Here is a 57,671-nt window from a genome sequence, read left to right as displayed (position 1 = left end):
TGCCGCGCCGCGTCCCGGGCCGGCGCAGCCCGCTGTGGCAGCAGCGGCAGCGGGCCGCCCACCTGCTGGGCGTGGCCTCGCAGTACGCGTCGTTCCCGATCGTGCTGGAGACGATGCGCGAGTGTCTGCAGGACGTCTTCGACGTGCCGGGGCTGGTGCGGCTCATGCGGGACATCGCCGCGCGCCGGGTGCGGGTGGTGGAGGTGGAGACCTCACAGGCCTCGCCGTTCGCGGCGTCGCTGCTGTTCCACTACGTGGGCGCGTTCATGTACGAAGGCGACGCGCCGCTGGCCGAGCGGCGCGCGCAGGCCCTGGCGCTGGACACCGCGCTGCTGGCCGAGTTGCTCGGCCAGGCCGACCTGCGCGAGCTGCTGGACCCGGACGTGATCGCCGACAGCGAGCGGGAGCTGGCAAGACTCGACCGGCCGCTGCGCGACCTGGAGGACCTCGCGGACCTGCTGCGCTCGCACGGGCCGCTGCCTGCGCTCGACGTGAGCGTACGCGGCGGCGACCCGGCCTGGCTGGAGGAGCTGGAGCGGACGCGGCGGGCCATCAGGGTGCGCATCGCGGGCGAGGAGCAGTGGGCGGCGATCGAGGACGCGGCGCGGATGCGTGACGCCCTGGGAGCGCCGCTGCCGGTGGGGCTGCCGCACGTGTTCCTGGAGCCGGTGGCCGATCCGCTGGCCGACCTGGTGGCGCGGCACGCCCGCACGCGCGGTCCCTTCCACGCCGGCACCGCCGCCACCCGGTTCGGACTCGGCGTGGCCGTGGTGACGGACACCCTGCGGCGGCTGGCCGCTTCCGGGCGGGTCGTCAGCGGGGAGTTCCGGCCAGGCGGGCGGGGCGAGGAGTGGTGCGACGCCGGGGTGCTGCGGATGCTGCGCCGCAGGTCGCTGGCCCGGCTGCGGAAGGAGGTCGAGCCGGTCGCGCCGGAGACGCTGGCCGTGTTCCTGCCCGCCTGGCACGGCATCACCGGGGCCGGTCCGTCCGCGGGCGAGCGTGGCGGGGCGGCGCGGGCCATGGATTCCCTGGTCCGCTCCATCGAGCAACTCCAGGGGGCGGCTGTGCCGGCGTCCGCGCTGGAGACCCTCGTGCTTCCCTCGCGGGTGCCGGGCTACCATCCCGCGCTGCTCGACGAGCTGACCTCGTCCGGCGAGGTGATGTGGGTGGGGCAGGGGTCGCTGCCCGGCGGCGACGGGTGGGTGTCGCTCTACTTCGCCGACACGGCGCCGCTGCTGCTGCCCGAGCCCGCCGAGATCACGATGACGCCGGTGCACGAACGCGTGCTGGAGCTGCTGGAAGGCGGCGGCGCGCTGTTCTTCAGGGGGATCTCCGACCGGCTCGGCTCGCTGGACGACCAGACGCTGGTCTCGGCGCTGTGGGACCTGGTGTGGTCGGGACGGGTGTCCGGCGACACGCTGGCGCCGCTGCGGGCAACGCTCGGAACCGGCCGCCCGGCGCATCGGCCCCCGACGACGCGACGGCGGCGGGCGGTGCTGCCGACCAGGAGCGGGCCCCCGACCGTCGCCGGCCGCTGGTGGCTGCTGCCTTCGCCGGCCGCCGACGCCACCCAGCGTGCTCAGGCCCAGGCCGAGGTCCTGCTGGAACGGCATGGGGTGGTGACCCGGGGGTCGGTGACGTCGGAGCGGCTCCCCGGCGGGTTCACACCCGTCTACCAGGTCTTGCGGGCATACGAGGAGAGCGGCCGGTGCCGCCGGGGCTACTTCGTCGAAGGGCTCGGAGGTGCGCAGTTCGCGCTGCCGGGAGCGGTGGACCGGATGCGCGCCATGGCCCCCGGCATCGCCCCGACGGGCGGCGGCGAGCGCCCGGCGGCAGGACCTGACCCCCTTCTCGCGCAGGGGCCGAGAAGGGGTGGTGGGGCCGGGCCTCGGGCTGTGGTGCTGGCCGCCGCCGATCCGGCCAGCCCGTACGGCGCCGCGCTCCCCTGGCCCCAGCGCCCCGGCGACGTCGGCCACAAACCGGGCAGGAAGGCCGGAGCACTGGTCGTGCTCGCCGACGGCCATCTGGCGCTCTACGTCGAGCGGGGCGGCAAGACGCTGCTGTCGTTCGCCGACGACGAGCTGTTGCAGCCGGCCGTGGACGCACTGGCCCTCGCGGTACGTGACGGAGCCCTCGGCAAGCTGACCGTGGAGCGGGCCGACGGCGCGTCGATCGCCGAATCCCCGCTGGCGGCGGCCCTGGAGGCGGCCGGTTTCCATCCGACCCCGCGCGGCCTCCGGCTACGCGCCTGACCGCCGGGAAGGAGCGAGCATCGGCCGAACGACTTTCACCACTCGTCGGGAGCAGACGAAGATGAGCGCATGCGGCTCCTGGAGCGCTTACGCGCGGACCTCAGCACCGGCAAGAATCTCGAGATCTACCTGACGGCGCTCATCGCCCTGGTCGTGGGTGTGCTCGGCGTCTTCAACGTCGTCAACACCCAGGTCGTGACCGCGGCGACGCTGGCCACGCTCGCTCTGGTCGCCGTGAACGCGCTCGGCCCCAGACACCAGGTCGCCGGCCTCGAGGCGCAGGTGACCGCCCTCAATCGCCTGGTCCAGGAGAAGCTCACGGGCGACGCCTTCCTGACCACCGTGAAGACGGGCCTCGACGAGCGCGTCGCGCGGGCCGACGACATCCGCTTCGCCGGGGTGACGCTGAGCCGTACGATCCGCGCCCACGTCGACGATCTCCGGAAAGGCCTGGGGCGCGGGGCATCGGTCAAGGTGCTGGTGATCGATCCGCAGGGCGCGGTACCGGAGGAGGCCGCGCGCAGGAGCACGATCCCCGATCACTCCGACGTCTTCAAGCACCGGGTCATGTCCACGCTCTACCTCCTGCGAGACCTGAAGGGGTCCGTCGAGGTGCGGTTCCTGCCGTTCGTGCCCGCGTTCGGGCTGGTCCTGCTGGATGCCGACGATGACGACGGCGTCGTCCACGTCGAGCTGGGCACGCACAGCGCGGCGGGCCGCGATCCGGTCTTCACCCTCACGCCCCATCGTGATCACTTCTGGTTCGAGCACTTCAAGGCGGAGTTCGACCGCATGTGGGAGGCCGGCAGGGAGGCGACCGAGGCCGACTGGCATCCCGACAGGAATAGCTGAACGCGCCGTATGCGATGACCCGGATATGGCTGAACTGACGCTCGGCGCGGTCCGCCGCTGGGGGACGTCAGAGTTGGGAGCTGAACCTACTGAGGCGGTAGAGAGCGCAGGAGCGCACCAGCAAAGTGACGTGGCGACCGGCCTGCCGGTGCGCTGCGGCAGCGGCGGTCGCACGAAGTGGAACCGGCACGCACCCTGACGGCGGTCCGCCCGGCGGGGAACCACCATCCCGGTCCCCGACCCTGTACGGCAGCGCGAGCGGCGCAGGATCGTGCTGGGCGGCGACGGTGCCGAGCCCGGTCGATCCGCCGCCGGGGTGCCGGTTCCACACGCGGTGCCCGCCGGCGTACGACGCCTGCCGCACCGACGAGCCACCCCTCACCGGGGACGGCCACCTCGCGGCGTGCCATCTTGTAACAGCGGACCGCATTCTGGACGCGACCGATAAAGGAGACATCTTGTTCACCACCAGGCCCGAGCTGACGGGTGACTTCGGCATGGTCGCGAGCACGCACTGGCTGGCCTCGGCCGCCGGCATGGGCGTGCTGGAACGCGGCGGGAACGCCTTCGACGCGGCGGTGGCCGCCGGGTTCGTGCTGCAGGTCGCCGAGCCGCACCTGAACGGTCCCGGCGGCGAGGTGCCGATCCTGCTGTGGAGCGAGGCCGAGCAGCGGGTGTCCGTGGTGTGCGGGCAGGGCGTGGCGCCCGCCGCGGCCACCATCGAGCGGTACGCCGAGCTCGGCCTGGACATCGTGCCCGGCACCGGGCTGCTGGCGGCGACCGTGCCGGGGGCGTTCGGCGGGTGGATGCTCATGCTGGAGCGCTGGGGCACCTGGCGGCTGGCCGACGTGCTGGCGCCCGCGATCCACTACGCCGAGCACGGCATTCCGGTGCTGGAGCGCATCTCGGCCACGATCGAGTCGGTGGAAGGATTGTTCACCGAGGACTGGCCGACGTCGGCGGCGACCTGGCTGCCCGGCGGGCACGTGCCCGCGCCCGGGTCGAAGCTGGCCAACCCCGTGTTGGCCGCCACCTACCGGCGGCTGGTCGCCGAGGCCGAGTCCGCCTCCACCAGCCGCGAGGGGCAGCTCGCCGCCGCCCGCGAGGCCTGGTACGAGGGCTTCGTCGCGGAGGCGATCGCCGAGTTCAGCACCAAGACGGCCTGGCGGGACAGCTCCGGCGAGGTGCACGGCGGGCTGCTCACCGGCGACGACCTGGCGGGCTGGTCCGCCTCGGTCGAGGAGCCGGTCACCTTCGACTACCGCGGGCACACCGTGTGCAAGACCGGGCCCTGGGGGCAGGGGCCGGTGTTCCTGCAGCAGCTCGCCCTGCTCGACGGGTTCGACCTGGACGCGATGGGCTATCTCGGCGCCGACTACGTGCACACGGTGACCGAGGTCGCCAAGCTGGCCTTCGCCGACCGCGAGGCCTGGTACGGCGACACCGACGTGCCCGTGTCCGACCTGCTGAGCGCGGCGTACAACACCGAGCGGCGGCGGCTGGTCGGCACCGAGGCCAGCCTGGAGCTGCGGCCGGGCGCCCCCGGCGGGCGCGCACCCCGGCTGCCCGGCTTCCCCCCGCCCGGTACGGCCGGCAGCGCGCCCGGCGTCTCGGGAGCGCGCTCGCCCCAGGGCGTCGGTGAGCCGACGATCGGTGTTGAGACCGCCGATCAGGTGGTCTCCTCCGACGGGACGGTGCGTGGCGACACCTGCCACATCGACGTCGTGGACCGCTGGGGCAACATGGTGTCCGCGACGCCCAGCGGCGGCTGGCTGCAGAGCTCCCCGACCATCCCCGGCCTCGGCTTCTGCCTGGGTACGCGGGCCCAGATGTTCTGGCTGCAGGAAGGACTGCCCGCCTCACTGCGGCCCGGGGCGCGGCCGCGTACCACGTTGTCGCCGTCGTTCGCGCTCAGGGACGGCCGGCCGTGGCTGGCGTTCGGCACCCCCGGCGGCGACCAGCAGGACCAGTGGAGCCTGAACTTCTTCCTCGCCGTCGTACACGGAGGGCTCAACCTGCAGGAGGCCATCGACGCCCCCATGTTCCACTCCGAGCACTTCCCCAGCTCGTTCTTCCCTCGCGACTCCCGCCCCGGCGTCCTGCGCGTCGAGGACCGCGTGGAGCCCGGAGTGGTCGCGGAGTTGCGGCGGCGCGGGCACGAGGTCGAGGTCCAGGACCCGTGGGCGCTGGGCCGGCTGAGCGCCGTGGCCCGTGACGGCGGTTTCCTCAAGGCCGCGGCCAATCCGAGGGGCATGCAGGGTTACGCCGTCGGCCGATGACGGACCTGCCGGCCGTGCTCGGCATGTTCCCGCACGACGGCCCCGGCGTTCTCGTGTTCACCTGCGACATCACGCCCGGATGGGAGCGCTAAACTTCCAACAACCTTTTCGATTCACGGTCGTTCAAATCAACGGTTGGGATTCAGCGTGGAGCGACGCCCTGGTGTGCCCAGACTTCTCCGGGAGATCAATGACCGGGCCGCGCTGGAGCTACTGCTGGCCACCGGCCCCATGACTCGCGGCCAGATCGGCGAGCTGACCGGCCTGTCCAAGGTCACGGCTTCGCAGACGCTGTCCAGGCTGGAGGAGCGCGGCCTGGTGGAGGTGGTGGGCACGCAGGCCGGCGGGCGCGGGCCCAACGCGGCGCTCTACTCCGTGATCGCCTCCAGCGCGTACGTCGCCGGCCTCGAGGTCGGTCCCGAGCTGATCTCCTCCGCCGTCGCCGACATCCACGGCCACACGATCGCCGAGGTCACCGTCGACCCCCACGGCCACGAGGACCCGGTCTCCGCGGTGCACGAGGCGATCGTCAAGGCCTGCCGCAGCGCCAAGGTCAGCCTCGGCAAGCTGCGCGGCGTCGTGATCGGCACCCCCGGCGTGGTCGATCCGCGCAGCGGCGACGTGCGCTTCTCCTTCGACCTGCCCGGCTGGCACGAGGGCATCCACGAGGCCCTGGCCGGCGACCTGCGCCGCGAGGTGACGATCGAGAACGACGTCAACCTCGCCGCCATCGCCGAGCGCGCCGACGGCGCCGCCACGGGGATCGACGACTTCGTGCTGCTGTGGTCCAGCCGCGGCCTCGGCCTGGCGGTCATGCTCGGCGGCAAGCTGCACCGGGGGCGTTCGGGCAGCGCGGGAGAGATCGGCTACCTGCCGGTGCCCGGCGTGCCGCTGCCTGAGGACATCCGCACCTCGCCGGGGCGGCTGCCGTCCCTGGCGGGCGGCCTGCAGTCGCTGGTCAGCGCCGAGGCGGTGTCCGAGCTGGCCCAGGGGTACGGCTTCGCGGCCGGCGGCGCGGGCGAGTGCGTGCAGGTCGCGGTGGCCGCGGGCGCCGAGGGCGAGCCGCTGCTGGACGAGGTCGCCAACCGGCTCGCCCTGGGCGTGGCCGCGGTGTGCGTGATCCTGGACCCCGGCCTGGTGGTGCTGGCCGGCGAGGTCGGCCAGGCCGGCGGCGCCGCCCTCGCGTCCCGGGTGGAGGAGGCCGTGGCCCGGATCTCCCCGGTGCGTCCCCAGGTCGTCACCACGACGGTGACCGACGCCAACCCGGTGCTGCGCGGCGCCGTACTCGCCGCCCTGGACCAGGCCCGCGAGGAGCTCCTCGCCCCTTAGGCGGTCAGCAGTTCCACCGCCGCCTGGGCGTTGGCGCGGGCGGCGCCGTACGTGGCGATGTAGACGGCGCTGGCGGGCCGCCACACGGGCAGCCCCATCTCGATCACGGTCGCGTCCGGGCGGGCCGCCACCAGCGCGGACACCATCTCCTGGCTCGCCCGGTGGCGGTGGGCGTCCTTCATCACGACGACGAGGGACCGGTTCGCGGCCTTGGCCAGCAGTCCGGGCACGTCGGCGGCCGCCGGCTCGACGCGCACGATCTCCGCGTCCGGCAGCCACGGGCCCACGCCCCACGGCACGTCCCCCACGGCGATCGTCGGCGGGGTGTCCACCTCGACCACCAGCGGCTCGACCAGGGGCACGGTCGCGCCGGTCAGCCGTACGGCGCGGCGCGCGGCGTGCAGCCCGACCACGTCCCGATCGGCGGGGACCTCTCGCGCCCCGCCGGACCACTCCCGCAGCGCCGCGACCCGCGCCGCCGCCTCCTCCAGCCGCTCCAGCGGCAGCCGTCCCTCGCGCACCGCGGAGACGATCTCCGCGATGATGGCCTGGATGTCGTCGTAGGCGGGAATGGGCCCCAGGCACAGCAGGTCGGACCCGGCCGCCAGGCTCAGCACCGCGCCTCCGGCCAGGCCGACGCTCTTGGTGATCGCGTGCATGTCCAGCGCGTCGGTGACGACCACGCCGTCGAAGCCGAGCTCGCCCTTCAGCAGCCCGGTCAGCGCGGCGCCGGACAGGGTGGCCGGGGTGTCGCCCGTCAGCGCCGGCACCGCCACGTGCGCGGTCATCACCGACTTGGCCCCCGCGTCGATCGCCGCGCGGAACGGCACCAGCTCCCGCTCCCGCAGCACGTCCAGGTCGACGTCCACGACCGGGATCGCCAGGTGGGAGTCCACGCGGGTGGCGCCGTGGCCGGGGAAGTGCTTGACGCAGGCGGCCACCCGTACCGACTGCAGGCCCTGAACGGCCGCCACCGTGTGCCTGGCGACCAGGTCCGCGTCCGCGCCGAACGACCTGGTGCCGATCACCGGGTTGTCGGCCTCGGTGTTGACGTCCGCGCTCGGCGCCATGTCCAGGTTGATGCCGCAGTTGGCCAGCTCGGCGGCGATGGCCCGGTAGACCCGGCGGGTCAGCTCGACGTCGTCCACCGCGCCCAGCGCCGCGTTGCCCGGGTACGGGCTGCCGACGTGGTACGCCAGCCGCGTGACGTCGCCGCCCTCCTCGTCCAGCGAGATGACCGGCTCACCGGCTCCCCGCAGCGCGGTGGTCAGCTCGCTCACCTGGCCGGGATCGGCCACGTTGAACCCGAAGAGCGTGACGCCGCCCAGGCCGTGCTCCAGCTCGCGCAGCACCCATGCGGGCGCCGTGGTGCCCTCGAAGGCGACGAGCAGCGTGCCGGCCGCAAGACGGCGCAGCCCCCGATCACTCTGACCCATGGCTCCTCATAAGTTTTCAGGCAGGATCGAGTACGGCACTGGCGTGCCGTACGAAATTTCGTGGTTGGTCAGCCCTTCACGGCCCCGGCGACCAGGCCGGAGACCATGCGGCGTTGCACGAGAAGGAAGAAGACGACGACCGGAATCGTCATCAAGGTGGAGCCGGCCATGATCGCGCCCCAGTCGACGCCCTTCTGGCCGAAGAAGTACTGCAGGGCGACCGGCATCGTGTACCCCTCGGACCCCGACATCAGGTAGAGGGCGAAAACCAGGTCGTTCCACGCGGTGATGAACGAGAAGATGCTCGTGGCCACCAGACCGGGCGCGACCAGCGGGAAGAGCACCTTCCAGAAGGTCGTCATGCGCCCCGCGCCGTCGATCCAGGCCGCCTCCTCCAGCGACTTGGGCACCGCGGCGACGAATGTCCGCAACATCCACACGCCGAACGGCAGGGTCAGCGCGACCTGGGTGACGATCAGCCCGATGAGCTGGTCGCCGAGCCCCACCCGCTTGACCATCATGTACAGCGGGATGAGCAGGCCCTCCGACGGCAGCATCTGCACGATCAGCAGCACGACCAGGAAGGTGCTGCGGCCCTTGAACCGGAAGCGGGCGATGGCGGTGGCCGACAGCAGGGCGAAGGCCGAGCCGATGAGCACGGTGCCGAGCGCCACGATCGCGCTGTTGCGCATGTAGAGCCAGATGGAGTTGTTCGCGACGCCCTCGGTCAGCACCCGCGCGAAGTGGTCGAAGGTGAAGTGCGTGGGGAACGGGATGAACTCCGTGGTGAAGATCTGGTCGTTCTCCTTGAAACCGGTGGAGACCATCCAGTAGACGGGGAAGACGGCGTAGAGGAAGACCAGGACGCCGGCCGTGTTCAGGAGGATCTTGCCGAGCCTCTTGCGTGCGAGCGGGGTCACATCTCCTCCTGCTTCACGATCTGCCTGACGTACACGACGGTGATGACGAGCAGGATGATCGTCAGGACGACGGAGATCGCCGCGCCGGTGCCCAGCTTCTGCGGGGGCTTGAACGCCTCGGCGACGGCGTACATGGACAGGTTGAAGCCGTCGCGATTCGTGGGGCCGTTCATCAGCACGTAGAGCTGGCTGAACACCTTGAAGTCCCAGATGATCGACAGGACCGTCAGGACGGCGAAGACGGGCTTGAGCATCGGCAGGGTGATCTTCGTGAACGTGCGCCACGGCCCGGAGCCGTCCACCCTGGCCGCCTCGTACAACTCGGCGGGGATGCCCTTGAGCCCGGCCAGGACCGAGACCGCGATGAACGGGAACCCGGCCCACACCACGCACACGACCAGCGCGGTGTAGAGGGGAAGGGTGTCGTTGAGCCACGGCGTGCCCGTCCAGCTCGACTGGCCGGACGGCGGAGCGGCCAGCCAGTCGGGCAGCAGGTTCAGCGCCCAGTTGACGATGCCGGACTCGGCGTCGAAGAGGGAGCGCCAGATGACGCCCTGCGCCACGGGCGGCACGGCCCAGGCGAACATGCAGCCGATGACCACGAACAGCGACATCTTCCTGCCGAGCCGGTGCAGCAGCACGCCCACCGCGGTGCCGACGATCAGCGTGAGGCTGACGGCGACGAAGGCGAACGCCACGGTGTTGCGCAGGGCCGACCAGAAGATGTCGTTGCCGAGGATCTTCTCGAAGTTCCCCAGCCCGACCCACTCGGCGGGCCTGGTCCCCCTGACCTGGGCCAGGCCGACCTTCTGGAAGGCCATGACGCCCAGCTGGTACATCGGGTACAGCAGCAGTCCCGCGATGACCAGCAGGCCGGGGACGAGCAGGACGTAAGGGATGGCCCAGACCGGCATCCCGCTGGCCCGCACGCGCCCGGCGTCCTTGTTCGGCCGGCGCCCCGGGACGGGGGAGGAACCCCCGCCCCGGGCGACCGTTGTGGTGTCCGCCATCGTCACTGGTTCAGGATCTCTTCGAGTTCCTTGTTGGCGTCGGCGAGGGCCGTGGTGGTGTCCTTCTTGCCCTCGATGACGGCCCGGGCGGCGTTCTGCAGCACGGCCTTGGTCGCGTCGGCCTCGGACCAGTTGGGGTCCGCGGGGAAGGCCCTGGCCTTGGCGAACGCCTGGGCGAAGGCGCCCTGTGCCGGGTCCTCGTTCAGCGCGGCCAGGGTGTCCGGGTAGATCGGGAGCAGGCCGCCCTCCTTGGCGTAGCGGTCGGCCCAGGTCTTGCTGGTGGCGAGCTTGATGTACTCCTTGCCGAGGTCGGCCTCCTTGGTGCCGCCCCACAACGCAATGTCGTTGCCGCCGAAGAAGGACGGGGCCACGCCGCCGCTCTTGGCGGGCAGCGGGAAGAAGGCGAGCTTGTCGCCCTTCAGCTTGCCCTTGGAGTCCTCTTCGATGCCGGGCAGGTCCCAGCCCGCGGTGAGGTACATCGCGACCTTGTTGTTGGCGAAGCGCTTGCGGATGTCCGTGGTGTTGAGCGTCAGGTTCGCCTTGCTGGACAGTCCGCTGCTGACCAGGCCGGTGTAGGTCTCGAAGCCCTTGGCGAAGCCGGGCTCGGTCAGCTTGCCGACCCACTTGTCGCCTTCCTTGACGGCGTACTCGCCGCCCTCGGACCAGGCGAACGCGGCCAGCAGGTGGTTGGCGTCGGCGCCGCCGTTGAAGGCGAAGCCGTCCACTCCGGCGCCCTTCTCCTTCTGGACCTTCTTGGCGGCGGCGACGAGCTCGTCCCAGGTCTTCGGGACCTCGATCTTGAGATCCTCGAACCAGTCCTTGCGGTAGAGCACCGCGCGGGCGCCGGCGCCCCACGGCACGGCGTAGATCTCGCCGTCCACGGTCTCGTAGCCGTAGAGGTTCTCGGGGATCTGCGACCGGTCGCCCTCGCGGGCGATGTCGGTGATCGGGGTCAGCGCGTCCTGGCTCTGCCACATGGGCACCTGGTCGTTGCCGATCTCGGTGACGTCCGGGCCGGTGCCGGTGGCCGCGGCGGCGAACTTGTCGGCCACCTGCGGCCACGGGATCCACTCGAGCTTGACCTCAGCGCCGGTCTGCTTCTTGAACTCGGCGTTGAGCTCGTCCATGTACTTGGCCGCGGCCGGGTTGCTGTCACCGAGGCGCCACACGCTGAGGGTCTTGCCGGCGTACTTGGGGCCGCTGGCGGGGGCGGCCGCGCTGGGCGAGGACGAGGGCGCTTCGCTGGAGCCACAAGCGGCCAGGCCCAGGGCCAGGGCGGCCGTGGTGACCGTAGTGGCTGTGATCTTCGCGATCCTCACAGGGTTCTCCCTTCCCGGGTGCTGGCCTACGGTCCGCACCAGGCTGATCGTCAATGCCGAACGATGGTGCTAAACTAACAAGAAACTTTCTTAAAAGAAACGCCCGTTAGGGATTCGTGACGAGAGGGGTGCGTGAATGAGTCGAAGCCCGGGAGTCCCCAGGCTGCTGCGGCGGCTGAACGATCGCGCGGCACTCGAACTCCTCCTCGTGGACGGGCCGCTGACCCGGGCCGAACTGGGGGAACGAACCGGGCTCTCCAAGGTAACCGCAGGTCAGCTGCTTGCCCGCCTGGAGGAGAGAGGGCTCGTCGAGGTCGCCGGCGAGCGGGCCGCCAGCAGGGGTCCGCACGCCGCCTTGTACGCCGTGGTTCCCTCCAGCGCGTACGTCGCCGGCCTGGAGGTGCTGCCCGACAGCCTCCGGGTCGGTGTGGCGGACATCACAGGCAGAATCGTCGTCGAGATCACCCTCAACCCCTCCACCGGCGGCGACCCGGTCAAGGCCGTCCACGCGGCCGTGCGCCGCGCCTGCGAGGCGGCCGACATCGACCTGTCGCGCCTGCGCTCGTTCGTCATCGGCACGCGAGGCGTGGTGGACCCCGGCAGCGGCGACGTGCGCTTCTCGTACGACCTGCCGGCCTGGCACGTCGGCGTGCTGGCCAGCCTCCGCGAGACCCTCGGCCCCTCCGTCACCATCGAGAACGACGTCAACCTGGTCGCGCTCGCCGAGCACAGCTACGGCGCCGCCGTCGGCCACGACGACTTCGTGGTCATCTGGGCGGGCGTCGGCCAGGGCCTCGGCGTCATGCTGGGCGGCAGGCTGCACCGAGGCATCAGCGGAGGCGCGGGCGAGATCGGCTGGCTTCCGGTCCCGGGCGAGCCGCTGCCCACCAACGTCTCCGAGCCGCAGTCGGGCTCCTTCCAGCGCCTCGTGGGCCATATCGCGCTGCGCGGCCTGGCCCGCGAGCACGACGTCCAGGGCGTCACGGTGCCCGACCTGGTCCGCAACGGCGGTGAGGGCTATCTGGACGCCGTGGCGGCGCGGCTGGCCGTGGGCGCGGCGGCGGTGACGGTCGTGCTCGACCCCGGGCTGATCGTGCTCAGCGGCGACGTCGGCCGGGCGGGTGGCGAACGGCTGGCCGCCAAGGTGCAGGAGGCCGTGGCCCGCGTGTGCCCGAGCCGGCCCACCGTGGTCACGACCAAGGTGGCGGGCAACCCGGTGCTGCGAGGCGCGCTGGTGGCGGCGCTGGAGCAAGCCCGGGAGCAGGTTTTCTCCGACACTGTGTGAGAATTTCTGCCCATGTGGCAGTCCTCGAACGACGTCGTGCTCATCTCGGACCCCCGGGTGGCCGCGATCCCGGTGCGGGAATGCGGCGAGCCTCTGGCCGAGGTCCGCGGGCGGCTGCGGGTGGACCACCGGCTGGCCGATCCCGCCGGCGCATATGCCCACCTGCGCTCCGGGCTGCTCGAACGGCTGGAGAAGGCCGAACGGCTGCTGCCCGAGGGCTTTCACCTGCTGATCGTGGAGGGCTACCGCCCCGTCGCCACGCAGTCCCTCTATTTCACCCAATATCGCGATGAGTTGCTGGCCGCGAACCCGGACATGTCCTTCGACGAAGCGCATGTCGCGGCGAGCCGGTACGTATCGCCGGTGAGCGTGGCCCCGCACACCGCCGGGGCCGCCGTCGACCTGACCCTGTGCGACCCCGACGGCATCGAGTACGACATGGGCACCGAGGTCAACGACAATCCGGAGCAGAGCGAGGGCGCCTGCTACACGGCCGCCCCGAACATCTCCGCCGACGCCCGCGCCCACCGCAAGCTCCTCGCCGCCGCCCTGGAATCCACCGGCCTCGTCAACTACCCCACCGAGTGGTGGCACTGGTCGTACGGCGACCGCTACTGGGCCATGTCCACCGGCTCCCCCCACGCCCTGTACGGCCCCGTAGGGTTTCCCGCCTGACAACCCTTTGTTGCAAAGGTTTTCCACAAGCTGTGGCATGGGCACAACCTCTTGCGGAGCACTTGTGGACTCCCCCAGCGAGGTGCAGGCATGGTTCCGCTGATCGGGATCGAAGAGGAATACCTCGTCGTCGATCCCCGCACCCGCCACGTGGCTCCCCGAGCGGCCGATGTCCTGGCCGCCATGAAGGGCGTGGCCGACGTGGTGCACGAGATCACCAGATTCCAGGTGGAGGCCCGCACGCCGCCCTCCGCCGACCTGAGCGAGCTGGGCTCGCAGCTGCGCGCCGTGCGCAAGGAGGTGGCGAACGCGGCGCGCGCGTGCGGGCTGGCGGTCGCCGCGAGCGGCATCCCCGTGCTGGGGGACGTCGCCTCGCCGCCGCTCACCGACGTGCCCCGTTACCTGCAGGGCCGGGTGCTCTACCGCGCGCTGCAGGACGAGATCACCATCTGCGCGCTGCACGTGCACGTGGACGTGCCCGACCGGGAGCACGCCGTCTACGTCGGCAACCACGTACGGCTCTGGCTGCCGACGCTGATCGCGCTGTCCGCCAACTCGCCGTTCTTCGCCGGCCGCGACACCGGGTACGCGTCGTGGCGGGTGATCACCTGGGGGCGGTGGCCGGTCGCGGGCGCGCCTCCGTACTTCCCGTCGTACGACGACTACGAGCTGGCCGTGCGCGCCCTCGGAGAGTCGGGCGCGCTGCTCGACCCGAAGACGGTCTACTGGGACACCCGCCCGTCGCCCAGCCTGCCCACCGTCGAGATCAGGGCCGCCGACGTGCCGCTCGACGTGAGCGACAGCCTCACCCTGATCGGCCTCGTCCGGGCACTGGTGGTGACCGCGCTGGCCGCGGTCCGGCGAGGCGACCGCGGGCTGCCCGTGTCCTCCGAGGTGCTTCGCGCCGCCTACTGGCGCGCGGCCCGCGACGGGCTGCTGGGCGACTGCCTGGACGTGCGGGACGGCACGCTCGTGCCCGCGCCGGTGATGGCGGGCCGCCTTCTCGAGCACGTACGCCCTGCGCTGGCCGAGGCCGGTGACCTGGCCTTCGTCCAGGAGGGCCTGGACCGGCTGCTGCGCATGGGCTCGGGGGCGATGCGCCAGCGCAGGGTCCACGCCCGGGGCAACGACCTGGCCGAGGTGGTGGACGATCTCATCGAGGCCACGGTCGCCTGACGCACTCGAACCCCCCTGAACCGGGCGGACCGGCGCACATACCATGTTCACCAGGAGGGATAATCGAGAACATGCGCCTTTCCGCTCGTGTCGACTACGCCCTCCGAGCCGCCGCCGAACTCGCCGCCGCGGGGGCGGGCCCGACCACCGTGGGCGAGCTCGCCAAGGAACAGGACATGCCGCCCAAATACCTGGAGAACATCCTGCTCCAGATGCGCCGCGCCGGCCTGGTGCGCGGCCAGCGGGGGCCCGAGGGGGGTTACGTGCTGGCCAGGCCCGCGGCCGACATCTCACTCGCGGACGTGATCAGGGCCGTGGACGGCCCGCTGGCCAACGTGCGTGGCGAGCGGCCCGAGCACGTCGGCTACCGGGGGCCCGCGGAGTCGTTGCAGCAGGTGTGGATCGCGTTGCGGGCGACCGAGCGCGCCATCCTGGAGGAGGTCACGCTGGAGCAGGTCGCTTCCGGAGCCCTGCCCGAGCGTGTCCGCCAGCTCGCCGCCGACCCCGCCGCCTGGGACTGAGCCGAGCCCTCAGGACCGCCTCCTGCCCGCCGGTCAGGCTCACCTCCGCGTGAACCAGAGCACGACGCCGTTGATCTCGGCCGCAGGCCCTTCGGCGAGCGTGCGGACGGACCGCCCGCTCGTGTCCATCATGACCACCTTGATGTCCTTGCCGTCGGGCACCGTGACCATGAGGTGCTTGTCGTCGAACCAGCCGCGGAAGCGAGCCCCCTTGGGCAGCCGCACGTCACCTGCCGTGCCGCCGGTTGCTTCATTCCAGAAGCATACATATCCCGATCTATTAGGACAGATCGTGGTGATCACTGTCCCCAGCGACGTCTGCACCGCGCCCCCGGGCAGCAGCTCCCCCAAGCCGCGGAGGGTTCTCACGAGCCGGCCCTTGAGATCGAGCACCCGGATCACGTCGTTCGCCGCAGCGTGCAGGACGGTGTCGCCGGTGCCCCACTCGTACGTACCGTTCCCGGCGTCCTCTGTCTTGCCTACCGTGAAGGACCTGGTGGCCGGGTCCAGGATCATGAACCCCACGGCCGGGATCGGCTTGCGGCTCATGTCGGAGACGGTGAGAAGAAGCCGCCGCCCGTCCCGTGACCAGGTCGGCAAAAACAATGTGTCCGGCCTGTCGACCGTCCTGATCTCCCCGTCCCGCCCGGTGACACGATCGCGGAGCACGATGGTCTCGTAGTCCGTGCGGGTGAACCTGGTGCCCGGCAGCGAAGCCACATAGCCACCGCCCGGCGAGACGATCGGCTCCTGCAGGCCGCCGAAGAACGCGAACGCCCCTGTGGCGGGGTCGCGTACGTACGATGAGCCGTCTGCGGCCTTGCGCTTGTCGTGGTAGGAGGAGACCCAGACGGGGTCGGCCGGGTTTTCGTACAGTGTGATCTTCGTGTTGGGAATCTCCAGCTCCGACGTCGAGGTGAGTGCCATCGGCCCCTGCCGGGGAACCGGCGGCATCGGCGCCGGGGTCGGGGTCGGGGTGAGCGAGGGGGCGGCGGTGGGCCTGGCGACCAGGACGGCCACGGTGACCGCCGCGGCCGTCACCAGCGCACCGGCCCAGAGCAGCCACCGTCGCCGCCCCGCGGGCCCAGAAGGCTCCTGCGGCGACGGACCCGGTGCCGTCGGTCCTTGACCGGGCTCCGCCTGCACGGGCAGTCCCCGGCCCGGCGGCGCCGCGGACTGCTGCCCCTCGGCCAGCAGTCGCTGCTCCGGCACTGGATGCCCGAGCAGCGTGAGGAGCGCCTCCGTGGCCGCCGGCCGCGCCGCCGGGTCCTTGGCCAGGCACCGCACCACCAGATCCCGCAGCTCGCCGTCGAGATCGCCGATGCGCGGCTCGCCGTGCATGATCCGGTTGATCAGAGCAGGCAGGTCGCCGGTCCCGAACGGCGGACTGCCCGTCGCCGCGCACACCATGGTCGAGGCCCACGCGAACAGGTCGGCCGCCGGACCGGCCTGCTGTCCGGCGAACTGCTCAGGCGCCATGTACGGCGGCGTCCCGACGAGGAACTCCCCGGCCAGCTCGGACTGCTCCAGCGCCCGCGAGATCCCGAAGTCGATCACCCGCGGCCCGTCCCTGCTGAGCAGCACGTTGCCGGGCTTGAAGTCCCGGTGCACCACGCCCGCCCGGTGAATGGCCGCCAGCGCGGTCAGCGTCCCGATCGCGAGTCTGCGCAGCTCCGGCCCGCGCAGCCCGCCCCGCTCCCGGATCACCTCCGCCAGCGAGGGCCCGTCGACGAACTCGCTCACCACGTACGGGGTCCCGCCGAGCTCCCCGCTGGCCAGCACCTGCGCCGTGCAGAACGCCTTGACCCGCCGCGCGAACTCGATCTCCTGCCGGAACCGCACCCGCGCCTCGGGATCATCCAGCCCCGCGCCGAGTATCTTGATCGCGACCTGCCGACCGCCCGGCGCCTCCCCGAGGTAGACCACCCCTTGTCCGCCCTCGCCGAGCCGTCCCAGGACGCGGTGCCCGTTCACCTGGGGCGGGTCGCCCGCCAGCAGCGGCCTCATCATCGCGGCGCCGCGGCGAACTGGAACTGGCCTTTGAGCGGGGTGACGTCCGCGAGCACCCGCTCGGTCACACCGACGAAGTCGATGATGTTGATGTGCTCGGTGCCCTTCTTCTTCCCCGGCTCGCGCACGAGGAGATGGTTCTCGTTGAACCAGCCGAGCAGGTGGCTCTCATCCGTCGGGCGGGGCACCGTCGCGCGCCTGGCCCCCGTCCGGGTGTCCCAGACGCAGAACTCCTTCGTGCTCTTCGGGCAGACGGTGACAAACTGCTTCCCCGACGGCGAGAACCAGTCACCGCTACGAGGCATCCCCACCCAGTGCATGCTCTTGATCACCTGACCGGAGGTGTTGTAGTAGTCGATCCCTCTGCGCTGACCGCCGAAGAACCCCCTGGCGATCGTGCCGTCGGGCGTGAAGGTGAAGATGAGACTGGCGTCGTCCTGGTACTCGGTCCTCACGTGCGTGGCCTTTCTGGTCTGCACGTCGATGAGCACGAAGTCCCCGGTCGTGTAGGGCTTCTTCGTCATGTCGACGGCGGACAGGAGCAGCTTGGTGCCGTCTCTCGACCAGATCGGATTCATGGTGCGCAGCGGCTTCTTGACCGTGGTGACGGTGAAGCTCTCGCCGGTGGAGAGCCTGGTGAGCTTGACGAAGTCCATGTCGGAGCTCTGGAACTTGATCCACGGGTTGAGCACCACCCAGTCGCCGCCGGGCGAGACCACGGGCTCCTCGGTCGTGCTCACGGCCTTGAAGGCGCCGGCCCGGTCGCGTACGTAGCCGGTGTATTTGCCGGTTACCTCCAGGTACGCCGACAGCCGCACGTGGTCGTCCGGGTGCTCGTAGAAGGTGGCGCCGATCGACGGCAGCGGGAGCGTGCTCGCCGCCTTCGGCGCCACCTTCTCCTTCGGTGCGACGGTCGTCGAAGGGGTGATCGTGAGTGGCGTGCTGAGGGCCGGCGTGGGGGTGGTGGCGGCCGCCGCGGTCCTGGGCGGCGTGCGGGCGTCGAGCACGGCGTAGACGCCCGCGCCCGAGACGAGCGCCCCCACGGCGAACGCGGCTGCCAGCGACACCAGGTTCGGCCCTCTGGGCGGCGGGGTCGCCCGCGGCACCGCCTCGGGCGCGACCCGTCCAGTCAGGAACGCCGTCTGCCCGACCAGCCGCAGCAGCACCTCGCTCGCGGCCGGCCGTGCGTCCGGGTCCTTGGCCAGGCACGCGGTGAGCAGGTCGTGCAACTCTCCCAGGTCCGGCAGGGTCGGCTCGCCCTTGACGATGCGGTCCACGGTGGCGCCCATCGAGCCGGCCTCGAACGGGGAGGCCCCGCTCACGGCGAACACCATGGTCGCCGCCCAGGAGAACACGTCCGCGGGCGGCTCCGCCGGGGCGCCGCGCAGGCGTTCGGGCGCGGTGAAAGCGGGGACGGCGACCTTGCGGGTGGAGATCGCGGCACCCGCCAGGGCCTGCTCCAGGCCGAGGTCGAGGACCCGGGGCCCATCGGGGCCGAGCACCACGTTGCCGGGCCGGATGTCCCCGTGGACGAATCCCGCCTGGTGGATCGCGACCAGCGCGGTGATCGTGCCGGCCGCCAGCCGGTAGAGGCCCACGCCGCCCAGCGTCCCCCCGGTCTCTTTCAACGTGGGGCCCTCGACGTATTCGGTGATGACGTACGCCTGCCCGTCCAGCACTCCCGTCGCCAGGATCTGCGCGGTGCTCACCGCGGAAAGCCCCCGCAGCGGCTCCATCGCCTCCAGGAACGGCTCCGGCTCCAGTTCCACGGGGAGCAGCCGGACCACGACCGGCTCGTTGGACGGCGACCGCCCGAGGAACACACCGGCGCCCAGCCGCCCTGTCAACCGGTGGTCCGCGACCTCGACCGGGTCACCCGCGCGTAAATCCGTGATCTCCGACATGTGCCGTCAGCCTCCGCCAGTCCCACTCCCGATCATCATTATCGTCATCCCCACCGTCAGAATGCATCGCTTTGTCCGCCGCCGGAACGCCCTCTTTCGCGACGCGTCCCCGGAGTCACCGGCATTCCGCCAACGCCGCCGCCAGTCACAGCTCGCGCGCGCAACGCGGCCTCGCGCCTGGTGCGGGAAAGGTCACGCGCCGAACGGCAGGGCCGCAGGCCTTCCTAGACTGGAGGGATGCCTGAGGGGGATGCCGTCTACCGCACGGCCACGCGACTGCGGTCCGCGCTGGACGGTCACGTGCTGACCAGATCGGACTTCCGCGTCCCCAGGTACGCCACCGCTGACCTGACCGGTCGCGCGGTCCTCACCACGCTCTCCCGGGGCAAGCACCTGCTCACGCGCGTCGAGGGCGACCTGACCGTCCACACCCACCTGCGGATGGACGGCAGCTGGCGGATCATGGCGCCGACCGCCCGCACCCCACCCGGCGATCAGGTGAGGCTGATCCTGGCCAACCAGCAGTGGACGGCTATGGGGGTCAAGCTGGGAATGGTGGATCTCGTCCGGACGGGCGAGGAGGCACGGCTGGTCGGCCATCTGGGGCCGGATCTGCTGGGGCCGGACTGGGACCCGGACGAGGCCGTGCGCAGGCTGCGAGGGGCGCCCGGCAGGACCATCGGGGAAGCGCTGCTCGATCAGCGCAACCTGGCGGGGATCGGCACGATCTATCGCGCCGAGACCCTGTTCCTGCGGGGGATCTGGCCGTGGAAGAAGGTCGGGGAGATCGAGGATCTCAACGGGCTCGTGTCATTGGCGCAGCGGCTCCTGGGAGCCAACAAAGCACATGCGGGCACGGTGACCACAGGTGATCGCCGCCCGGCGAACCAGACGTGGATCTACGGCAGGGCGGGGAGGCCCTGTCGCCGTTGCGGCACCCGCATCAGCCGTGGGGAGATGGGGGCGCGGCCACAGGAACGGCTGATCCTGTGGTGTCCCGGCTGCCAGCCGCGTTAGGCAGCCACCATGTCCTTGACTTCAGGGAACACGGAGTCGGAGATCGACCCGGGAACCGTCTCGGCAAGGGGCAGGCGCTCGTGCTCCGGAACATCGGCAAGCACAGGAGCAGCCTGGAGCTCCGCCAGCGCGAACTGGTCGGACACCTCACGCAACACCTGCGAAAGCGGCACTCCGAGCGCGCCGCAAATCGACGCGAGCAACTCGGACGAGGCCTCCTTCTGGCCACGCTCCACCTCGGAAAGGTAACCGAGGGAAACCCGGGCAAGCGTGGACACCTCACGAAGTGTGCGTCCCTGCCGCACCCGCAACCGCCTCAGCACATCCCCGAGCAGCTGACGCAGCAGAATCATCTGTCGCTCCCTCCCCGGCGCGGTTGTCTTCACCACGCCCCGCGCGATCGGTTCGTGCCGCACTTTGGTCTTCTTACCTTCGTACATACTCCTCGCCGTCATCACTGGGCGTCCCCGCCCCTGGACCGCCGCTCGTGCCTCATTGCGCGACTTATCAGGCCCGCCTGCCGGGCGCTCGGTGCTTGCAGTTGGCTCACGGACCTCACTCACAGCTCCACCGTACCCGTATCCACCGACACCGCGTCAGACCGTGCAAGGCATGTTCGCTCGGGACGTAACACGGTAATCACCGGGAATGTTCCCCTATGTTCGCCTTCAGCACACCTGCCAGGAGATCAACGGCCTCGTCCACCGTCTCTACCCTGATACGTTCACGCGACCCATCTAGGGTCAATTCCCGCGCCCAAATCTTCCCATCCGGCCCGGAAACGGCAATATGGACAGTGCCCACGGGCTTGCCGTCCTGCGGCTCCGGCCCGGCCACTCCGGTCGCGGCCAGGCCGTACGTGGCCCCGCACAGCCGCGCGACCCCCGTCGCCATGGCCGCGGCCACCTCCGGGTGCACGGCCCCCTCCCGCCGCAGCAACTCCCCCGGCACGCCCAGCAGCTCCCGCTTGACATCGGTGGCGTACGAGATCACCCCGCCCCGGAACGCCTTGGAGGACCCGGAGACCGACGTGAACGCCGCACCGATGAGCCCTCCGGTCAGCGACTCGGCCACCGCCACCGTGGCGGACCCCCGCACCAGCATGGACAGAACCTCGGCCACATCCGCCATCGATCACTCCCCACGCGCCTGCTCGGCTACCTTACGCAGCCTCAGCGCCCGGATCACGTAGTCGACGCCCGTGCCGACGGTGATGATCAGCGCGGCCCCCATCGCCACCCACCGCACCACGTCGGGCACGAAGGGCAGGAGGTAGAGGACGATCGCGACGATCTGCAGCACGGTCTTGACCTTGCCGCCGTAGCTGGCCGGGATGACCGCGTGCCGCAGCAGCACGAACCGCAGCGCCGTGATGCCCACCTCCCGGCCGAGGATCAGCACCGTGACCCACCACGGCAGCTCGCCCAGGATCGACAGGCACACCAGCGCCGCGCCGGTGAGCGCCTTGTCCGCGATCGGGTCCGCGATCTTGCCGAAATCGGTGATCAGGCCGTACCGCCTGGCCAGCTCGCCGTCGAGGTGGTCGGTGATCGAGGCCACCGCGAACACCGCCAGCGCGGTCACGCGCCACCCGGTGCCCGGCAGGAGGAGGCAGACGACGAAGAAAGGGACGAGCGCCAACCGGAGGACCGTGAGGATGTTGGCGATGTTCCACAGGCTCACCACCCGGCGCTCGTCCTTCTTCATGGACCGGCCTTGATACGCGCGATCAGATCGACCCCTTCGGCGTCGACCGCGACCGCGCGCACGATCTGCCCTCTGACCAGGCCGATGCCCTGCACCGTGACCGAGCCGTCGACCTCGGGCCCCTGGTGGGCGGCCCGGCCCTCGTAGCCGCCGTCGCCCAGGTCGTCGTCGATCAGCACGTCGACCTCGGTGCCGATGCGCTCCTCCGCCCGCTGGGCGGTCAGCTCCTCCGCCAGCGCGGTGAGTGTGCGCACGCGCTCGTCGACGACGTCCTGGCCGAGCTTGCCCGGCAGGCCGGCCGCCTCGGTGCCGTCCTCGTCGGAGTAGCCGAACACACCGATGACGTCGAGCCTGGCCGCCTCCAGGAAGCCCACCAGCTCGCCGAACTCCTCCTCGGTCTCGCCCGGGAAGCCCACGATGAAGTTGGAGCGCACGCCCGCCTCCGGGGCGCGCTCGCGCACGGTCTCCAGCAGCCCCAGGAAGCGCTCGGGGTCGCCGAAGCGGCGCATCCTGCGCAGCACGGTGTTGCTGGCGTGCTGGAAGGACAGGTCGAAGTAGGGGGCCACGCCCTCGGTGCCGGTGATGACGTCGATCAGCCCAGGACGCAGCTCGGCCGGCTGCAGGTAGCTGACCCGCACCCGCTCGATGCCGTCCACCGCGGCGAGCTGCGGCAGCAGCTTCTCCAGGGCCCGCAGGTCGCCCAGGTCCTTGCCGTACGACGTGGAGTTCTCGCTGACGAGGACCAGCTCGCGCACGCCCCGGTGCGCCAGCCAGTCGGCCTCGGCCAGCAGCTCGTCCGGCGTGCGCGAGACGTAGGAGCCGCGGAAGGCCGGGATCGCGCAGAACGAGCAGCGCCGGTCACAGCCCGAGGCCAGCTTGAGCGAGGCCACGGGGCTCTCGTCGAGCCGCTTGCGCAGCACGCGCGGCCCGCTGACGGGCGCCACCCCGTCCGGCAGGTCGCCGTGGCCCGGGATGTGCGTTTTGGGGGCGCTGGCACGGTCCACCGGCGAGATGGGTAGCAACGTGCGGCGGTCGCGTGGCGTGTGGGGCTTGAGCGGGCGGTCGGCGAGCACGTCGTCGAGGCGCTCACCGATCTCGGCGTAGTCGTCGAAGGAGATGACGGCGCTGGCCTCCGGCAGGGCCTCGGCCAGTTCGTTGCCGTAGCGCTCGGCCATGCAGCCCGCGGCGACCACTTTCACACCGGAGTCGGCGGCGGCCAGGAGCGTGTCGATGGAGTCCTTCTTGGCCGAGTCGATGAAGCCACACGTGTTGACGACGACGACATCGGGGTCGTCGTCACCCAGCTGCCAACCGGCAGCCTCGAGTCGCGCGGCCAGCTCCTCGGAGTCGACCTCGTTGCGCGCGCAGCCCAAAGTGATCAGCGATGCGGTTCGGCGGGATGACATGGTGAACACTACGGTATCGGGAGTTGGCCACCACCTGATGCACGGACCCCGCGCGCATGATGCCTTCCGCTACCGCGACCGCTGCCGCGCCGGAGGTTTCGGCGCCTCGAAAGAGCGCCGCACCACTTCTCCGCGACCTCCGAGACCCCTCACCCTCTTGCCGTTGACCTGCACGGACACCGCACCGGCGTCGCTGAGCAGCAGGTTGACCTTCCCCGGGACACGCCACGTCGACGTCTTGCCCGCTTGCAGCGTCCCCGAGAACAGCCGGCGCCCGTCGCCGTCATGCACATGCACGTACGACGACCGCTTGGCCCTGATCCGCACCGTCACCATCTCCTTGGACGCGCTCCGCGACGGCGCCGCCCCGGGCGTCTCGGTGATGGGCGTGTTGGGCGGGACGCTCGGCCGGGCCGAGGCCTGCCGCACGCCGGCCGTCTGCACGTGATCGCCGGCGCCTCCCAGCACCCGCATCATGCCGAAGACCACGACGATCGCCAGCGCCACCCCGAGCGCCATCGTCCAGTTCGGCCCCCGCCGCTCCGGTACGTTGATCTTCTTGTCGGCCTGGAACACGGCCGCGGCCCGCACCGGCCGCGGCGCCCCGCCGTGCTCCTGGTCGAACTGGTGCACGGTGGCCTCGGGATCGAGTCCCACGGCCTTGGCCACGGCCTTGATATGTCCTCTGGCGTAGAACTGGCCGCCACACTGGCCGTAGTCGTCCTGCTCCATGCCATGGATGATCGTCTCGCGGATCCTGGTAGCCGCGCTGACCTGCGCGACTGTCAACCCGGCCGACTGCCTTGCTCCGGCCAGCATGGCTCCGATGCTCTGCTCCTGCACGGCGAACGCCTCCCCGATGGCGCCTGGACTCTCCACCACGACGTTGCGTAGTGGTTCATATTCAACCAGTTACCGCCGCGCAGGCATGCATTGGGGTCATTCGCCACGCAGGTCGGCCAGCAAACCCGCGAGGTCGTCGGGCTTCACGAGCACCTCGCGGGCCTTGGATCCCTCGCTGGGGCCGACCACGTTGCGGCTCTCCAGAAGGTCCATGAGCCGCCCGGCCTTGGCGAAGCCGACCCGCAGCTTGCGCTGCAGCATCGAGGTCGAGCCGAACTGGGTGGTCACGATCAGCTCGGCGGCCTGGATCAGCAGGTCGAGGTCGTCGCCGATGTCCTCGTCGATCTCCCGCTTGACCGGCGCCGCCGCGACGTCCTCGCGGTATTCGGCCTGCATCTGCTCCTTGCAGTACGCGACGATCTCGGCGATCTCCTTCTCCGAGACGAACGCGTTCTGGATGCGGATGGGCTTGCTCGCCCCCATCGGCAGGAACAGGGCGTCACCCTGGCCGACCAGCTTGTCGGCGCCCGGCTGGTCGAGGATGACCCGCGAGTCGGTGAGCGACGACACGGCGAACGCCAGCCTGGACGGCACGTTCGCCTTGATCAGGCCGGTGACCACGTCCACGGACGGCCGCTGGGTGGCGATCACCAGGTGGATGCCGGCCGCGCGGGCCAGCTGGGTGATCCGCACGATCGAGTCCTCGACGTCGCGCGGCGCCACCATCATGAGGTCGGCCAGCTCGTCCACGATCACCAGCAGGTACGGGTACGGCTGGTAGACCCGCTCGCTGCCGGGCGGCGGCACGAGCTTGCCCGCCCGCACGGCCTTGTTGAACTCGTCCACGTGCCGGAACCCCGACGCCGCCAGGTCGTCGTAGCGCCGGTCCATCTCGCCCACGACCCATTCGAGGGCCTCGGCGGCCTTCTTCGGGTTGGTGATGATCGGGGTGATGAGATGGGGGATGCCCTCGTACACGCTGAGCTCGACCCGCTTGGGGTCCACCAGCACCATGCGCACCTCGTCCGGCGTGGCCCGCATGAGGATGCTGGTGATCAGCCCGTTGACGCAGACCGACTTGCCGGCGCCGGTGGCGCCCGCGATGAGCAGGTGGGGCATCTTGGCGAGGTTCGCGACGATGGTGCGGCCCTCGACGTCCTTGCCCAGGCCGACGATCATCGGGTGGTGGTCGGCCTGCGCCACCTGGGAGCGCAGCACGTCGCCGAGCGCCACCAGGTCCTTGTCGGCGTTCGGGATCTCGACCCCGATAGCCGACTTACCCGGGATGGGGGACAAAATCCGGACATCGGCGGACTTGACGGCGTACGCGATGTTCTTGGTGAGCGCCGTGACCTTCTCGACCTTCACGGCCGGGCCGAGCTCGATCTCGTAGCGCGTCACGGTCGGCCCGCGGGTGAACCCGATCACCTGCGCGTCGATGGTGAACTGCTCCAGCACGCTGGTCAGCGCGTTGACCACGGTGGTGTTGGCCTTGGTCTGCGGCTTGGGAGGGGAGCCCGGCTTGAGGAACTGCAGGTCCGGCAGGCTGTAAGGACCCGCCTGCGGCGACAGCACCAGCTGCTCGACCTTGCGCGGCGCGGGCGTCGGCTGCGGCGGCTCGGGCTTGCGCTCGAGATCGACCGCGGGAGGCACCTCTTCGTCGGTCAGCCCGGGCACGATCTCCGGAGAGTGGTCGGCGCGCTTGTCGTCCTTCTCCGCCAGGACCGGCGTGTCATAGGGCTTGACCGTGTCGCCGCCCTCGCCGGTCTCAGGCTTCTTGGCCCTGACCCGCTTCTTGCCCGGCCCGCGCGGCCCCGGCTCGGAGTGCCGCTCGAACAGCATGTGCTTGAGCTCGCCCAGCCGCTCGGGGATCCGGTGCACCGGGGTCGCGGTGATCACCAGCACGCCGAACCCGGACAGGAGCAGCAGCAGCGGGATCGTGATCCACGGCGGCAGGATGCTCATCGGCGGCGCCGACACGATGAACCCGATCATGCCCCCGGCCGCCGACACCTTGTCCATGCCCTGGCCCTCGCCGGCCGGGTACGGCGTGTCGTTGGCCACGTGGATCACGCCGAGCACGCCGACCAGCAGCGCGGCCCAGCCGATCACCATGCGGCCGGTGTCGGCGTTCTGGTCGGGGTGGCGCAGGTAACGCCAGGCCAGCAGGCCCAGCAGCAGCGGCAGCGCCCAGGCCAGCGACCCGAACACGCTGTGCACGGCCGTGTTGACCACGCCGGAGACCGCCCCGTCGGCGTTGCGCCACGTCATGGACGCCAGCACGATCGCGCCCGCCAGCACCGTCAGGCCGACGCCGTCGCGCCGGTGCGCGGGATCCAGCTCGCGGGCGTTCTTGCCCAAGGCGCGGGCCATGCTGCCGACCCCGTTGGCGAACAGCATCCACAGCCCGACGATCAGCTTGCCGACCATCGTGAAGACCCAGCTGATCGGATCCTGGTGGGTCGTCGAGGGCTTGCGGCCAGAGGCGGTGCCCTTCGCCCTGGACCGCCCCGCCGACGTTCCTGTCCGCTTCACGGGGGTCGAGCGAGACGAGGTCGACCGCTTCGCCGGCCCCTTCGGTGCGCTTTTCGGCGTACGGGTGGCCATGATGCCAAAGGTACGTCGGAGACACCGTAGAATGCGCGTAGGCTCGCCGAACACCCCTCACTTGAGCGGAGGTTCACTCGACGTCCCGCTGCCCGCCGGTGCGCGCCGGCCTCACCCCTTGCCCCGGCTCTCCATGGCCGCGGACGAGACCGCGTCGAAGGCGGCCTGCATGGCAGCGACCTGGTCGGCCAGGCCCTTGACCGTGTCCCGCAGCCCCTCGTCGCCGGAGGCGGCGTCGGCCAGGCCGCCGAGCCCGGACTCGACCGCGCCGAGCCGCAGCGCGAAGTCCGACAGCGCCTCGTGGTCCTGGACGAGCTGGGTGAGCAGCGCGGTCTGCTCGACCAGCACCGCGGTCTTGCGGAACAGCTCGATGAAGACCGCGACCTTGGACCTCAGCACCCACGGGTCGAAGGGCTTGGTGAGGTAGTCGACCGCGCCGACCGCATAGCCGCGGAAGGCCGCGCGGGAGCTGGGCTCGGTGCCGGTCAGGAAGATGATGGGCACGTCGCGGGTCTGGTCGAGCCGCTTGATGTGGGTCGCCGTCTCGAAGCCGTCCATGCCGGGCATGAGTACGTCGAGCAGCACGACCGCGAAGTCGTGCCGCAGCATCAGCTTCATGGCCTCCTGGCCCGATCTGGCCTTGAACAGGCGCTGCTGGAGCGGCCGGAGGATGGCCTCAAGCGCGACCAGGCTGTCCTCGTTGTCGTCGACGAGCAGGATCTTGACCTGGCGGTTCATTGCTCGATCCACCGCCGCATCACGTCCAGCAGGTGGTCGAGGTCCACCGGCTTGGGCACGTAGTCGGAGGCGCCGCAGGAGATCGTCTTCTCCCGGTCGCCGGGCATCGCCTTCGCGGTGAGCGCGATGATCGGCAAGTCCGCGAACCGCGGCATCAGGCGTACGACGGCGATCGTTTCGTACCCGTCCATCTCCGGCATCATCACGTCCATGAGCACGAGGTCGATGTTCTCGTCGCGCTCCAGCGCCTCGATGCCCTCGCGGCCGTTCTCGGCGTAGACGATCTCCATGCCGAGGCGGCCGAGCACGTGGGTCAGCGCGTAGACGTTGCGGATGTCGTCGTCCACGATCAGCACCCGCCGCCCCGCGAACACCTTGCCCAGCGGGCCGTCCTTGAGCCGGCCCAGCTTGGTGGCGGACTGCCACAGCTCGTCGCTCTCCACGCCCGGCCACTCCTCCTGCGGCGGGGCGACGGTACGGGCCTCGACGCCCGGCGGCAAGGGTTGCGACTGCCGCTCGGGCTCGCCGGGAGCGGCCTGGACCGGGCACCTCGCGGGCACGTACAGCGTGAACGTGCTGCCCTTGCCCGGGGTGCTGGCGGCGTGGATCTCGCCGCCGAGCAGGCGGGCGATCTCGCTGCTGATCGACAGGCCCAGACCCGTGCCGCCGTACTTGCGGCTCGTGGTGCCGTCGGCCTGCTGGAACGCGCCGAAGATGGCCGGCAGCTTGTCGGCGGCGATGCCGATGCCGGTGTCGCTGACGGCGAACGCGATCACCTCGGAGTCGCCGGGCTCGACCGACACCTCCAGGCGCACCTCGCCGGCGGCGGTGAACTTGATCGCGTTCGACAGCAGGTTGCGCAGGATCTGCTGGAGCCGCCGCTCGTCGTTGTAGAGCTCGCGCGGCGTGCCCGGGCGTACCTCGATCTCGAACGTCAGCCCCCGGTCGACGGTGAGCGGCCGGAACGTGGCGTCCACGTAGTCGAGCAGCTTGCTCAGCGGCAGCCGCTCGGGGCGTACGTCCATCCGCCCCGCCTCGATCTTGGACAGGTCGAGGATGTCGTTGATGAGCTGGAGCAGGTCGCTGCCGGCGTTGTGGATCGTGGTGGCGAACTCGACCTCCTCCGCCGACAGGTTGCCCTCGGGGTTGTCGGCCAGCAGCCTGGCCAGGATGAGCAGGCTGTTGAGCGGGGTGCGCAGCTCGTGGGACATGTTGGCCAGGAACTCCGACTTGTAGCGGGAGGAGGTGGCCAGCAGGTGGGCCTTCTCCTCCAGCGCCGCGTTGGACCTGCGGAGCTCGGCCTGCTGGCGCTGCAGCTCGTCGGAACGGCCCTGGAGCTGCTGGGCCAGTCGCTGCGACTCCGACAGCAGCGACTCGGTGCGGGCGTTGGCGATGATCGTGTTGATCGCCACGCCGATGGTCACCACGAACTGGTCGAAGAAGGCCAGGTGCACGTCGCTGAACCGGCTGAACGAGGCCAGCTCGATCACGCCGAGCACCTTGTCCTCGAACACGATCGGCAGCACCACCAGGCTGGCCGGGGCGGCCTCGCCGAGCCCGGAGCGCACTTTGATGTAGCCGCGCGGCACGTCGTCCAGCAGGATCCTCTTGCGTTCCAGCGCCGCCTGCCTGATCAGCCCGGACCCGGGGCTGCCGGGGCCGGGCAGGACGTCGTGGGCGGCGCCGTAGCCGGCGATGAGGGCCAGCGAGCCGTCGAGCGAGTCGGAGTCGGCCAGGAAGAACGCGCCGTACTGGGCGCTGACCAGCGGCGTCAGCTCGCGCAGGATGAGGTCGGCCACCTCGACGAGGTCGCGGTGGCCCTGCATGAGCCCCGCGATACGGGCCAGGTTGCTCTCCAGCCAGTCCTTGGCGCGGGTGGTCTCGCGCAGGTTGGCGACCATGAGGTTGACGTTGTTCTTCAGCTCGGCGACCTCGCCCTTGGCCTCGACGCTGATCGAGCGGCTCAGGTCGCCCTGGGCGACGGCGCTGGCCACCTCGGCGATGGCGCGTACCTGGGTGGTGAGGTTGCCGGCCAGCTCGTTGACGTTCTTGGTGAGGCGCTCCCAGGTGCCGTAGACGCCCTCGACCTCGGCCTGCCCGCCGAGCCTGCCCTCGGAGCCGACCTCACGGGCCACGCGGGTGACCTCGGAGGAGAACGACGACAGCGTGTCGACCATGGTGTTGATCGTGGTCTTCAACTCGAGGATCTCCCCCCGGGCGTCCACGTCGATCTTCTTGTACAGGTCGCCGTTGGCGACGGCCGTCGCGACCTGGGCGATGTTCCGGACCTGGCTGGTGAGGTTGGACGCCATGAAGTTGACGTTGTCGGTGAGGTCCTTCCACACGCCGGACACGCCCCGCACCTGGGCCTGCCCGCCGAGCCGCCCCTCCGTGCCCACCTCGCGCGCCACCCGCGTCACCTCGTCGGCGAAGGCCGACAGCTTGTCGACCGTGGCGTTGATGGTGTCCTTGAGCTGGAGGATCTCGCCCCGGGCGTCCACGGTGATCTTCTTGGAGAGGTCGCCGTTGGCGATGGCGGTGGTGACCATGGCGATGCTGCGGACCTGGCTGGTGAGATTGGACGCCATGAAGTTGACGTTGTCGGTGAGGTCTTCCCACACCCCGGACACGCCCCGCACCTGAGCCTGCCCGCCGAGCCGCCCCTCCGTGCCCACCTCGCGCGCCACCCGCGTCACCTCGTCGGCGAAGGCCGACAGCTGACCCACCATCGTGTTGACGGTGTCCTTGAGCTGGAGCATCTCACCTTTGACGTCCACGCTGATCTTGCGGCTGAGGTCGCCCTGGGCGACGGCGGTGGCGACCTGGGCGATGTCGCGGACCTGCTCGGTCAGGTTGGACGCCATGAAGTTGACGTTGTCGGTGAGGTCCTTCCACACGCCGCGCACGCCCTGCACCTGGGCCTGCCCGCCGAGCCGCCCCTCCGTGCCCACCTCGCGCGCCACCCGCGTCACCTCGTCGGCGAAGGCCGACAGCTGACCCACCATCGTGTTGATCGTGTCCTTGAGCTGGAGGATCTCGCCCCGGGCATCGACGATGATCTTCTTCGACAGGTCGCCGTTGGCCACCGCGGTCGTCACCTGGGCGATCGAGCGCACCTGGGTGGTCAGGTTGGAGGCCATGAAGTTGACGTTGTCGGTGAGGTCCTTCCAGGTGCCGAGCACCCCCTTCACTTCGGCCCGCCCACCGAGCTGCCCCTCCGTGCCGACCTCGCGGGCCACCCGCGTCACCTCGCTGGCGAATGCCGACAGCTGGTCGACCATGGTGTTGACGGTCAGCTTGAGCTCCAGCAGCTCTCCGGTGGCCTCGACGGTCACCTGCCTGGTCAGGTCACCCCTGGCCACAGCCGTGGTGACCACCGCGATGTCGCGCACCTGGGCGGTCAGCCGCGCCGCCATGGCGTTGACCGCCTCGGTCACGTCGCGCCAGCTCCCCGACATGCCCTGCACCTTGGCCCGCCCGCCGAGCCTGCCCTCGGTGCCGACCTCCCGCGCCACCCTGGTCACCTCGCCGGAGAAGAGCGCGAGCTGGTCGACCATGCGGTTGACGGCCTTGCCCATCAACCGCAGCCCGCCGCGCAGCGGCCGGTTGTCCTCCTGCAGGTCCACGCGCTGCGACAGGTCGCCGTCCGCGACCGCGTTGAGCACCCGCGTGGCGTTGGCCGCGGGGATGACCAGCGCGTCGATCAGGGCGTTGACCGCGGTCACGTTGACCGTCCAGCTCCCGGTGCCCGGGCTGGGGCTCAGCCGCTCGTCGAGCCGTCCCCGCCTGGCCACCTCGCCGCGGACCCTGGTCAGCTCGGCGGTCAGGTGCTCGTTGCGCTCGACGACCTGGTTGAACACCGTCGTCAGCTCGGCGAGCACCGGATCGTCCGGCACGTCGAGGCGCTGGCGGAAGTTGCCGTCACGAAGCCCCTGCAGCGCCGTGAGCAGCGGGCGCAGGTCCGACGATTGGAGCGATCCATGAACGTTTGGAGAGTCCAGCTGCGCGACCGTGGCGGTCTTCATCACCGGATCACCGCCGTTAACGCTCTGACCTCCAGGCTCCGGAGGGAACGGCCTACGGTCAGCATGGTTTCCTCCTGGATGGTGTAGGCGTGTCCGCCGGCCGGCCGGCGGCGGACGCCGCATGCGCGGCCGGATCGGGCGGTGATGTCGAAGAGACGCACCTCAAGCCCCTCCTGTAGGAGAGAGTTGTCGACCGGGAGGTATCAACGGCATCAGTCTGCCACTCTGAGAGTGACCGAACTGCCACATCGAGTCATGTTCTGGGACGCACAGTGGACACGATCAGAGTGTCGAGCACCGCCTTCGACGGGACCCCCCATGCTCCGGCGCACGCCCGCAGGTTCGTCAGGCAGGTGCTCGGCGAATGGCGGCTGAGCCATCTGGCGGAGGACGCCGTGTTGCTGACCAGCGAACTCGTCACCAACGCCGTGGTGCACGCGGGCACCGGCATCGAGCTGACGTGCCGCCTGGACGTCGAGGCCACCCCGGCGAAGCTGGAGATCGAGGTCGACGACCACCACCCCACGAGGACCATCTCGGCGGCCGAGAGCCCGCCGGACGACACGGCGCGCACCTCGGGGCGTGGCCTGGCGCTGGCGGGCATGCTGGCCGACGCGTGGGGCGTCACGTACACGAGGACCGCCAAGCGCGTCTGGGTGCGCATGGAGCTCAGCGACGGCTGCGACCACCAGGAGGCGGCGCCGCCCGGGCTGCTGCCGGCACCGGTCCTGGCGCCTGTCGAGTCGCTCCACATCGGTGTGATCATCTGTGACCGCGACGGAGTCGTGCGGTCGTGGAACGCCGAGGCGGAGAAGCTGCTCGGCTGGCGGGCCGAGCAGGTCGTCGGCGTGAAGCTGATGGACCTGGTCGCCTGGCGCGGCCACGGCCCGTACGCGCTGACCCTCGCCGACACGCTCGGCCTGGGCCGATGGCGGGGTGAGGCGCGCATGCGGCACCACGACGGCAGGCTGGTGCCCGTCTACGTCTCCCACCTGCGTGCCAGGGGGCAGCGGTCCGCGATCTGGATGGTGGTGGCCGGCGACCACCGCTATGTCCTGACGCCGCCGCCCGTGCCGATGCGCAGGGAGGCGGGCCGGCGCATCAAGGACCTGCTCGACCAGGACATGCCGTTCTCGGAGCTGCTCGACACGATCGCGCAGATCGTCCAGGTGTCCAGCGGCGGCGACGCCGCGTACGTGCTGCTCGCGGCCGACGACGGCAACAGGTTCGGCGTGGCGGCGGGCGCCGGCGGCACGGCGGGGCTGGTGGGGGTGCTGGCCACGGGCGTGTTCGGCGCCGACCGCAAGACGCCGACGATGCTCGAGGACCTGCTGGCGGAGGACGTCGAGCTGGCCGAGCAGCTGCGGGCCAGGTCGCTGGCGTGCGCGCCGCTGCTGGTGTCCGGCGAGGTGACGGGCTACATCGTGGTGACGGCCGCGCAGCCGGGGCGCTTCGACCAGGAGCTGACGGTCAGCCTGCAGCACATCGCCGACCAGGTGGCCGTGCCCGTGCAGCGGGAGCGGCTGGCCGAGCAGGACCGGGCGCACCGGGGGCGGCTGTCGTTCCTGGCGGAGGCGGGCGAGCTGCTGGCCGGCGTGCATGACGAGGAGCTGATCGCGGCGCTGACGGCGCAGCTCGTCGTACCCAAGATCGCGACCTGGGCGGCCGTCTACCTGACCGACCTGGCGGGGATGACCAGGCTCGCCCACGTGTGGCACAGCGAGGAGCGCCACAACGCGGACCTGCGCAAGTCGCTGCCCGCCATCCCGCGCACCGCGCTCAACGAGGTGTCGTGGCCGGTGGGCCCGGAGACCGTGCTGTCGTTCCCCCTGCTCACGCAGGGCAGGTCGCACGGCGCCCTGGTGATCGGCCGGACCGAGCCGACCCTGCCGCTGGAGGTGGCCGACCTGCTGGCGGACCTGTGCCGGCTGGTGGCGCTCAACCTGCACACGGCCATGCTGTACGCCCGCCAGGCCACCACGTCCCGGGTGCTGCAGCGCAGCCTGCTGCCGATGCGCGTGGCCCCGATGCCGGGCCTGGAGTCGGCGGTCGTCTACGAGCCGGCCGAGGAGGGCGCGGACGTGGGCGGCGACTTCTACGACCTCTTCACGGTGGCCGACCACTGGTGTTTCGCACTGGGCGACGTGTGCGGCAGCGGCCCCGAGGCGGCCGCGGTCACGGGGCTGGCCAGGCACGCCGTACGCCTGCTCGCCAAGGAGCACTACACGGTGGCCGACATCCTCGACCGGCTCAACCAGGCGCTGCTGGAGGAGGGGGACGAGGGCAGGTTCCTCAGCCTGCTGTGCGGCGAGCTGACCCCGCTCCAGCAGGGCGGCGCGCTGTGCACAATCGCCTCGGCCGGCCATCCGCCGCCTCTGCTGCTGCGGGCGGACGGCACGGTCGAGACGGTGGCGACGCCGCAACTCCTGCTGGGCATCGAGGCCGACGCCCGGTTCTACGTCGAGACGTTCGAGCTGGCGCCGGAGGAAGTGCTGCTGTGCGTCACCGACGGCGTGACCGAGCGGCGCGACGGCGACCGCCTGCTCGACGACGGCGACGGACTGGCCGGGCTGCTGGCCGGCTGCACGGGGCTCAGCGCCCACGCGGTGGCCGAACGCGTGCGGCGTGCGGTCGAGACGTTCGCGGCCGAGCCGTCGCAGGACGACATGGCCCTGCTGGTGATCAGGGCCGCCGGCGCCGTGCGCCAGATCAGGACATGAACGTGTACGTGGTCGTGGAGGTGCGGCGCTCGCCCGGCCGCAGCACGGTGGACGGGAAGTGCGGCTGGTTGGGCGAGTCGGGGAAGTGCTGCGTCTCCAGGCACAACCCGGCGAAGGGCCCGTACGGCGTCGCGACCCCGTCCAGCATGCTTCCCGAGTAGAACTGCACGCCCGGCTCGGTGGTGGTGACGTCCATGATGAGGCCGCCGGCCGTCACCCGCATGCCGCCGTCGAGGACGAAGCAGTGGTCGTAGGCGCCGTCGTACCGCTCCCCCACGGCATGCGGCTCGGTGAAGTCGAACGGCGTGCCCTTGACCGGCGCCAGCTCCCCCGTCGGGATCTTGTCGGCGTCCACCGGAAGGTAGTGCTCGGCCTCGATCCGCACGACGTGGTCCAGCACGTCGCCGCCGCCGGTCAGATTGAAGTAGGAGTGGTTGGTCAGGTTGACGACGGTGGGCGCGTCGGTCTCGGCGGTGTAGTCGATGCGCAGGGCGTCGTCGCGGAGCGTGTACGTGACCGTGGCGGTCAGCGTGCCCGGGTAGCCCTGGTCGCCGTCGGGGCTCGTGAGGCCGAGCGTCACCGAGTCGCCGGTGCGCGCCTCGATCGTCCAGACCTTGCCGTCGAAGCCCTCGGTGCCGCCGTGCAGGCTGTTGGGGCCGTTGTTGACCGGGAGCCGGTATTCGGCGCCGTCGAGGGTGAAGCGGCCGTTCGCGATGCGGTTGCCGTACCTGCCGACGACCGCGCCGAAGTAGCGGCTGCGGGTCAGGTAGTCCTCCAGCGTGTCAAGTCCGAGCACGACGTTGCGGCCCGACACCTCCAGCGAGCGCACGATGGCGCCGAGGGTGAGCACCTCGGCGCGCAGCCGTCCCGAAGACAGCTCCACCTGCTCGACCTGCTCCCCCGACGGCAGCGTTCCGAAGATCATTTTTGGGCCCTTCCCGTGGACTCGCGGACTATGAGGGCGGTGTCGAGGGTCACTGTCGCGCCCTCGCCCCCCGACTGCAGCAGCAGGTCGACGGCCATCCTGCCGGCGGCCACGGCGGGCATGGCCACCGTGGTCAGCTTGGGCCGGTTGAGCCGGCCGGGCAGGATGTCGTCGAACCCGACGACACTTATCTGGTCTGGTACCCCGATCTCCATCGCAGCCAGCCCCTCGATGAGGCCGAGCGCGACGAGGTCGTTGTAGGCCAGCACGGCGGTCGCCCCGCACGCCGCGACGTCGGCGGCCACCGACAGGCCGCCCGCCTCGGTCGGCTGGTTGGGGCCGAAGAAGACGAGGTCGAGCCCCGGCGCCTCGGCGGCGACGCCCTGCATCTCGTTGCTGGTCCACGAGCCGATGGGGCCGGACACGAGCGCGATCCTGCGGTGGCCGAGATCGGACAGGTGCTCCAGGGCGAGCTTGGCACCCTGGGCGACGTTCATCAGGACGGAGGGCATGCCTTTGATCCGGCGGTTGACCACCACGAACGGCACGTCCTCCGCCAGGCGCTCGATCATCCGGTTCGACAGGCGGGGGCTGCACAGCAGGACGCCGTCCACCTGTTTGGTGAACGTCCTGATCAGCTCCTCCTCGACCCGCGGGTCCTCGTCGGTGTCGGCCACGAACACGTGGTAGTCGCGGCCCCTGGCCTGCGCCTGGGCGGCTTTGATGAGCGGGGGGAAGAACGGGTTGGAGATGTCGGCCACGATCAGGCCCATGTTGAACGTGCGGCCCGTGGTCAGGGCCCTGGCCGCCCGGTTGGGGCGGTAGCCGAGGTCGTCCGCCGCGGCGAGCACGCGGCTCCTGGTGGCAGGATTGACCAGGTGCGGCGCGGAGAAGGTGCGGGACACTGTGGACACGTGCACGCCGCAGGCGCGCGCCACGTCCTTGATCGTCGCCGCCATCGCCGTCCTCCCTTGCAAACGGTTGCCAGACTAAACCTTGACGTTCACCCGTCCCGTCGTCAAGGTTCCTGCAACCGGTTGCTCCGGTCCGGCGCTGACCCGCGTCTACCCACGTCAGGCGCCGCCGGGGGCCTGACGCGTTCAGGCCCCGCCGGCCGGGCGTCACAAGCGGGACAGAGGAGCCGAAGGGCCGGTGGGCGCGTTACCAGGAGCCGCCCAGTTCCTTGAGGGTGAAGACCCCGCCGGCGCGGTCGTGCACCGGGTCCGTCAGATCGGGCTCGCCGTGCTCGGCGATCAGCGCCGCCGCCTGGGACTCGGAGTCGTCGCGGGAGACGTACCCGATGGACTTGGCCTCCTCCAGCGACCACCACCGCCGCGTGTTGTCCGACACTCCCCACACCACGTGGTACCCGGGCGCGACCAGCGCGGCCTCGATCAGCCCGGCCAGGTCGTCGGGTGACATCCAGGTGGCCAGCCCGCGCGTGTCGAACGAGCCCTCGTTGCAGGTCCCGAGCCGCACCACGGTGATGTTCATGCCGAACCGATCGTGGTAAAGGCTGCCCAGGGCCTCCATGACGACCTTGCTCACGCCGTAGAAGGTGTCGGGCCGCGGGAAGGCGTAGTCCGGCAGATCGGAGCCGTCCGCCGGCCTGGTGTGGAAGCCGGCCGCGTGGTGGCTGCCCATGAGGACGAGGTGCTGGACGCCTTCCTCGCGGGCCGCCTCCAGCAGCACCTGCATGCCGTTGATGTTGGCGTGCACGATGTCGGCCCAGGGCCGCTCCCGGCTCTGGCCGCCCAGGTGGAGCACCGCGTCCACGCCCTTCATCGCCTCGGCCATGGCGGCCGGGTCGGCCAGGTCGGCCGCCACCCACTCCTCACCCGGGCCGGTCTCGCCCGCGTGGAGGTCGGAAAGCCGCAGCGTACGGCCCTCGCGGGCGAGCCTCGGGCGGAGCAGCGTGCCGACTTTTCCCGCGGCACCGGTCATGAGAATGCGCATGGGTCCATGGTGTACACGATCCTGACAGAAATTCACATCCTTGAATATTGACCGTGCGCTATGTCTCTAGTTACGTTCACACCCACGAGTTCAACATTTCGACTCATGTCCACGTATGTGAACGGGAGGCGGTCCGATGTCACGTCGTCTGCTCGGGGCCGCGATCATCGCGTCCCTGGCCGTAACGCTGACAGGCTGCGGTTCCGGGGGATCATCAACTACCGACAACGCATTGGAGATCTGGATCAGGCAGGCGCCCGATTCCGACTCCGCCAAGACGGCGCAGAAGCTCGCCGACGCGTTTACCAAGGCCAGCGGGATCAAGTCGAAAGTCGTCGCGCTCTTCGACGACTTCGAAACCAAGCTGAACCAGCAGGCCGCGCAGAAGGATCTTCCCGACATCGTCATCAACGACACAGCCCAGCTCGGCAACATGCAGTCGCAGGGCTGGCTCCAGCCGGTGGACAAGGCCTCCCTGGCCGGCGGCGACAAACTGTCCGACCGGGCCTGGTCCGCCGCCACCGGCAGCGATGGCAAGGTCTACGCCGCCCCGTTCTCCGCCCAGGCGTTCGCGCTGATCGTCCGCAAGGACTGGCGCGAGAAGGTCGGCATGGAGCCGCCGCAGACCTGGGAGGACCTCACCAAGCTGGCCACGGCGTTCACCGAGAAGGACCCCGACGGCAACGGCCAGAAGGACACCGCCGGGTTCGTCATCCCGGCCGGCACCAAGCGCGGTTACGCCTCCTGGTACGCCTCCTCGTTGATCTACGCCAACGGCGGCGACTTCGTCAAGGCGACCGGCTCCGGCAAGTACGCCGCCACCGCCAATGACCCCAAGTTCGTGGAGGCCGTCCAGTACCTGCAGGACGAGTTCTGCAAGACCAAGACCGTCAACCCCGGCGCGGTCAGCAACGACACGACCGTCACACACGAGGTGTTCGAGAAGGGCCAGGGCGGCATCTACCTGGTCGGCCCGTACGTGCTCGCCAGATTCGTCAAGAGCGTCGGCACCGACAAGATCGAGGTCCTGCCCGTCCCGAAGGGCCCGTCCGGCGGCCCTGGCACCCTCGGCGAGGGTGAGAACGTCTACCTGATGGCCGGCTCCAAGATGCAGGACGCCCAGAAGAAGTTCGCCGAATTCGCGATCTCCCCCGAGGGCCAGAGGGTCGGCATGAACAAGGACGCCAACGGCGCCATCGTCCGCCTGCCGGTCAACACCACCGTGGACATGAGCGCCGAGCGGCAGGACCCGCGCTGGAAGGTGTTCCAGGAGTCGTACGACTTCGCCGTCTACGCCCCGCCGGTGCCGAACTGGGCACCGATCCGGCAGACGTCCGCCGACGCCATCAACGCCGTCTGGGCCGACTGCACCGCCGACGTCAAGACGGCGATGGACGGCTTGAACACCAAGCTCACCCAGGAACTGCAGAGCCAGAAAGCGTCATGACGTCCACACTCACGCCGGCGAAGCGCCGGACGGCGTCCCCTCACCGCCGCACCAAGTCGGTGCGGTGGCGGGGGCCGCTGATCGCCTGGCTCTTCCTGGCGCCCGCGCTGCTGCTGTTCCTGTACTTCAAGTTCATCCCGATGTTCGTCGGCCTGTGGAAGAGCTTCTTCAAGGTCCAGACGTTCCTGGGCGACGAATGGGTCGGGGCGCAGAACTACCAGACGATCATCTCTGACGACGAGTTCGCGGCGGCGATCTGGCACAGCGTCGTGCTGGCGCTCGGCACCACGGTCGGCTCGCTCGTGCTGGGGCTCGGGTTCGCGCTGCTCATCGAGGGTCCCGCCCGGTATCTGTGGTTCATCAGGACGGCGGCCTTCCTGCCCGTCGTCACCACCATGGCGGCCGTCGCCGAGGTGTGGCGGATCATGTTCCACCCGGCCGACAGCGGGATGCTCAACGTCATCATCGGCTGGGTCGGCATCGACCCGCAGCCCTGGCTGGCCAGCGAGAATTCCTCGCTGGGGTCGATCATGCTGATGAGCATCTGGCGCGGCACCCCGTACGACATGATGATCTTCCTGGCCGGGCTGGTGGGCGTGGACCGCACGCTCTACGAGGCGGCGGCCGTGGACGGGGCCTCCACGTGGCACCGGCTGCGGCACATCACGCTGCCGGCGCTGCGGCCGGTGTTCTGGATCCTGTTCACGCTGGCCGCCATCCGCGGGCTGCGCGTGTTCGTCGAGGTGTACGTGCTCACCAACGGCGGGCCGAACGGCTCGTCCGAGGTGCTGATGACGTTGATCTACAAGCTCGGATTCCAGAAGAACGAGCTGGGCGTCGCCTCGGCGGGCGGGATCGTGCTCTTCCTGGCCACGCTCGTGCTCACTCTGGTCGTGCAGCTGATGCGCAGGAGGCAGGCCGCATGAGGTTCGACAGCGCTCTGGGGCTGGAGTCGCGCAAGGGTCCTCTGGCCGTCGCCGGGAAAGTCATCGTCTACGGCCTCATGGTGGTCGTCTTCACCGGGCCGCTGGTCGGGCTGCTGATGAGCGCGTTCAGCAAGACCCTCGACCCGACGTCGTTCTCCCTGTGGCCGGACGAGTTCACGCTGGAGAACTTCATCCAGGCCAAGGACAAGAACGTCTATCTCTACCTGCTCAACTCGTTCATCGTCGTGGGCTTCGGGCTGCTGCTGCAGATGCTGGTGAGCGTCTTCGCGGCGTACTCGCTGGCCCGCAAGAAGTTCCGCGGCATGACGGTCGTGATGCTGCTCATGCTCACCACGATGATGCTCCCCGAGGAGATCATCGCGATTCCCCTCTCGCTCGTCCTGGCCGACCTGCCGGTGCTGCACCTCAACCTCATCGGCACGTACGCCGGGATGATCCTCCCGGTCGGCGCATGGGGCTTCTCGATCCTGGTCATGACCGAGTTCATGAAGGAGGTGCCGGTCGAGCTGGAGGAGGCCGCGCGCATCGACGGCGCGGGCGAGCTGCGGATCTTCGCCACGATCATCGTGCCGCTGTGCCGGCCCGCGCTCGGCGTGATCGGCGTCTTCGGGTTCACGATGATCTGGGACCAGTACCTGCTCCCGCTGATCGTCGCGCCCCAGTCGGACATGTGGACGCTGCCCATCGCGCTGCGCTCGCTCCGCTCCGACGAGGAGGTCGGGATCGGCGTGCTGCTCGCCGCGTCGCTGCTGGCGCTGCTGCCGTCGATCATCGCGTTCCTGGCCTTCCAACGCCAGTTCATGCGCGGCCTCACCAGCGGCGCGGTCAAGGGCTAGATGTCCATGTATCTGGACGCTATCCCATATGCTGGATGTGATAGAGAGCCGCAGGAGACGAGATGGGATGAGTATGGAGCCCCAGCTGGTCAAGTCCGCCGAGCGGACGGTACGCATCCTCGAAGCCCTGGCCGAGTCGCACAACAGCCTGACACTGTCGGAGCTCCAGCAGCGCACCGGGTTCCCGCGCAGCAGCCTGCACGCCCTCATGCGGACGCTGGTCGAGCTCAACTGGGTCGAGACCGACTCGGGCAGGTCGGCGTTCGGAATCGGGCCGCACGCGCTCCTGACCGGCACCGCGTACCTGGACAAGGACCCGGCGCTGCCCTTCGCGCAGGAGACGCTGGAGGACCTGCGGGACGAGATCGGGCAGACCGTGCACTTCGCCCGCAGGGACGGCGGACACGTGCTCTACCTGGCGACCAGGGAGTCGCGGGAGGCCGCGCACGTGATCCCCAGGGTCGGCAGGAGGCTGCCCGCCCACGTGACCGCGCTCGGCCAGGCGCTGCTCGCCCAGCTCACCGACGACGAGGTCGTCGCCATCCTGCCCGAACCTCTGGTCGGCCTCACCGAGCACTCGATCACCGACCTGACCAAGCTCACCGGCGAGCTCGACCAAGTCCGCACCCGGGGCTGGGCCTGCGAGCGCGAGCAGGGCACGCCCGGCGTGGCCTGCGTGGCCGTGACGGTCGACTACCGGATCCCGGCCACGGACGCGATCAGCTGCTCCATGCCCGCGGGCCTCGCGCCCGCCGCCGTCGAGAGGATCACCGAAGCGGTGATCAAACACACCCGCAAGCTGGCTGCCACTCTGCGCAGGGAGGGCATCCGCTAGAAAGGATTGTTGATGCGGCTAGATGGTGTTCTCTTCTTTCCGGTGACCCCGTTCGGGGCCGATGGCGAGCTCGACGAGCCGGTGCTCGCCCGGCACGTCGCCGACGGGGTCGCGGCTGGGGCGGGAGGAGTGTTCACCGCGTGCGGCACCGGTGAGTTCAACGCCCTCGATCTCGACGAATACACCAGGGCCGTGGCCACCGCGGTCGCCGCCACCGAACGGCGCGTGCCCGTCTTCGCGGGAGCCGGCGGCACGCTGCCCGCCGCCAAGGCGATCGCCCGCGCGGCGGCCGCGCAGGGCGCCGACGGCCTGCTGCTGATGCCTCCCTACCTGGTCACCGGCCCGCCCTCCGGCCTGATGCGGTACGTACGTGAGGTGGCCGAGGCCGTCGCGCTGCCGATCATCGTCTACCAGCGGGGGACGGCGCGCTTCACGCCCGCCGCCGTCGCCGAGCTGGCCCAGCTGCCGAACGTGGTGGGCTTCAAGGACGGGCTCGGGGACTTCGACCTGCTGCAGCGGATCATCCTGACCGTGCGGCGGTCGACCGGCAAGGAGTTCACGTTCTTCAACGGGCTGCCGACCGCCGAGTTCACCATGCCCGCGTACCGGGGGCTCGGGGTGAACCTGTATTCGAGCGCGGTGTTCGCGTTCGCGCCCGAGATCGCGCTGGCCTTCCACAAGGCGATGACGGGCGGGGACGAGGTGCTCACGCAGCGGCTGCTGACCGAGTTCTACCTGCCGCTCGTGGAGCTGCGCGACCTCGTGCCCGGCTACGCGGTCTCCCTGGTCAAGGCCGGGGTGCGGCTGCGCGGGCTGGACGTGGGCGGTGTGCGGGCGCCGCTGGTCGATCCGGCGCCCGAGCACGTGGCGTCGCTGGAGCAGATCATCGCCACCGGCCTGGAGATCGCCGGGGCGTGACCCGCGGGGCCGGAGGCGGCGCCGCCGCCTCCGGCCGCATCGTCACTTCACGGAGGTTCCGTCCACCCGGCGCGGAACGGAGAGCGGGTTGTCGTCCTTGAGCTCGTCCGGCAGCAGCGCCTCGGGCCAGTCCTGGTACGCCGTCGGCGCCAGCCACCGCTCGATGGCCGTGGCACCGACCGAGGTGGACGTCGTGGTGGCGGACGGCCAGGGGCCGCCGTGGTGCATCGCCCAGCACACGGCCACGCCGGTGGGCCAGCCGTTCCAGATCAGCCGCCCGGCCTTCCTGCCGAGCACGTCGACGATCTCGTCGGCCTCGTCGGGGTCGGTGGCGTGGACGGTGGCGGTCAGCGAGCCATCGAGCCGGTCGAGCACGGGACGCAGGTCGGAAATTTCGCGATATGTCACCACGATCGACGCGGGACCGAAGCACTCCTCGCCGATGTGCGGCAGCTTCTCGGCGAACGTCTCCAGGTCCGTGGTGAAGACCTTCGGCGTGACCGCCCAGGTGCCCTCGCCCGGCTTGCCCTCGGCCAGCAGCTGCAGCTCGCCGAGCCGCTCGACGCCCCCGAGATATCCCTCTCTGATCCGCTCGGCCAGCATGGGGCCTCCGCTGGTCCCCTCGACGGCAGCCACGATGGCCTTGCGCAGCTCATCGCTCTCGGGCGCGAACATGAGGCCGGGATTCGTACAGAACTGCCCGACCCCCAGCGTCAGCGACGCCGCGAACCCGGCGGCCACGCCCTCCGCCGGAGCGGAGGGCAGCACGACCACGGGGTTGACGCTGCCCAGCTCGCCGAAGAACGGGATCGGCACCTCCCGCTCGTCGATCAGCTTCTGGATCGCCTTGCCGCCTGCCACGGACCCGGTGAACCCGGCGGCGACCACGGCGGGGTGCTGCACCAGGTCGACGCCCGCCTGCATACCCTGGACGAGGCCCAGCAGGTCGGGGTACGGCAGGGCATCCCGGACGATCTTCGCCACCCGCTCCGAGGTGTTCGGATGCCCGGGATGCGCCTTGACGACAACCGGGCAGCCGGCCGCCAGCGCGGAGGCGGTGTCGCCCCCGGCCACGGAGAACGCGAACGGGAAGTTGCTCGCCGCGAACACGGCGACCACGCCGGGCAGCGGGTGCTTCATGCGCCGCACGTCCGGCCGCGGCGGCGTGAGGGAGGGGTCGGCGTGATCGATGATGGCCTCCAGATAGCCACCGTCCCTGATCACCTGGGCGAAGAGCCTGAGCTGCCCGGCCGAGCGCGCCACCTCACCGCGCAGGCGCACCTCGCCGAGCGCGGTCTCCTGGTCGGCGATCTGCCACAGCTCGTCCACGTGCGCGGCGAGGGCGTCGGCCACCGTCTCGAGAGCGAGCGCCCGCTCGGCCGCCGGAGTGGACCGCCAGGCCGTGCCGGCCGCCGCGGCAGCGGAAACGATCAAGTCGACCCCGGCGCTGTCGGTCTCTGGCAGGGCGGCGCCCACCGTCGCGCCGGTCCTGGGGTCGTGTCCGTAGATCATCGAATGGCCCTTCGGAGTCTTGACACTTCTTCAGCCTGATTCTTACAGTTTTGGCAACTTGTCCACAAATCTGGCTATTGTTCACATATATGGACGGCGGTCGATATGATCATCAGGGAGATCCGCGTAACACCTGTGGCCTTCCGCGATCCACCTCTCCTGAACGCCGCCGGAGTCCATGAGCCATGGGCTCTCCGTACCATTGTCGAGGTCGTCACGGACGAGGGCCTGACCGGGTTGGGCGAGACGTACGGCGATCTCGAGCACCTCGGCAAGGTGCGCGAGTGCGCGCAGGCCCTGATCGGACTCGACGTGCACGCCATGAACACGATGTACGCGCGGATCAACGCGATCGTCGGCGACGCGGTGAGCGACCTGCACGGCCTGACCGGCGTCGCCACCAAGGAGAAGAGCGTCGACCGTGTCTTCGCCGCCTTCGAGGTGGCCTGCCTGGACATCCGGGGCAAGGCGGCCGGCGTGCCCGTCGTCGACCTCCTCGGCGGCCGGGTCAGGGACGCCGTCGACTACAGCGCGTACCTCTTCTACAAGTGGGCCGGCCACCCCGGCGAGGAACCGGACCGGTTCGGCGCGGCGCTGGACGAGGCGGGCGTCGTCGAGCAGGCCGCGCTCCTGATCGAGGAGTACGGCTTCAAGTCGATCAAGCTCAAGGGCGGCGTGTTCCCACCCGACCAGGAGATCGCCGCCACCAAGGCCCTGCACGAGGCGTTCCCCGGGGTGCCGCTGCGCCTCGACCCGAACGCCGCCTGGACCGTCGAGACCTCCATCCGCGTCGGCCGGGAGCTGGAAGGCACGCTTCAGTATTTGGAGGACCCCACACCGGAAATTTCCGGAATGTCGGAGGTGGCGGCCGCGGTCCCCATGCCGCTCGCCACGAACATGTGCGTGGTCACCCCCGAACACCTGCCGCCCGCCATCGCCTCCCGCGCGATCGACGTGCTCCTCCTGGACCACCACTATTGGGGCGGCCTCGTCCGCTCCTCGCACATCGCCACCCTGTGCGGCACGTTCGGCCTGTCGCTGTCCATGCACTCCAACTCCCACCTCGGCATCAGCCTGGCCGCCATGACCCACCTCGCCGCCGCCACCCCCAACCTCACCTTCGCCTGCGACACCCACACGCCGTGGCAGGACGGCCAGGACGTGGTCGCGCCCGGCAGCCTGCGCTTCGTCGACGGCGCCGTCCCCGTCCCCTCCGGGCCCGGCCTCGGGGTCGAGCTGGACCGGGACGCGCTGGCCCGCATGAACGAGCAGTACGAGAAGTGCGGGATCGTCGCGCGGGACGACACGACGTACATGCAGCGCTTCGAGCCCGGCTTCACGGCGGGGAGGCCGCGCTGGTGACCATGTACGCCGGCCCCTTCACCAGAAGAGGCATCCAGTCGACCACCACAAACGCCTCCGGGAGGCCGCTCCGATGAACGTCGCCTACGTCTACCCATGGGACGTGGTCGGTGACCCCTCCGCGCCGGAGCGGATAGCCTCGCTGGGCGTGGACGCGGTCGCGCTGGCCGCCAGCTACCACTCGACCCGCGCCGCCACGCCGTACCATCCCTCCCACCGCGTCCTGGACGTACCGTATCCGGCCTTCTACCTCCCCATCCGGCCCTCCTCATGGGCCCGGCTGGTCCCCGCCGCGCCGACGTGGACGTCTCCGGACGCCTACCTCCAGGCGAGGGACGCGTTGCGGGCGGCCGGCCTGCGGGTGCACGCCTGGACGGTCCTGACCCACAACTCCCACCTGGGCTCCGCCAACCCCGGCCTCGCCGTGCGCAACGCCTTCGGCGACGCGTACCCGTACGCGTTGTGCCCGGCCCACGAGGACGTCGTCGAGTACTGCGAACGCCTCGTCCAGGAGATCCTCACCGTCGGGGAGCCGGACGCCCTGATCCTGGAGGCCTGCGGGCCCTTGGGGTTCGGGCACCAGAGCGTCCACGAGAAGACCTCCGGCGCGGACTGGACTCCGGCGGACGCCGACCTGCTGTCCCTGTGCTTCTGCGCGGCCTGCGCCCCCCGCTACCCGGCGTCCACCGGGGACGTGGTGCGCGCGGCCGTGGACGGCGCCCCCACCCGGGGAACCGTCGAGGACGCCCTCGGTCCGCTCGCCGACGAGATCCGTACGATCCGCGTCGCCCTGTCCACCTCGCTCCGCGAACGCCTCATCACCGTCGCCCGGACGACGGCCCCCGACGTCCCCATCACCCTGCACGCCAACCCCGACCCCTGGGCGGCCGGGGCCTTCGCCCCGTTGCCCTCGGGCGAGCCGGGCGCGGACGTGCTGGTGGCCAACTGCTGGGGTGACCCCGCCACGGACGCCGCCCGCCTGACCCGCCTGACGGAGCTCGCCACTCCTGACCAGCGCGTGGGCGCCTACGTCCTCGCCCTCCCACCCCGCCCCGCGGACGCCGCCGTCCTGGCCGACCACCTCAGGACGTACGCCAAGGCGGGGGCGACGGAGTTCCACCTGTACCACGCGGGCCTGGCCTCCCGGGAACGCCTGACCGCCCTCACGGAGGCCCTCCGCCGATCCACCTGAGCGGCGAGGTGATGGGACCGCGGCACGCACATCCGCAGGACTCATTCCATCCCGGGCCACCGGAGGACCACGGGATGGAATCCCGGGCCACGGGGGGATACGGGATGGAATCCCGGGCCGCCGGGGGACGGTCGCACCACTCCCAGGTCGTCTTCACCACCAGCGATCGAGGTGCCCCTCCGCCGCGGGCCGGCGACCGTCACGCTCGAGTCGTGCCGCTCAGACCTCAGACACCCTGCTCTCCCCGTGATCGTCTCCACCACGCTCGCGATGCCGCCGGCACCATGTCCAGCGGCAAGCCGCTCTTCGAACATGACTAGCCCACCATGGCGAGCCATTCCAGATGCGCACCCCCGAACGGCCCCTTTCTCTCCCCGACCGCGTCGAGCAGCCACCGAGCAGTCTCTTCCGCCTGCGCGATCAACTCAGGCGGGTAACCCAGCTTGACCTGATGCTCGGCGAACTCGTCCACGTCGTCGAGGATGAGCCGCCCGTCCCGCATCCGTATCACGTCAAGATCGAGATCCAGCATGGTCACCTCGCCCTCGCTCCACACCGGAACGGTGGTGACGTCGACGTAGACCTCACTCCGACGCGGCGGTGTGTTGAACGACGCCGTCCACCACGCATCCCTCGGAAACAGCATGATCGCGGCCGTCTCCCAGGTGACAGGCGGCTCATCGCCTCTCCGAGCCACCGTCCCGCCAGGCACTCCCGTCCAGACGCCGTGCTCGTCCTCCCCAAGCACCCGCCCCGGATGATTCCAGTGCAGCGCCCCACCGTATTTCCGATACACGATCCGCACATCACTCACACAAGGCAACTTATCCACACCAGCCGCCCCGCAAGCCCTCGACCGACCCCGAGAGCACCAGCCGCGAGCCAATGCCCTGGCCGCATCAGCCCGCGGCGGAAACCAGCCCGCTCTCATACGCGGCAATGACGAGCTGCGCCCGATCCCGAGCCTCCAGCTTCGCCAGCAACCGGGTGATATGCGTCTTCACGGTCGCCAGGCTGACCTGAAGATGATCGGCTATCTCGTGGTTCGACAACCCTCGCGCGATCAACATCAGCACCTCACGCTCCCGCTCGGTCACCCCGTCCAGCCCCTTGACCCGTGGCACAGCGGGCGTACGCGTGAACTGCTCGATCAACCTGCGCGTGACCGTAGGCGCCAGCAACGCCTCCCCGCCCGCGACCACCCGGATGGCCGCCAGCAAGTCGGCAGGCGGCGTGTCCTTGAGCAAGAACCCGCTGGCCCCGGCCCGCAGCGCGTCGTAGACGTACGCATCCAGGTCGAACATGGTCACGACGAGAACCCGAGACACATCCCGTAGCCGCCGAGTAGCCTCGATCCCATCCATTTCGGGCATCCGGACATCCATGAGCACCACATCAGGCCGTACCTCCAGCGCGACGGCCACGGCCTCCGCCCCGGTGGCAGCCTCACCCACCACGCTCAGATCGGGCTCGGAGTCGACCAGCACCCGGAAACTTCCCCGGAGCAACGCCTGATCATCGGCGACGACCACCCGGATCACGAACTCTCTCCATAGGGCAAACGCGCGAAGACCCGAAACCCCCGCCGAGGAAGGCTCCCTGCCTCGAACGACCCGCCGTACAACATGGCCCGCTCCCGCATCCCGACCAGCCCATGCCCGCCCCCTTCCACAGGCGACGCACGCCGCCCAGGCCCGTCATCGATCACCTCGATCCGCACGTCCCTCCCATCGGCGACAACGGACACCCGGCACCGAGTGGGCGCGGCATGCTTGACGACATTGGTGAGCGCCTCCTGCACGATGCGATAAACCGCCAGCTCCACCCCATCAGGTAACCGCGCTCCCCCCGAACCTCCACCAGGCGACCACACACCCGCCGAACCCCGAGCGGGGGTGACCACCTCACCTCTTCCTTCGTCTACAGCGCTCTCCCGATCATCGACGCGCATCTCGAACCGCACCTCCACCCCCGCCGACCGAGCCTGCCGCACCAAGCCTTCCAGCCCGGCGAGCCCGGGCGCCGGTACGCGATCGGGTACTACAGGCGACCGCAGTACGCCGAGCAGATGCCGCATCTCAACCAGCGCACTCCGGCTAGCCGTCTCGATGACCCGCAGGGCATCGTGCGCCTCCTCAGGCCTGGTCCCCATCACGTGGTTGGCCACCCCGGCCTTGACCGCGATGAGCCCAACGCTGTGGGTGACGACGTCATGCAGCTCGCGGGCAATGCGTAACCGTTCGTCCGTCACCGCCTGCGCCGCCAGCCGCTCGGCCTCACGCGCCGCGTACACCCTCCGCTCCTGCACGGCCCGCCCGATCGTCCAGGCGCCGCCCAACGCCGCGATTCCCAGGAGCGGCTCGTCGAGGTTCACGACCCAGTCCGGAGCACCCTGGCGCGGCCCGCCGACCATAGCCAGCCCTGTGAGGGTGACCAGGCTCAACGTCGCTATGGCCGACGCCGGCAGCAGGCTCCCGGCCTTGTCGGACAACGCGACCACATAGAGCGCGTACGCGGGCGCGAGATAAGGAAGCGCGATGGCGCCGACCATCGCAGCGAAGATCGCGAGCACCAGTGTGAAGAAGAAAACAGGCAGCGGCCAGAGCCTCCGCGCGGCCAGCGAGAACCCCAGCGCGAGCGGGAGGACGATCCTCATCCAGGGTGGCAGCGCCGTCGCGTTGGCCGCCGACGTGAAGAACACGAAGGCGATGACCAGCCCCGCCACCAGATCGAGCAGGATCAGCTGGCCGCGGCTCAGCCGTCTGGCGAAGAAGGGATGGGTGTCGTCCACGCGTTGAACCGTAGCGGCTACCGCCGTCTGCCACGTCAACCCACGGTCTGACCTTGAGATTCGAACCGTGGTCCGACGCGCCGGCGCCGCACCGCACCGCATCCTTTACGCGTGATCCAACTCGAACGTCTGAGCAAACGCTACGGCGACACGCTGGCCGTGGATGACCTGTCCTTCAAGGTAGAGCCCGGTCACGTAACCGGCTTCCTCGGCCCCAACGGCGCCGGCAAGTCCACCACGATGCGCCTGATCCTCGGCCTCGACGCCCCGACCTCGGGCCAGGCGCTGGTCAACGGTCGCCGCTACACCTCCCTCACCAGGCCGATGCACGAGGTCGGCGCCCTCCTGGACGCCGGCGCCGTCCACGGCGGCCGCAGCGCCTTCAACCACCTGCTCTGCCTCGCCCTCACCAACGGCATCGGCCCCGCGCGAGTGGCGGAGGTGCTGGAGCAGGTCGGTCTGGCGGGCGTGGCCCGTAAACGGGTGGGCGGATTCTCCCTGGGCATGAAACAACGCCTGGGGATCGCCGCCGCGCTGCTCGGCGACCCCGGCGTGCTGATGTTCGACGAGCCCGTCAACGGCCTTGACCCGGACGGGGTGCGCTGGATCCGCGGCCTCATGCGCTCCCTGGCCGCCGAGGGCCGCACGATCTTGCTCTCCAGTCACTTGATGAACGAGATGGCCCTCACCGCCGAGCGCATCGTCATCGTCGGCCGCGGCAAGCTGATCGCCGAGTCCACCGTCGCCGAGCTGACCGCGCGCTATCCATCCCTCGAGGACGCCTACATGGCTCTGACCGCCGGCAGCGTCCAATATGGAGTGGCCCGATGAAGGCGGTCGTGTCCTCCGAGTGGCTGAAGGTGCGGTCTGTCCGATCGACCTATCTGATCCTCAGCCTCAGCCTGGGTGCCATCCTCCTGGGGTTGGCGCTCGCCGTGATGGCCGCCGGCATGTACGACAGCGCTCCCCCGGAGAAGCGCCCGAGCGCCCGGATCTCGGAGCTGGAGGAAGTCTTGGTGATCGTGCCCCAGCTCTGCATGGGCATTTTGGGCACGCTGGCCATGACCTCCGAATATGCGACCGGTTTGGTCAGAACGAGCCTGACCATCGTCCCCCGCCGCTGGCCCGTGCTCGCCGCCAAGGCCGCGGTCGTGGGCACACTGGGCGCGATCGTCGGAGCGGCAACGGTCTTCGGCACCTACCTCGTCTCCCGATCGGTGCTCGGCGACCGTTTCTCAGGCGCGTATGCCACCTCGCTCCTGGACAAGCTTCCGCTCCTGACCGCCACGAGCCTCACCGTGCCTGCCTTCGCGCTGCTCGGCCTGGGCCTGGGCGCCCTCCTGCGCTCCACCGCCGGCGCGATCACGATCCTGGCCGGACTCGTCTACGTCGTCCCGATGATCATAGGTAACATCCCCGAGCCTTGGAGCGAACGCCTCGGCTCGATGATGATCGGAGCGCTCCCCCGCCAGATCACCGGCGACGGCAACGCCTCATCGGTGTACGGCTCGCTCCTGTCGCCGGCGGCGGCCGCCGCGGTCCTGGTCGCCTACGCGGCGCTCCCTCTGCTGGCCGCCACCTGGCAGCTACGCCGCAGGGATGCCTGAAATGCGCCTCTGGCCGCAGTCGCCCTCGCCTCTTGGCCGACAGGCGGCCGCCGACGCTTGGCCCGGCAGCCGGCCGTCTCCCCGCCGCCCCGCCGGAGGCCGATCCCAACCACGGCCGGCAGCCGGACGTCACCGCGCGGACAGCCTTCCACTGGTACGGCAGACGGACACGCCTGCCGTACCGCTGGGAAGCCAGGAGCCTCAGACCTCGAGCACCACAGGGATGATCATCGGTCGGCGGCGATAGGTGTCGCTCACCCAGCGCCCCACCGTACGCCGGACCACCCGGCGGATCTCCTGCACGTCCAGCACCCCGTCCGCGGCCTTGCCCTCGAGGGCCCGTTCGATCTGCGGAATGAACTGCTCGAACTGCATGGGGTCGATGCCGGACCCACGCGCGTGGATCTCCGGCCCCGCGGTGAGCTTGCCCGTGTTGGAGTCGACGACCACCACGACCGAGATGAATCCCTCATCACCGAGGATCCTGCGGTCCTTCAGCGAGGTATCGGTGATCTCACCCACGGAGGTGCCGTCGACGTAGACGTACCCGGCGTGCACCGCGCCGACGATCTTCGCCCTGCCGTCGACCAGGTCCACCACGACGCCGTCCTCGGCGATCACGATGTGGTCCTCGGGGACGCCGGTGAGGGCGGCGAGCTTGGCGTGGGCCCGCAGGTGCCGCCATTCGCCGTGCACGGGCATGAAGTTCGAGGGACGGGTCAGGTTCAGGACATAGAGGAGCTCGCCCGCGGCCGCGTGGCCGGAGACATGCACCTTGGCGTTGCCCTTGTGGACCACCCGGGCACCCCACCTGGTCAGCCCGTTGATCACCTTGTTGACCGCGGTCTCGTTCCCCGGAACCAGCGAGGAGGCCATCAGCACGGTGTCGCCCTCGGCGATGCGGATCGGATGGTCGCGGTTGGCCATCCTGGACAGCGCCGCCATCGGCTCGCCCTGGGATCCGGTGCAGATCAGCACCACGTCCTGCGGCGGCCATGCCTCGATGTCGCGCGAGTCGACGATCAGCTCCGGCGGCACCTTGAGATATCCCAGGTCGCGGGCGACGCCCATGTTGCGCACCATCGAACGGCCGACCAGGGCGACCTTGCGGCCGTGCTTGGCGGCGGCGTCCATGACCTGCTGGATGCGGTGCACGTGCGAGGCGAAGCTGGCCACGATGACCCGCTGCTCGGAGGTGCGGACCACCTCGTCGATGACCGGGCCGATCTCGCGCTCGCTGGTGACGAACCCCGGCACCTCGGCGTTGGTGGAGTCGGACATCAGCAGGTCGACGCCCTCGATGCCGAGCCTGGCGAAGCCGCCGAGGTCGGTGAGCCGGCCGTCGCTCGGCAACTGGTCCATGCGGAAGTCGCCGGTGTGCAGGACGATGCCCGCGGGTGTCCTGATCGCCACGGCGAGCGCGTCGGGGATCGAGTGGTTGACTGCGAGGAATTCGCAGTCGAATGGCCCGAAGGTGTGCCGCTGGCCCTCGACGACCTCGAGTTTGGCGGGCTGGATCCGGTGCTCGGTGAGCTTGGCCTCGATGAAGGCCAGCGTGAGCTTGGATCCGATGAGCGGGATGTCGCGCCGCTCGCGCAGCAGGTACGGCACCGCCCCGATGTGGTCTTCGTGGGCGTGTGTCAGCACCACGGCCTCGACGTCGTCGAGCCGGTCCCTGATGTAGTCGAAGTCGGGCAGGATGAGGTCGACGCCCGGCTGGTCGGGCTCGGGGAACAAGACCCCGCAGTCGACGATCAGCAGGCGGCCGTCGTATTCGAAGACGGCCATGTTCCTGCCGATCTCCCCCAATCCACCGAGCGCGACGATACGCAAGCCGCCCTCGGGCAGCGTCGGCGGAGGGCCAAGCTCAGGATGCGGATGGCTCATGCCTGGCCCTCACTGTCAAATCGTGTGCTCAAAACTCCCGGTTCCTCCCCGTTCCTATGTGTCTGTCAACTTCACCCCGCCGGCTACCAGGCAAGCACGCAGCTCGGCGATCTCCTTCTCTGTGGCGTCCACGAGCGGCAGCCGTACCGAACCCACCGGTACGCCGACCATGCTCAGTGCCGCCTTCGCCATGATCGCGCCACCGGCGCGCAGCATGATCCCGTCCACTACGGGCGTCACCTGGCTGTGGACCGCGAGGGCCTGGGCGGTGTCGCCGTTCTTGTGCAGGCGGATCATGCGCGCCAGCTCGGCGCCCACGACGTGTCCGACGACGCTGACGAACCCGGCCGCGCCGAGCGAGAGCCAGGCGAGATTGAGCAGGTCGTCGCCGGAGTAGAAGGCGAGATCGGTCGCCGTCATCACCTGGCTGCCGGCGAACAGGTCGCCCTTGGCGTCCTTCACGGCCACGATGCGCTCGTGTTGCGCCAGCCGGATGAGGGTCTCGGTCTTAATCGGCACGCCACTGCGCCCCGGAATGTCGTAGAGCATCACGGGAAGGTCAGTCGCGTCGGCAACGGCGGTGAAGTGCTGGTACAACCCCTCCTGCGGAGGCTTGTTGTAGTACGGCGTCACCACCAGCAGTCCGTGCGCTCCGGCACGCGCTGCCTGCTTCGCGAGCTCGACACTATGGCGAGTGTCGTTGGTGCCCGCCCCCGCCACCACGGTCGCACGATCGCCGACCGCGTCGAGGACGGCGCTGACGATGCGCTGCTTCTCCTCGTCAGAGGTGGTGGGCGACTCACCGGTCGTCCCGTTGACGATCAAGCCGTCGTTCCGCTGCTCATCCACCAGATAGGTGGCAAGACGGCGCACAGCCACATAATCGACTTCGCCGTCGGGGTTGAACGGCGTGACCATGGCGGTCAGCATGCGGCCGAAGGGTGCGTCCGTGGTTCCAGTTGGCGATGCCATAGTGCGAACGCTACCTGGATTCGGAAATCCATTGGACGCCGCCACCCCGCTTCGCCCGCCTGGAGGCACTCTTTGCCCCTGTTCACGGGCATTTCAAAGGCCGATCCCCCAACGGCGGCGTTTCAAACAGCATCCACCGGAGCAGCCTCGTTCCCACGCCCCCAGGATCGAGCGGCCCGCCGAGAGGTCTTACCGGAACGCGCCGATCACGCCAGCTCGATCTGATACCTGATGAACCCCCGGTTCTCGGCCACTTTGTCGTAGAGCCGCCGGGCCGTGCTGTTCGACTCGTGGGTGTTCCAGTAGACGCGCACGCACCCGCGCTCCCGCGCCCACCCGGCCACGGCCTCGATCAGCGCCCGCCCCACGCCTCCGCCGCGCACATCCGGCGCCGTAAAGAGATCCTGCAGGTAGCAGACATCGGCATCCGGCGCCGACGTGCTCCCATGGGTGAGGAAATGCGTGATCCCGACGAGCCTCCCATCCACCCTCGCCCCCAACGCGTGCAGCCGGGTGCCCGACTGAAACTCCTCCCACGCCCGGGCGTACATCTCGTCCGGCTCACTCCGCTCATAGAAGTCGATGTATGCGCGGAACAGGCCTTCCCACGCAACCCGATCGGACGCAACGAGCTTGCCGATGCTGATCACTCGATCTCCTTGAGAAGGGCGGCGGACAGCAGCGCTTGGGAACCTCTCGGCAACACAGACGGGGTCATGTCCCACGAGGGCCTCGCTGCAGGGTCAGACGCCACAACCTAGGAGAAGGCGACCTTCCGCGACACGACCACTCCGCGACGATACGAACCGACCACTTGCCCCGGCACACCCCATCAGACGGGCACCCGCACGCCCGACGGCCATCGCCCGCGAGGAGGCCCACCAGGCAACCGCACCAGGGGCAGGCGGACATGGGAAGAGGCCGCCGATATGTGCTCGGGGGTACACACATCGACGACCTCTACCGGAGAATCGCCAGGCCTTACATCTGCGTTACAGGGTTTCTCCGATAATTTTCCGCCAAGGCAAAGTTGGGGCTCCAGCATGCTTCGATGACGGTCGGTTACCTGTCGAATACGGCAACATAGGGCAACGCCTCACACGAACCCCCAGGGATGGACTAGTGGCCACCTCAGATCCGGTCTACCTGCGTGTCGTCGAAGACATCCGGCGACAGATCACCGACGGCAGCCTTGCCCCCGGCGCGCCCATTCCGTCGAGAGCGCAGCTGACCCGCAAGTATCAGGTCGGCGAGACCGCCGCCCGCCACGCGCTACGGGTGCTCGCGAGCGAAGGCCTCATCATCGGTCGTGTCGGTTCGGGCCATTACGTCAGAGAACGCCCCGACCTAACGCCACTACACCGATGGCGCTATCTCGACCACCCTGCCCCGTTCGCTGCCGACCTGCAGGCGCAGGGCCGCCGCGTGACCTGGGACTGGCACAGCGAGCCGACCGAAGCCGGCCCCGACGTCGCCAGACGGCTCCGCCTGAAAGAGTCGACCACGCTCACGAAGACCCACTACGTCTTCCGCGGCGACGGCAGACCGCTCCAGATCGCCACCTCGTACGAGCCGATGGAGTTCGCCTCCCATACAGAGGAGCGCCGAAGCTTGGTGGCGAGAATGTACGCACACGGCATAAAGATCACCGAGATCGTCGAGAGCGTACACACTCGCGTGCCGCGCCCCGCCGAGAGCGACGCGCTCGACCTGGCCGCCGGCGTCCACGTCCTGCACGTCGAGCGTACGCATTGGGCCGGCGACCGCCCCGTGGAAACGAGCGACATCGTCATCCCGGGCGACCGTTTCAGCGTCACGTACAGCATGCCCGTCTGAAACGGCGGCAGGCTCCGGGCGAACACCTCCCGCCCGGAGCCTCTCACCCACCCGATCACCACCGGAACGCCGAAACCGGGACGCCGTCCCACCGGCCTGGCTCGGCTCGCCTCAGCAGCTGCTGCCGCGCGAGCGCGGCGTCGTCAAGAACGACATGCCGCGCGCCCAGGCGCAGGCCGGGACGGGGGAAGAGCCGGGATCGCCTCGCGCGCAGCTCAGCGGCGCCGGGACTGCCCTCCCAACAGAGATTCTCCGGCCGGGTCGGCTCAGCTCGCCCCCACGTCCACCATGGGCAGCCGTGGCATTCCCGCCGGCAGGCCGCACCTGTCCACCTGGACGACCTCCGCGGGCTGTGCGACCCCACAAGGCACGCGACGATCCCGGCGAACACGCAGGTCAGAGATTGTCGGCGCCCATTGATACAACGGTCCCGGAGGTTGCCGATGCCACTCAAGGATCTGTCCAAGCACGACCGCCCCCGCGAACGCCTCATGTCCAGCGGCGCGAGCGCCCTGGCGGACCGGGAGCTGCTGGCTGTGCTCCTCGGCTCGGGATTCCGCGGTTCGAGTGCCCTGGACCTGGCCGCCCAGGTGATCGCGCACTGCGGTGATCTCGAGGGACTGGGCCGTTCCGATCCGCATCGACTGCTCACCGTGCGTGGCGTCGGCCCCGCCAAGGCCGCGAGAGTGGCCGCGGCCTTCCACCTCGCCCGCCGCGCGGAGGCGTGGCCCGAACGCGAACGCATCACCAGCACGACGGACCTGGCCGACTACTGCGCTCCACTGCTGCGCGGCCGTGCCCGTGAGCGGCTCGTCATGGTCGTGTGCGACACCGGCGGCCGTGTGCTGAAACGATCGGTCGTGACCGAGGGCGGCGCCGATCACACGGCGATGCCGGTCCGGGAGGTGATCACGGAGGTGCTCACCACGGGCGGGGCGATGTTCGGCCTCGCTCACAACCACCCGAGCGGCTCCCTCGACCCGAGCGCGGCCGACTTGGAGGCCACGATCCGCCTCCTCGAGGCCGCCGAAACAGTCGGATTGCGCCTTCTCGACCATCTGATCATCACGGATACCGCGTGGCGGCGAATCCCCGTGTAAACCCATTCCTCCCACCCACCGAACGTCAAACGGAATGATCCCATGTATAGCGCCGAACGGCGGTTTTCCAAGCGATGACCATGAGAGCCTAATGGCGCGGGTAGGCCGATACGGACGTCAGTCGGCCATTACTCGTCGTGGTGTGGTCCCATGCCTCCTGGTGGGCACGGGACCGCTTCCACGCTTCCGCGCCGATCCCAGGCGGAGCGTTTTCGGTCGCGTCGTCGGTTCTTGACCAGGGCGCCCCGCCGGGGGTTGCGCGAAAGGCGCACAATGCGTGAAGAACAGCAGCTCACGCGTTTTGGTAGGGGCGCCCGCATTCGTCACATCCATAGCCGGCGCCCGGACCCGGACCCGCTGCCGCACCTCGTGACGAGCCCGCACCCGCGCCACCGCCCCATTCACCCGCCAGCATGCGATGCGGGAACCGATAACCCCTGTCATGGCACTGCATTCCTTCAACAGAACCCTTGATCGGATTGTTCAGATTTATGCGGATCGCTCCAATGCCGACCGGTAGATCAATGTGAATCAGATTTGTTCACGTTTCAGGGCGATCCTAGGGTGGCCGGCAAAAAGGTCGCGGCATCCACCTGGTTTTCCTGCGGCAAACACTCCCTGGGCGTCAGACTGGGTCCGGCGGCCATCGCCAATCGTCTTCGACCTTGAATCGTTGCTACTCGAAGGTCCGGCGATGGCCGCCCCCCACAATCGAGATCACCACCTCCGACGAAGAGCCCGACCATGAGCTGTCATCACGAACTCATGCCGCAAAGGGCTTCCAGCGCGTGAGCGCCGGCGTCAGCGACACGAACAGTCGCGAGGTGAACGTCTCGGCGCACCGCATGGCTTCGGTGGACCAACGGTGATCGGCCTGCGGATGCTCTTGATCGTTGTCGGGCGCACCACTCGGACTGCGACCAGGGGCATGCTCGAAGGTGCGCAGGGATCGACCTCGCACGAATGGCTCGGGTCGGAGATGCTGGACGAGCCACAAGCGTGGATCCGCTTCGCGCAGACTCGAGGGTCCCGCAGGGAAGCCGCCCTGGTGATTCGTTGCTTCGCATCCATGACACGATCACCAGACCGACAGCGAGACTGCTGTCGACGACGCGTGAATACTGACCCCCAGGCGGACGCTCGGGTTCTAGTGCTTGTCGCAACACACCTGATCATGGAGGGCGTGTTGATGGCGAGGCGAGGGCCCAAGCGCAGGCTGGATGTGGAGTCGGAGTACTGGCGGCTGGTGCTCTCGGGTGTAGGGACGGTCGAGGCGTGTCGAGCCGTCGGAATCGGGCGCAAGACCGGATACCGGTGGCGGGCGGAGAACGGCGGGCTGCCACCGGCGCGGCTGGCCGAAAGTGCTCGATCGAGTCGGTTCTTGTCGCTGCTGGAGCGGCAGCGGATCGCAACCTTACGGGCCTAGTACTCCAGTGACACTTCGCGATCTTGGGCGTTGAGGTGGCATGAAGACGGCCACCACGTGATCATTCGGAGTTTGTGAAGACATCCCAAGA

44 protein-coding genes and 1 pseudogene (1 of these 45 running past the window's edge) are annotated in these 57,671 nt (G+C 69.9%); 21 read left to right on the top strand and 24 right to left on the bottom strand.

Annotated elements, in window-relative coordinates; translation table 11 throughout:
* The 4 genes from ACIBX3_RS48550 to ACIBX3_RS48535 all read left to right on the top strand — a co-directional run.
* Nucleotides 1-2,252, top strand: the 3' end of a protein-coding gene (locus ACIBX3_RS48550) for an ATP-dependent helicase (RefSeq protein WP_397127601.1). The gene continues 2,308 nt to the left of window position 1, outside the view; the window shows 2,252 of its 4,560 coding nt (coding positions 2,309-4,560); its start codon lies beyond the left edge, outside the window; its stop codon occupies nucleotides 2,250-2,252.
* Between the two features lie 69 nt (nucleotides 2,253-2,321).
* Nucleotides 2,322-3,104: a hypothetical protein gene (locus ACIBX3_RS48545; protein WP_397127503.1), complete on the top strand. Its 783-nt coding sequence runs from the start codon at nucleotides 2,322-2,324 to the stop codon at nucleotides 3,102-3,104.
* A gap of 497 nt (nucleotides 3,105-3,601) precedes the next feature.
* Nucleotides 3,602-5,383 (top strand): gamma-glutamyltransferase family protein, encoded by a 1,782-nt coding sequence (locus ACIBX3_RS48540; protein ID WP_397127600.1) that lies wholly within the window; start codon nucleotides 3,602-3,604, stop codon nucleotides 5,381-5,383.
* Between the two features lie 147 nt (nucleotides 5,384-5,530).
* Nucleotides 5,531-6,712, top strand: coding sequence for an ROK family protein (locus tag ACIBX3_RS48535; protein ID WP_397127502.1), 1,182 nt, complete (start codon nucleotides 5,531-5,533; stop codon nucleotides 6,710-6,712).
* On the opposite strand, the gene ACIBX3_RS48530 is transcribed toward ACIBX3_RS48535, so the two are convergent.
* The 4 genes from ACIBX3_RS48530 to ACIBX3_RS48515 all read right to left on the bottom strand — a co-directional run bounded on the left by ACIBX3_RS48530 (nucleotide 6,709) and on the right by ACIBX3_RS48515 (nucleotide 11,397).
* Nucleotides 6,709-8,148, bottom strand: a complete 1,440-nt coding sequence (locus ACIBX3_RS48530) for a glycoside hydrolase family 3 protein (RefSeq protein ID WP_397127501.1) — start codon at nucleotides 8,146-8,148, stop codon at nucleotides 6,709-6,711. The genes ACIBX3_RS48535 and ACIBX3_RS48530 overlap by 4 nt on opposite strands.
* Before the next feature lie 68 nt (nucleotides 8,149-8,216).
* Nucleotides 8,217-9,068, bottom strand: coding sequence for a carbohydrate ABC transporter permease (locus ACIBX3_RS48525; RefSeq protein WP_138715082.1), 852 nt, complete (start codon nucleotides 9,066-9,068; stop codon nucleotides 8,217-8,219).
* Complete coding sequence (locus tag ACIBX3_RS48520; RefSeq protein WP_397127500.1) at nucleotides 9,065-10,078, bottom strand: carbohydrate ABC transporter permease; 1,014 nt, start codon at nucleotides 10,076-10,078, stop codon at nucleotides 9,065-9,067. Before ACIBX3_RS48520 ends, ACIBX3_RS48525 begins: the two co-directional genes overlap by 4 nt.
* 2 nt (nucleotides 10,079-10,080) lie before the next feature.
* A complete protein-coding gene (locus ACIBX3_RS48515) occupies nucleotides 10,081-11,397 on the bottom strand; it encodes an extracellular solute-binding protein (RefSeq protein WP_397127499.1) in 1,317 nt (438 codons plus the stop codon).
* A gap of 136 nt (nucleotides 11,398-11,533) precedes the next feature.
* Between ACIBX3_RS48515 and ACIBX3_RS48510 the strand changes: the two genes are divergently transcribed.
* From ACIBX3_RS48510 to ACIBX3_RS48495, 4 genes are all read left to right on the top strand, one after another.
* Nucleotides 11,534-12,682: an ROK family protein gene (locus ACIBX3_RS48510; protein WP_397127498.1), complete on the top strand. Its 1,149-nt coding sequence runs from the start codon at nucleotides 11,534-11,536 to the stop codon at nucleotides 12,680-12,682.
* A 12-nt stretch (nucleotides 12,683-12,694) separates the two neighbouring features.
* Nucleotides 12,695-13,357 (top strand): M15 family metallopeptidase, encoded by a 663-nt coding sequence (locus ACIBX3_RS48505; protein ID WP_397127497.1) that lies wholly within the window; start codon nucleotides 12,695-12,697, stop codon nucleotides 13,355-13,357.
* Between the two features lie 90 nt (nucleotides 13,358-13,447).
* A complete protein-coding gene (locus tag ACIBX3_RS48500; protein ID WP_397127496.1) occupies nucleotides 13,448-14,533 on the top strand; it encodes a glutamate--cysteine ligase in 1,086 nt (361 codons plus the stop codon).
* A 71-nt stretch (nucleotides 14,534-14,604) separates the two neighbouring features.
* On the top strand, nucleotides 14,605-15,054 hold the full coding sequence (locus tag ACIBX3_RS48495; RefSeq protein ID WP_387565158.1) for an RrF2 family transcriptional regulator: 450 nt from the start codon (nucleotides 14,605-14,607) through the stop codon (nucleotides 15,052-15,054).
* A gap of 39 nt (nucleotides 15,055-15,093) precedes the next feature.
* Here ACIBX3_RS48495 and ACIBX3_RS48490 read toward each other — a convergent pair whose 3' ends face one another.
* Together ACIBX3_RS48490 and ACIBX3_RS48485 are read right to left on the bottom strand one after the other, a co-directional pair.
* A complete protein-coding gene (locus ACIBX3_RS48490) occupies nucleotides 15,094-17,064 on the bottom strand; it encodes a serine/threonine protein kinase (protein ID WP_397127495.1) in 1,971 nt (656 codons plus the stop codon).
* Entirely contained in the window at nucleotides 17,061-18,968 is a 1,908-nt protein-coding gene (locus ACIBX3_RS48485; RefSeq protein ID WP_397127494.1) for a protein kinase, read from the bottom strand. The genes ACIBX3_RS48490 and ACIBX3_RS48485 overlap by 4 nt, the downstream gene beginning before the upstream one ends.
* A 237-nt stretch (nucleotides 18,969-19,205) precedes the next feature.
* Between ACIBX3_RS48485 and ACIBX3_RS48480 the strand changes: the two genes are divergently transcribed.
* Entirely contained in the window at nucleotides 19,206-19,985 is a 780-nt protein-coding gene (locus ACIBX3_RS48480) for an Fpg/Nei family DNA glycosylase (RefSeq protein WP_397127493.1), read from the top strand.
* Here ACIBX3_RS48480 and ACIBX3_RS48475 read toward each other — a convergent pair.
* From ACIBX3_RS48475 to ACIBX3_RS48440, 8 genes are all read right to left on the bottom strand, one after another.
* On the bottom strand, nucleotides 19,982-20,338 hold the full coding sequence (locus ACIBX3_RS48475) for a helix-turn-helix domain-containing protein (protein WP_091084154.1): 357 nt from the start codon (nucleotides 20,336-20,338) through the stop codon (nucleotides 19,982-19,984). The genes ACIBX3_RS48480 and ACIBX3_RS48475 overlap by 4 nt on opposite strands.
* A gap of 286 nt (nucleotides 20,339-20,624) precedes the next feature.
* Entirely contained in the window at nucleotides 20,625-21,116 is a 492-nt protein-coding gene (locus tag ACIBX3_RS48470) for a CinA family protein (protein WP_397127492.1), read from the bottom strand.
* Between the two features lie 3 nt (nucleotides 21,117-21,119).
* Entirely contained in the window at nucleotides 21,120-21,692 is a 573-nt protein-coding gene (gene pgsA, locus ACIBX3_RS48465) for a CDP-diacylglycerol--glycerol-3-phosphate 3-phosphatidyltransferase (RefSeq protein WP_397127491.1), read from the bottom strand.
* A complete protein-coding gene (gene rimO, locus ACIBX3_RS48460; protein ID WP_397127490.1) occupies nucleotides 21,689-23,098 on the bottom strand; it encodes a 30S ribosomal protein S12 methylthiotransferase RimO in 1,410 nt (469 codons plus the stop codon). The genes pgsA and rimO overlap by 4 nt, the downstream gene beginning before the upstream one ends.
* Before the next feature lie 69 nt (nucleotides 23,099-23,167).
* On the bottom strand, nucleotides 23,168-23,977 hold the full coding sequence (locus ACIBX3_RS48455; RefSeq protein ID WP_397127489.1) for a helix-turn-helix domain-containing protein: 810 nt from the start codon (nucleotides 23,975-23,977) through the stop codon (nucleotides 23,168-23,170).
* Between the two features lie 60 nt (nucleotides 23,978-24,037).
* Entirely contained in the window at nucleotides 24,038-26,548 is a 2,511-nt protein-coding gene (locus ACIBX3_RS48450; RefSeq protein WP_397127488.1) for a DNA translocase FtsK, read from the bottom strand.
* A gap of 111 nt (nucleotides 26,549-26,659) precedes the next feature.
* The gene (locus ACIBX3_RS48445; RefSeq protein WP_397127487.1) at nucleotides 26,660-27,286 is read right to left on the bottom strand and encodes a two-component system response regulator; all 627 of its coding nucleotides are present in this window, start codon (nucleotides 27,284-27,286) and stop codon (nucleotides 26,660-26,662) included.
* Nucleotides 27,283-31,311, bottom strand: a complete 4,029-nt coding sequence (locus ACIBX3_RS48440) for a HAMP domain-containing protein (protein WP_397127486.1) — start codon at nucleotides 31,309-31,311, stop codon at nucleotides 27,283-27,285. The genes ACIBX3_RS48445 and ACIBX3_RS48440 overlap by 4 nt, the downstream gene beginning before the upstream one ends.
* A gap of 272 nt (nucleotides 31,312-31,583) precedes the next feature.
* On the opposite strand from ACIBX3_RS48440, the gene ACIBX3_RS48435 reads away from it, so the two are divergent.
* Complete coding sequence (locus tag ACIBX3_RS48435) at nucleotides 31,584-34,031, top strand: SpoIIE family protein phosphatase (protein ID WP_397127485.1); 2,448 nt, start codon at nucleotides 31,584-31,586, stop codon at nucleotides 34,029-34,031.
* On the opposite strand, the gene ACIBX3_RS48430 is transcribed toward ACIBX3_RS48435, so the two are convergent.
* From ACIBX3_RS48430 to ACIBX3_RS48420, 3 genes are all read right to left on the bottom strand, one after another.
* The gene (locus ACIBX3_RS48430) at nucleotides 34,021-34,956 is read right to left on the bottom strand and encodes an aldose epimerase family protein (protein WP_397127484.1); all 936 of its coding nucleotides are present in this window, start codon (nucleotides 34,954-34,956) and stop codon (nucleotides 34,021-34,023) included. The two genes, ACIBX3_RS48435 and ACIBX3_RS48430, sit on opposite strands and share 11 nt — an antisense overlap.
* Entirely contained in the window at nucleotides 34,953-35,915 is a 963-nt protein-coding gene (locus ACIBX3_RS48425) for a LacI family DNA-binding transcriptional regulator (RefSeq protein ID WP_397127483.1), read from the bottom strand. The genes ACIBX3_RS48430 and ACIBX3_RS48425 overlap by 4 nt, the downstream gene beginning before the upstream one ends.
* A 202-nt stretch (nucleotides 35,916-36,117) precedes the next feature.
* Nucleotides 36,118-36,912: an NAD-dependent epimerase/dehydratase family protein gene (locus ACIBX3_RS48420; protein WP_397127482.1), complete on the bottom strand. Its 795-nt coding sequence runs from the start codon at nucleotides 36,910-36,912 to the stop codon at nucleotides 36,118-36,120.
* Nucleotides 36,913-37,048: 136 nt separating this feature from the next.
* On the opposite strand from ACIBX3_RS48420, the gene ACIBX3_RS48415 reads away from it, so the two are divergent.
* The 5 genes from ACIBX3_RS48415 to ACIBX3_RS48395 all read left to right on the top strand — a co-directional run bounded on the left by ACIBX3_RS48415 (nucleotide 37,049) and on the right by ACIBX3_RS48395 (nucleotide 41,895).
* Nucleotides 37,049-38,359 (top strand): extracellular solute-binding protein, encoded by a 1,311-nt coding sequence (locus tag ACIBX3_RS48415; RefSeq protein WP_397127481.1) that lies wholly within the window; start codon nucleotides 37,049-37,051, stop codon nucleotides 38,357-38,359.
* Complete coding sequence (locus ACIBX3_RS48410; protein ID WP_397127480.1) at nucleotides 38,356-39,285, top strand: carbohydrate ABC transporter permease; 930 nt, start codon at nucleotides 38,356-38,358, stop codon at nucleotides 39,283-39,285. The genes ACIBX3_RS48415 and ACIBX3_RS48410 overlap by 4 nt, the downstream gene beginning before the upstream one ends.
* The gene (locus ACIBX3_RS48405) at nucleotides 39,282-40,142 is read left to right on the top strand and encodes a carbohydrate ABC transporter permease (protein ID WP_397127479.1); all 861 of its coding nucleotides are present in this window, start codon (nucleotides 39,282-39,284) and stop codon (nucleotides 40,140-40,142) included. The genes ACIBX3_RS48410 and ACIBX3_RS48405 overlap by 4 nt, the downstream gene beginning before the upstream one ends.
* Nucleotides 40,143-40,209: 67 nt before the next feature.
* Entirely contained in the window at nucleotides 40,210-40,977 is a 768-nt protein-coding gene (locus ACIBX3_RS48400; RefSeq protein WP_397127478.1) for an IclR family transcriptional regulator, read from the top strand.
* 12 nt (nucleotides 40,978-40,989) lie between these two features.
* Nucleotides 40,990-41,895, top strand: a complete 906-nt coding sequence (locus ACIBX3_RS48395) for a 5-dehydro-4-deoxyglucarate dehydratase (RefSeq protein ID WP_397127477.1) — start codon at nucleotides 40,990-40,992, stop codon at nucleotides 41,893-41,895.
* 42 nt (nucleotides 41,896-41,937) lie between these two features.
* Here ACIBX3_RS48395 and ACIBX3_RS48390 read toward each other — a convergent pair whose 3' ends face one another.
* Entirely contained in the window at nucleotides 41,938-43,407 is a 1,470-nt protein-coding gene (locus ACIBX3_RS48390) for an aldehyde dehydrogenase (NADP(+)) (RefSeq protein ID WP_397127476.1), read from the bottom strand.
* Between the two features lie 105 nt (nucleotides 43,408-43,512).
* On the opposite strand from ACIBX3_RS48390, the gene ACIBX3_RS48385 reads away from it, so the two are divergent.
* Both ACIBX3_RS48385 and ACIBX3_RS48380 read left to right on the top strand, forming a co-directional pair.
* Nucleotides 43,513-44,769, top strand: coding sequence for a glucarate dehydratase family protein (locus tag ACIBX3_RS48385; protein WP_397127475.1), 1,257 nt, complete (start codon nucleotides 43,513-43,515; stop codon nucleotides 44,767-44,769).
* Between the two features lie 73 nt (nucleotides 44,770-44,842).
* Nucleotides 44,843-45,961, top strand: coding sequence for a hypothetical protein (locus tag ACIBX3_RS48380; protein ID WP_397127474.1), 1,119 nt, complete (start codon nucleotides 44,843-44,845; stop codon nucleotides 45,959-45,961).
* Between the two features lie 316 nt (nucleotides 45,962-46,277).
* On the opposite strand, the gene ACIBX3_RS48375 is transcribed toward ACIBX3_RS48380, so the two are convergent.
* The 3 genes from ACIBX3_RS48375 to ACIBX3_RS48365 form a co-directional block, all read right to left on the bottom strand.
* A complete protein-coding gene (locus ACIBX3_RS48375; RefSeq protein ID WP_397127473.1) occupies nucleotides 46,278-46,775 on the bottom strand; it encodes a DUF402 domain-containing protein in 498 nt (165 codons plus the stop codon).
* Nucleotides 46,776-46,860: 85 nt separating this feature from the next.
* Entirely contained in the window at nucleotides 46,861-47,502 is a 642-nt protein-coding gene (locus ACIBX3_RS48370; RefSeq protein WP_397127471.1) for a response regulator, read from the bottom strand.
* A complete protein-coding gene (locus ACIBX3_RS48365; RefSeq protein ID WP_397127470.1) occupies nucleotides 47,499-48,752 on the bottom strand; it encodes a sensor histidine kinase in 1,254 nt (417 codons plus the stop codon). The genes ACIBX3_RS48370 and ACIBX3_RS48365 overlap by 4 nt, the downstream gene beginning before the upstream one ends.
* A 111-nt stretch (nucleotides 48,753-48,863) precedes the next feature.
* Here ACIBX3_RS48365 and ACIBX3_RS48360 point away from each other — a divergent pair.
* Nucleotides 48,864-49,517: pseudogene (locus ACIBX3_RS48360) on the top strand (ABC transporter ATP-binding protein); the annotation flags it as partial.
* 62 nt (nucleotides 49,518-49,579) lie between these two features.
* Nucleotides 49,580-50,359, top strand: coding sequence for an ABC transporter permease (locus ACIBX3_RS48355; protein WP_397127469.1), 780 nt, complete (start codon nucleotides 49,580-49,582; stop codon nucleotides 50,357-50,359).
* Between the two features lie 201 nt (nucleotides 50,360-50,560).
* Here ACIBX3_RS48355 and ACIBX3_RS48350 read toward each other — a convergent pair whose 3' ends face one another.
* The 3 genes from ACIBX3_RS48350 to ACIBX3_RS48340 form a co-directional block, all read right to left on the bottom strand.
* Nucleotides 50,561-52,246, bottom strand: a complete 1,686-nt coding sequence (locus ACIBX3_RS48350; protein WP_397127468.1) for a ribonuclease J — start codon at nucleotides 52,244-52,246, stop codon at nucleotides 50,561-50,563.
* 54 nt (nucleotides 52,247-52,300) lie between these two features.
* Nucleotides 52,301-53,176 carry a 4-hydroxy-tetrahydrodipicolinate synthase gene (dapA, locus tag ACIBX3_RS48345; protein ID WP_397127467.1) on the bottom strand — a complete coding sequence of 292 codons (876 nt, stop codon included), beginning with the start codon at nucleotides 53,174-53,176 and terminating at the stop codon, nucleotides 52,301-52,303.
* A gap of 248 nt (nucleotides 53,177-53,424) precedes the next feature.
* On the bottom strand, nucleotides 53,425-53,868 hold the full coding sequence (locus ACIBX3_RS48340) for a GNAT family N-acetyltransferase (RefSeq protein ID WP_397127466.1): 444 nt from the start codon (nucleotides 53,866-53,868) through the stop codon (nucleotides 53,425-53,427).
* 472 nt (nucleotides 53,869-54,340) lie between these two features.
* On the opposite strand from ACIBX3_RS48340, the gene ACIBX3_RS48335 reads away from it, so the two are divergent.
* Both ACIBX3_RS48335 and radC read left to right on the top strand, forming a co-directional pair.
* On the top strand, nucleotides 54,341-55,054 hold the full coding sequence (locus ACIBX3_RS48335; RefSeq protein ID WP_397127465.1) for a GntR family transcriptional regulator: 714 nt from the start codon (nucleotides 54,341-54,343) through the stop codon (nucleotides 55,052-55,054).
* Nucleotides 55,055-55,497: 443 nt separating this feature from the next.
* Nucleotides 55,498-56,154 carry a DNA repair protein RadC gene (gene radC / locus ACIBX3_RS48330; RefSeq protein ID WP_397127464.1) on the top strand — a complete coding sequence of 219 codons (657 nt, stop codon included), beginning with the start codon at nucleotides 55,498-55,500 and terminating at the stop codon, nucleotides 56,152-56,154.
* Nucleotides 56,155-57,671 lie beyond the last annotated feature (1,517 nt).

It is taken from the genome of Nonomuraea sp. NPDC049480, assembly GCF_044465905.1.
In the GTDB taxonomy this organism is placed as follows: Bacteria; Actinomycetota; Actinomycetes; order Streptosporangiales; family Streptosporangiaceae; genus Nonomuraea.
The sequence above is the reverse complement of the archived record's forward strand: the minus strand, read 5'-3'. Positions and strand labels throughout refer to the sequence as shown.

What these genes read in the sequence shown, in the direction of transcription:
- ACIBX3_RS48545 (WP_397127503.1), top strand. Translation starts at nt 2,322, where the DNA reads ATGCGGCTCCTGGAGCGCTTACGCGCGGACCTCAGCACCGGCAAGAAT.
- ACIBX3_RS48540 (WP_397127600.1), top strand. Translation starts at nt 3,602, where the DNA reads ATGGTCGCGAGCACGCACTGGCTGGCCTCGGCCGCCGGCATGGGCGTG.
- ACIBX3_RS48530 (WP_397127501.1), bottom strand. Translation starts at nt 8,148, where the DNA reads ATGGGTCAGAGTGATCGGGGGCTGCGCCGTCTTGCGGCCGGCACGCTG.
- ACIBX3_RS48520 (WP_397127500.1), bottom strand. Translation starts at nt 10,078, where the DNA reads ATGGCGGACACCACAACGGTCGCCCGGGGCGGGGGTTCCTCCCCCGTC.
- ACIBX3_RS48510 (WP_397127498.1), top strand. Translation starts at nt 11,534, where the DNA reads ATGAGTCGAAGCCCGGGAGTCCCCAGGCTGCTGCGGCGGCTGAACGAT.
- ACIBX3_RS48505 (WP_397127497.1), top strand. Translation starts at nt 12,695, where the DNA reads ATGTGGCAGTCCTCGAACGACGTCGTGCTCATCTCGGACCCCCGGGTG.
- ACIBX3_RS48500 (WP_397127496.1), top strand. Translation starts at nt 13,448, where the DNA reads ATGGTTCCGCTGATCGGGATCGAAGAGGAATACCTCGTCGTCGATCCC.
- ACIBX3_RS48495 (WP_387565158.1), top strand. Translation starts at nt 14,605, where the DNA reads ATGCGCCTTTCCGCTCGTGTCGACTACGCCCTCCGAGCCGCCGCCGAA.
- ACIBX3_RS48490 (WP_397127495.1), bottom strand. Translation starts at nt 17,064, where the DNA reads ATGATGAGGCCGCTGCTGGCGGGCGACCCGCCCCAGGTGAACGGGCAC.
- ACIBX3_RS48485 (WP_397127494.1), bottom strand. Translation starts at nt 18,968, where the DNA reads ATGTCGGAGATCACGGATTTACGCGCGGGTGACCCGGTCGAGGTCGCG.
- ACIBX3_RS48480 (WP_397127493.1), top strand. Translation starts at nt 19,206, where the DNA reads ATGCCTGAGGGGGATGCCGTCTACCGCACGGCCACGCGACTGCGGTCC.
- ACIBX3_RS48475 (WP_091084154.1), bottom strand. Translation starts at nt 20,338, where the DNA reads ATGATTCTGCTGCGTCAGCTGCTCGGGGATGTGCTGAGGCGGTTGCGG.
- ACIBX3_RS48470 (WP_397127492.1), bottom strand. Translation starts at nt 21,116, where the DNA reads ATGGCGGATGTGGCCGAGGTTCTGTCCATGCTGGTGCGGGGGTCCGCC.
- pgsA (WP_397127491.1), bottom strand. Translation starts at nt 21,692, where the DNA reads ATGAAGAAGGACGAGCGCCGGGTGGTGAGCCTGTGGAACATCGCCAAC.
- rimO (WP_397127490.1), bottom strand. Translation starts at nt 23,098, where the DNA reads ATGTCATCCCGCCGAACCGCATCGCTGATCACTTTGGGCTGCGCGCGC.
- ACIBX3_RS48450 (WP_397127488.1), bottom strand. Translation starts at nt 26,548, where the DNA reads ATGGCCACCCGTACGCCGAAAAGCGCACCGAAGGGGCCGGCGAAGCGG.
- ACIBX3_RS48445 (WP_397127487.1), bottom strand. Translation starts at nt 27,286, where the DNA reads ATGAACCGCCAGGTCAAGATCCTGCTCGTCGACGACAACGAGGACAGC.
- ACIBX3_RS48440 (WP_397127486.1), bottom strand. Translation starts at nt 31,311, where the DNA reads ATGAAGACCGCCACGGTCGCGCAGCTGGACTCTCCAAACGTTCATGGA.
- ACIBX3_RS48430 (WP_397127484.1), bottom strand. Translation starts at nt 34,956, where the DNA reads ATGATCTTCGGAACGCTGCCGTCGGGGGAGCAGGTCGAGCAGGTGGAG.
- ACIBX3_RS48425 (WP_397127483.1), bottom strand. Translation starts at nt 35,915, where the DNA reads ATGGCGGCGACGATCAAGGACGTGGCGCGCGCCTGCGGCGTGCACGTG.
- ACIBX3_RS48420 (WP_397127482.1), bottom strand. Translation starts at nt 36,912, where the DNA reads ATGCGCATTCTCATGACCGGTGCCGCGGGAAAAGTCGGCACGCTGCTC.
- ACIBX3_RS48415 (WP_397127481.1), top strand. Translation starts at nt 37,049, where the DNA reads ATGTCACGTCGTCTGCTCGGGGCCGCGATCATCGCGTCCCTGGCCGTA.
- ACIBX3_RS48410 (WP_397127480.1), top strand. Translation starts at nt 38,356, where the DNA reads ATGACGTCCACACTCACGCCGGCGAAGCGCCGGACGGCGTCCCCTCAC.
- ACIBX3_RS48405 (WP_397127479.1), top strand. Translation starts at nt 39,282, where the DNA reads ATGAGGTTCGACAGCGCTCTGGGGCTGGAGTCGCGCAAGGGTCCTCTG.
- ACIBX3_RS48400 (WP_397127478.1), top strand. Translation starts at nt 40,210, where the DNA reads ATGAGTATGGAGCCCCAGCTGGTCAAGTCCGCCGAGCGGACGGTACGC.
- ACIBX3_RS48395 (WP_397127477.1), top strand. Translation starts at nt 40,990, where the DNA reads ATGCGGCTAGATGGTGTTCTCTTCTTTCCGGTGACCCCGTTCGGGGCC.
- ACIBX3_RS48390 (WP_397127476.1), bottom strand. Translation starts at nt 43,407, where the DNA reads ATGATCTACGGACACGACCCCAGGACCGGCGCGACGGTGGGCGCCGCC.
- ACIBX3_RS48385 (WP_397127475.1), top strand. Translation starts at nt 43,513, where the DNA reads ATGATCATCAGGGAGATCCGCGTAACACCTGTGGCCTTCCGCGATCCA.
- ACIBX3_RS48380 (WP_397127474.1), top strand. Translation starts at nt 44,843, where the DNA reads ATGAACGTCGCCTACGTCTACCCATGGGACGTGGTCGGTGACCCCTCC.
- ACIBX3_RS48355 (WP_397127469.1), top strand. Translation starts at nt 49,580, where the DNA reads ATGAAGGCGGTCGTGTCCTCCGAGTGGCTGAAGGTGCGGTCTGTCCGA.
- ACIBX3_RS48350 (WP_397127468.1), bottom strand. Translation starts at nt 52,246, where the DNA reads ATGAGCCATCCGCATCCTGAGCTTGGCCCTCCGCCGACGCTGCCCGAG.
- dapA (WP_397127467.1), bottom strand. Translation starts at nt 53,176, where the DNA reads ATGCTGACCGCCATGGTCACGCCGTTCAACCCCGACGGCGAAGTCGAT.
- radC (WP_397127464.1), top strand. Translation starts at nt 55,498, where the DNA reads ATGCCACTCAAGGATCTGTCCAAGCACGACCGCCCCCGCGAACGCCTC.